Source organism: Pseudoalteromonas arabiensis (assembly GCF_001550155.1).
In the GTDB taxonomy this organism is placed as follows: domain Bacteria; phylum Pseudomonadota; class Gammaproteobacteria; order Enterobacterales; family Alteromonadaceae; genus Pseudoalteromonas; species Pseudoalteromonas arabiensis.
Genome location: NZ_LRUF01000005.1, coordinates 230,686 through 288,356 on the forward strand (window position 1 = coordinate 230,686; position 57,671 = coordinate 288,356).

57 protein-coding genes and 1 riboswitch (1 of these 58 running past the window's edge) are annotated in these 57,671 nt (G+C 41.5%); of the genes, 27 read left to right on the forward strand and 30 right to left on the reverse strand.

What is annotated here, in order from left to right:
* A protein-coding gene (zntB, locus tag PAARA_RS01790) for a zinc transporter ZntB (protein WP_062567361.1) crosses the window boundary here: on the reverse strand, positions 1-594 show its 5' portion. It extends 378 nt beyond the left edge of the window; 594 of the gene's 972 nt are visible here — the first part of the coding sequence; the start codon lies at positions 592-594; its stop codon lies off the left edge, out of view.
* Positions 595-1,003: 409 nt separating this feature from the next.
* Here zntB and PAARA_RS01795 point away from each other — a divergent pair, with 409 nt between their 5' ends.
* From PAARA_RS01795 to PAARA_RS01835, 9 genes are all read left to right on the forward strand, one after another.
* On the forward strand, positions 1,004-1,426 hold the full coding sequence (locus PAARA_RS01795; protein WP_062567362.1) for an ATP-dependent zinc protease family protein: 423 nt from the start codon (positions 1,004-1,006) through the stop codon (positions 1,424-1,426).
* A 57-nt stretch (positions 1,427-1,483) separates the two neighbouring features.
* A complete protein-coding gene (gene rimK, locus PAARA_RS01800; RefSeq protein WP_062567363.1) occupies positions 1,484-2,389 on the forward strand; it encodes a 30S ribosomal protein S6--L-glutamate ligase in 906 nt (301 codons plus the stop codon).
* Positions 2,390-2,422: 33 nt separating this feature from the next.
* The gene (locus tag PAARA_RS01805) at positions 2,423-3,481 is read left to right on the forward strand and encodes a succinylglutamate desuccinylase/aspartoacylase family protein (protein WP_062567364.1); all 1,059 of its coding nucleotides are present in this window, start codon (positions 2,423-2,425) and stop codon (positions 3,479-3,481) included.
* Positions 3,482-3,640: 159 nt separating this feature from the next.
* The gene (locus tag PAARA_RS20485) at positions 3,641-3,859 is read left to right on the forward strand and encodes a hypothetical protein (protein ID WP_062567365.1); all 219 of its coding nucleotides are present in this window, start codon (positions 3,641-3,643) and stop codon (positions 3,857-3,859) included.
* A gap of 104 nt (positions 3,860-3,963) precedes the next feature.
* A complete protein-coding gene (locus tag PAARA_RS01815) occupies positions 3,964-4,605 on the forward strand; it encodes a hypothetical protein (protein WP_062567366.1) in 642 nt (213 codons plus the stop codon).
* The gene (locus PAARA_RS01820; RefSeq protein ID WP_062567367.1) at positions 4,593-5,183 is read left to right on the forward strand and encodes a DUF1240 domain-containing protein; all 591 of its coding nucleotides are present in this window, start codon (positions 4,593-4,595) and stop codon (positions 5,181-5,183) included. The genes PAARA_RS01815 and PAARA_RS01820 overlap by 13 nt, the downstream gene beginning before the upstream one ends.
* Before the next feature lie 36 nt (positions 5,184-5,219).
* A complete protein-coding gene (locus tag PAARA_RS01825; protein ID WP_062567368.1) occupies positions 5,220-5,810 on the forward strand; it encodes a DUF1240 domain-containing protein in 591 nt (196 codons plus the stop codon).
* A gap of 38 nt (positions 5,811-5,848) precedes the next feature.
* Positions 5,849-6,439, forward strand: a complete 591-nt coding sequence (locus PAARA_RS01830) for a DUF1240 domain-containing protein (protein ID WP_062567369.1) — start codon at positions 5,849-5,851, stop codon at positions 6,437-6,439.
* A gap of 40 nt (positions 6,440-6,479) precedes the next feature.
* On the forward strand, positions 6,480-7,070 hold the full coding sequence (locus PAARA_RS01835) for a DUF1240 domain-containing protein (protein ID WP_062567370.1): 591 nt from the start codon (positions 6,480-6,482) through the stop codon (positions 7,068-7,070).
* Between the two features lie 62 nt (positions 7,071-7,132).
* On the opposite strand, the gene PAARA_RS01840 is transcribed toward PAARA_RS01835, so the two are convergent.
* From PAARA_RS01840 to recQ, 4 genes are all read right to left on the reverse strand, one after another.
* Positions 7,133-7,693: a mechanosensitive ion channel domain-containing protein gene (locus tag PAARA_RS01840; protein WP_062567371.1), complete on the reverse strand. Its 561-nt coding sequence runs from the start codon at positions 7,691-7,693 to the stop codon at positions 7,133-7,135.
* A gap of 64 nt (positions 7,694-7,757) precedes the next feature.
* Positions 7,758-9,416: a BamA/TamA family outer membrane protein gene (locus PAARA_RS01845; RefSeq protein WP_157066154.1), complete on the reverse strand. Its 1,659-nt coding sequence runs from the start codon at positions 9,414-9,416 to the stop codon at positions 7,758-7,760.
* Between the two features lie 124 nt (positions 9,417-9,540).
* Entirely contained in the window at positions 9,541-9,837 is a 297-nt protein-coding gene (locus PAARA_RS01850) for a DUF3630 family protein (RefSeq protein ID WP_062567373.1), read from the reverse strand.
* A 7-nt stretch (positions 9,838-9,844) separates the two neighbouring features.
* On the reverse strand, positions 9,845-11,668 hold the full coding sequence (gene recQ / locus PAARA_RS01855; RefSeq protein WP_062567443.1) for a DNA helicase RecQ: 1,824 nt from the start codon (positions 11,666-11,668) through the stop codon (positions 9,845-9,847).
* 254 nt (positions 11,669-11,922) lie between these two features.
* On the opposite strand from recQ, the gene rarD reads away from it, so the two are divergent.
* On the forward strand, positions 11,923-12,846 hold the full coding sequence (gene rarD / locus PAARA_RS01860) for an EamA family transporter RarD (RefSeq protein WP_062567374.1): 924 nt from the start codon (positions 11,923-11,925) through the stop codon (positions 12,844-12,846).
* A 3-nt stretch (positions 12,847-12,849) separates the two neighbouring features.
* Here rarD and PAARA_RS01865 read toward each other — a convergent pair whose 3' ends face one another.
* Entirely contained in the window at positions 12,850-14,085 is a 1,236-nt protein-coding gene (locus tag PAARA_RS01865) for a diguanylate cyclase (protein ID WP_062567375.1), read from the reverse strand.
* A gap of 78 nt (positions 14,086-14,163) precedes the next feature.
* Positions 14,164-14,538, reverse strand: a complete 375-nt coding sequence (locus PAARA_RS01870) for a MaoP family protein (protein WP_062567376.1) — start codon at positions 14,536-14,538, stop codon at positions 14,164-14,166.
* A gap of 90 nt (positions 14,539-14,628) precedes the next feature.
* Here PAARA_RS01870 and PAARA_RS01875 point away from each other — a divergent pair, with 90 nt between their 5' ends.
* Positions 14,629-15,486 (forward strand): LysR family transcriptional regulator, encoded by an 858-nt coding sequence (locus PAARA_RS01875; protein ID WP_062567377.1) that lies wholly within the window; start codon positions 14,629-14,631, stop codon positions 15,484-15,486.
* Positions 15,487-15,575: 89 nt separating this feature from the next.
* On the opposite strand, the gene PAARA_RS01880 is transcribed toward PAARA_RS01875, so the two are convergent.
* From PAARA_RS01880 to PAARA_RS01895, 4 genes are read right to left on the reverse strand one after another with little or no spacing between them, the layout of a single operon-like run.
* Complete coding sequence (locus PAARA_RS01880; protein WP_062567378.1) at positions 15,576-17,045, reverse strand: DUF3526 domain-containing protein; 1,470 nt, start codon at positions 17,043-17,045, stop codon at positions 15,576-15,578.
* Positions 17,042-18,442 carry a DUF3526 domain-containing protein gene (locus tag PAARA_RS01885; protein WP_062567379.1) on the reverse strand — a complete coding sequence of 467 codons (1,401 nt, stop codon included), beginning with the start codon at positions 18,440-18,442 and terminating at the stop codon, positions 17,042-17,044. The genes PAARA_RS01880 and PAARA_RS01885 overlap by 4 nt, the downstream gene beginning before the upstream one ends.
* Positions 18,442-19,161 (reverse strand): ABC transporter ATP-binding protein, encoded by a 720-nt coding sequence (locus PAARA_RS01890; protein ID WP_062567380.1) that lies wholly within the window; start codon positions 19,159-19,161, stop codon positions 18,442-18,444. The genes PAARA_RS01885 and PAARA_RS01890 overlap by 1 nt, the downstream gene beginning before the upstream one ends.
* A 9-nt stretch (positions 19,162-19,170) precedes the next feature.
* Positions 19,171-21,276, reverse strand: a complete 2,106-nt coding sequence (locus PAARA_RS01895; protein ID WP_062567381.1) for a TonB-dependent siderophore receptor — start codon at positions 21,274-21,276, stop codon at positions 19,171-19,173.
* Positions 21,277-21,868: 592 nt separating this feature from the next.
* Here PAARA_RS01895 and PAARA_RS01900 point away from each other — a divergent pair.
* Positions 21,869-22,801, forward strand: coding sequence for a porin (locus tag PAARA_RS01900; protein ID WP_062567382.1), 933 nt, complete (start codon positions 21,869-21,871; stop codon positions 22,799-22,801).
* A gap of 68 nt (positions 22,802-22,869) precedes the next feature.
* Here PAARA_RS01900 and recG read toward each other — a convergent pair whose 3' ends face one another.
* Genes recG through asnC form a run of 3 tightly spaced genes read right to left on the reverse strand, consistent with a single transcriptional unit; the run spans position 22,870 to position 26,219 of the window.
* Positions 22,870-24,951 carry an ATP-dependent DNA helicase RecG gene (gene recG, locus PAARA_RS01905; RefSeq protein ID WP_062567383.1) on the reverse strand — a complete coding sequence of 694 codons (2,082 nt, stop codon included), beginning with the start codon at positions 24,949-24,951 and terminating at the stop codon, positions 22,870-22,872.
* A 38-nt stretch (positions 24,952-24,989) separates the two neighbouring features.
* Positions 24,990-25,706 carry a tRNA (guanosine(18)-2'-O)-methyltransferase TrmH gene (gene trmH, locus PAARA_RS01910; RefSeq protein ID WP_062567384.1) on the reverse strand — a complete coding sequence of 239 codons (717 nt, stop codon included), beginning with the start codon at positions 25,704-25,706 and terminating at the stop codon, positions 24,990-24,992.
* A 54-nt stretch (positions 25,707-25,760) separates the two neighbouring features.
* On the reverse strand, positions 25,761-26,219 hold the full coding sequence (gene asnC / locus PAARA_RS01915) for a transcriptional regulator AsnC (protein WP_062567385.1): 459 nt from the start codon (positions 26,217-26,219) through the stop codon (positions 25,761-25,763).
* A 188-nt stretch (positions 26,220-26,407) separates the two neighbouring features.
* Between asnC and asnA the strand changes: the two genes are divergently transcribed.
* Complete coding sequence (gene asnA, locus PAARA_RS01920; protein ID WP_062567386.1) at positions 26,408-27,403, forward strand: aspartate--ammonia ligase; 996 nt, start codon at positions 26,408-26,410, stop codon at positions 27,401-27,403.
* A 39-nt stretch (positions 27,404-27,442) separates the two neighbouring features.
* On the opposite strand, the gene PAARA_RS01925 is transcribed toward asnA, so the two are convergent.
* The 11 genes from PAARA_RS01925 to PAARA_RS01970 all read right to left on the reverse strand — a co-directional run bounded on the left by PAARA_RS01925 (position 27,443) and on the right by PAARA_RS01970 (position 40,638).
* Positions 27,443-29,047 (reverse strand): DUF342 domain-containing protein, encoded by a 1,605-nt coding sequence (locus PAARA_RS01925; RefSeq protein WP_062567387.1) that lies wholly within the window; start codon positions 29,045-29,047, stop codon positions 27,443-27,445.
* 180 nt (positions 29,048-29,227) lie between these two features.
* Positions 29,228-29,620, reverse strand: coding sequence for a RidA family protein (locus PAARA_RS01930; protein ID WP_062567388.1), 393 nt, complete (start codon positions 29,618-29,620; stop codon positions 29,228-29,230).
* Positions 29,621-29,631: 11 nt separating this feature from the next.
* A complete protein-coding gene (gene spoT, locus PAARA_RS01935) occupies positions 29,632-31,737 on the reverse strand; it encodes a bifunctional GTP diphosphokinase/guanosine-3',5'-bis pyrophosphate 3'-pyrophosphohydrolase (RefSeq protein WP_062567389.1) in 2,106 nt (701 codons plus the stop codon).
* A gap of 130 nt (positions 31,738-31,867) precedes the next feature.
* The gene (rpoZ, locus tag PAARA_RS01940; RefSeq protein WP_054554225.1) at positions 31,868-32,143 is read right to left on the reverse strand and encodes a DNA-directed RNA polymerase subunit omega; all 276 of its coding nucleotides are present in this window, start codon (positions 32,141-32,143) and stop codon (positions 31,868-31,870) included.
* Between the two features lie 105 nt (positions 32,144-32,248).
* The gene (gmk, locus tag PAARA_RS01945; protein ID WP_062567390.1) at positions 32,249-32,869 is read right to left on the reverse strand and encodes a guanylate kinase; all 621 of its coding nucleotides are present in this window, start codon (positions 32,867-32,869) and stop codon (positions 32,249-32,251) included.
* Between the two features lie 103 nt (positions 32,870-32,972).
* Positions 32,973-33,113 (reverse strand): hypothetical protein, encoded by a 141-nt coding sequence (locus tag PAARA_RS20490; RefSeq protein ID WP_157066151.1) that lies wholly within the window; start codon positions 33,111-33,113, stop codon positions 32,973-32,975.
* A 16-nt stretch (positions 33,114-33,129) separates the two neighbouring features.
* Positions 33,130-33,906, reverse strand: a complete 777-nt coding sequence (locus tag PAARA_RS01950; RefSeq protein ID WP_062567391.1) for a peptidylprolyl isomerase — start codon at positions 33,904-33,906, stop codon at positions 33,130-33,132.
* 45 nt (positions 33,907-33,951) lie between these two features.
* Entirely contained in the window at positions 33,952-34,635 is a 684-nt protein-coding gene (gene narI, locus PAARA_RS01955; protein ID WP_062567392.1) for a respiratory nitrate reductase subunit gamma, read from the reverse strand.
* A 10-nt stretch (positions 34,636-34,645) separates the two neighbouring features.
* The gene (gene narJ / locus PAARA_RS01960; RefSeq protein ID WP_062567393.1) at positions 34,646-35,359 is read right to left on the reverse strand and encodes a nitrate reductase molybdenum cofactor assembly chaperone; all 714 of its coding nucleotides are present in this window, start codon (positions 35,357-35,359) and stop codon (positions 34,646-34,648) included.
* Positions 35,360-35,362: 3 nt separating this feature from the next.
* Positions 35,363-36,898, reverse strand: a complete 1,536-nt coding sequence (narH, locus tag PAARA_RS01965) for a nitrate reductase subunit beta (protein ID WP_062567394.1) — start codon at positions 36,896-36,898, stop codon at positions 35,363-35,365.
* A 14-nt stretch (positions 36,899-36,912) separates the two neighbouring features.
* Positions 36,913-40,638 (reverse strand): nitrate reductase subunit alpha, encoded by a 3,726-nt coding sequence (locus tag PAARA_RS01970; RefSeq protein ID WP_062567395.1) that lies wholly within the window; start codon positions 40,636-40,638, stop codon positions 36,913-36,915.
* Positions 40,639-40,905: 267 nt separating this feature from the next.
* Between PAARA_RS01970 and PAARA_RS01975 the strand changes: the two genes are divergently transcribed.
* From PAARA_RS01975 to PAARA_RS02025, 10 genes are all read left to right on the forward strand, one after another.
* A complete protein-coding gene (locus PAARA_RS01975; protein ID WP_062567396.1) occupies positions 40,906-42,729 on the forward strand; it encodes an ATP-binding protein in 1,824 nt (607 codons plus the stop codon).
* Between the two features lie 118 nt (positions 42,730-42,847).
* A riboswitch (molybdenum cofactor riboswitch) is annotated at positions 42,848-42,979 on the forward strand.
* The gene (gene moaA, locus PAARA_RS01980) at positions 42,967-43,938 is read left to right on the forward strand and encodes a GTP 3',8-cyclase MoaA (RefSeq protein ID WP_062567397.1); all 972 of its coding nucleotides are present in this window, start codon (positions 42,967-42,969) and stop codon (positions 43,936-43,938) included. It overlaps the preceding riboswitch by 13 nt.
* 1 nt (position 43,939) lies before the next feature.
* Positions 43,940-44,512, forward strand: coding sequence for a molybdenum cofactor guanylyltransferase (gene mobA, locus PAARA_RS01985; RefSeq protein ID WP_062567398.1), 573 nt, complete (start codon positions 43,940-43,942; stop codon positions 44,510-44,512).
* On the forward strand, positions 44,500-45,051 hold the full coding sequence (gene moaB, locus PAARA_RS01990) for a molybdenum cofactor biosynthesis protein B (RefSeq protein ID WP_062567399.1): 552 nt from the start codon (positions 44,500-44,502) through the stop codon (positions 45,049-45,051). Before mobA ends, moaB begins: the two co-directional genes overlap by 13 nt.
* Positions 45,051-45,521 (forward strand): cyclic pyranopterin monophosphate synthase MoaC, encoded by a 471-nt coding sequence (gene moaC / locus PAARA_RS01995; RefSeq protein WP_062567400.1) that lies wholly within the window; start codon positions 45,051-45,053, stop codon positions 45,519-45,521. The genes moaB and moaC overlap by 1 nt, the downstream gene beginning before the upstream one ends.
* Before the next feature lie 14 nt (positions 45,522-45,535).
* Entirely contained in the window at positions 45,536-45,781 is a 246-nt protein-coding gene (moaD, locus tag PAARA_RS02000) for a molybdopterin synthase sulfur carrier subunit (RefSeq protein ID WP_062567401.1), read from the forward strand.
* A 2-nt stretch (positions 45,782-45,783) separates the two neighbouring features.
* Positions 45,784-46,233 (forward strand): molybdenum cofactor biosynthesis protein MoaE, encoded by a 450-nt coding sequence (locus tag PAARA_RS02005; protein WP_062567402.1) that lies wholly within the window; start codon positions 45,784-45,786, stop codon positions 46,231-46,233.
* A gap of 10 nt (positions 46,234-46,243) precedes the next feature.
* Positions 46,244-46,996: a molybdate ABC transporter substrate-binding protein gene (modA, locus tag PAARA_RS02015; protein WP_083515233.1), complete on the forward strand. Its 753-nt coding sequence runs from the start codon at positions 46,244-46,246 to the stop codon at positions 46,994-46,996.
* A 4-nt stretch (positions 46,997-47,000) separates the two neighbouring features.
* Positions 47,001-47,693, forward strand: a complete 693-nt coding sequence (modB, locus tag PAARA_RS02020; protein ID WP_062567405.1) for a molybdate ABC transporter permease subunit — start codon at positions 47,001-47,003, stop codon at positions 47,691-47,693.
* Between the two features lie 17 nt (positions 47,694-47,710).
* The gene (locus tag PAARA_RS02025) at positions 47,711-48,880 is read left to right on the forward strand and encodes an ATP-binding cassette domain-containing protein (protein WP_062567406.1); all 1,170 of its coding nucleotides are present in this window, start codon (positions 47,711-47,713) and stop codon (positions 48,878-48,880) included.
* Here the strand turns inward: PAARA_RS02025 and PAARA_RS02030 are convergent.
* The 3 genes from PAARA_RS02030 to narL are packed head-to-tail and all read right to left on the reverse strand — an operon-like array spanning position 48,877 to position 51,071.
* Complete coding sequence (locus tag PAARA_RS02030; RefSeq protein ID WP_062567407.1) at positions 48,877-49,161, reverse strand: hypothetical protein; 285 nt, start codon at positions 49,159-49,161, stop codon at positions 48,877-48,879. The two genes, PAARA_RS02025 and PAARA_RS02030, sit on opposite strands and share 4 nt — an antisense overlap.
* Positions 49,162-49,176: 15 nt before the next feature.
* Positions 49,177-50,418 carry a molybdopterin molybdotransferase MoeA gene (gene moeA / locus PAARA_RS02035; protein WP_083515235.1) on the reverse strand — a complete coding sequence of 414 codons (1,242 nt, stop codon included), beginning with the start codon at positions 50,416-50,418 and terminating at the stop codon, positions 49,177-49,179.
* Complete coding sequence (narL, locus tag PAARA_RS02040) at positions 50,418-51,071, reverse strand: two-component system response regulator NarL (protein WP_062567409.1); 654 nt, start codon at positions 51,069-51,071, stop codon at positions 50,418-50,420. The genes moeA and narL overlap by 1 nt, the downstream gene beginning before the upstream one ends.
* Before the next feature lie 273 nt (positions 51,072-51,344).
* On the opposite strand from narL, the gene PAARA_RS02045 reads away from it, so the two are divergent.
* Together PAARA_RS02045 and PAARA_RS02050 are read left to right on the forward strand one after the other, a co-directional pair.
* Positions 51,345-52,958, forward strand: a complete 1,614-nt coding sequence (locus PAARA_RS02045; RefSeq protein ID WP_062567410.1) for an MFS transporter — start codon at positions 51,345-51,347, stop codon at positions 52,956-52,958.
* Positions 52,959-53,029: 71 nt separating this feature from the next.
* A complete protein-coding gene (locus PAARA_RS02050) occupies positions 53,030-53,401 on the forward strand; it encodes a hypothetical protein (RefSeq protein ID WP_062567411.1) in 372 nt (123 codons plus the stop codon).
* A gap of 39 nt (positions 53,402-53,440) precedes the next feature.
* Here the strand turns inward: PAARA_RS02050 and ubiT are convergent, their stop codons facing one another.
* Positions 53,441-53,959, reverse strand: coding sequence for a ubiquinone anaerobic biosynthesis accessory factor UbiT (gene ubiT / locus PAARA_RS02055; RefSeq protein WP_062567412.1), 519 nt, complete (start codon positions 53,957-53,959; stop codon positions 53,441-53,443).
* A gap of 80 nt (positions 53,960-54,039) precedes the next feature.
* Here ubiT and ubiU point away from each other — a divergent pair, with 80 nt between their 5' ends.
* The gene (ubiU, locus tag PAARA_RS02060; protein ID WP_062567413.1) at positions 54,040-55,032 is read left to right on the forward strand and encodes a ubiquinone anaerobic biosynthesis protein UbiU; all 993 of its coding nucleotides are present in this window, start codon (positions 54,040-54,042) and stop codon (positions 55,030-55,032) included.
* 8 nt (positions 55,033-55,040) lie between these two features.
* Positions 55,041-55,910 carry a U32 family peptidase gene (locus PAARA_RS02065; protein WP_062567414.1) on the forward strand — a complete coding sequence of 290 codons (870 nt, stop codon included), beginning with the start codon at positions 55,041-55,043 and terminating at the stop codon, positions 55,908-55,910.
* Here the strand turns inward: PAARA_RS02065 and PAARA_RS02070 are convergent.
* On the reverse strand, positions 55,907-57,625 hold the full coding sequence (locus tag PAARA_RS02070; protein ID WP_062567415.1) for a bifunctional protein-serine/threonine kinase/phosphatase: 1,719 nt from the start codon (positions 57,623-57,625) through the stop codon (positions 55,907-55,909). The two genes, PAARA_RS02065 and PAARA_RS02070, sit on opposite strands and share 4 nt — an antisense overlap.
* Positions 57,626-57,671: the final 46 nt, after the last annotated feature.

Sequence of the window (57,671 nt, forward strand, 5' to 3'; positions counted from 1 at the left end):
CCTTAAATAGCGTTTTAGAGCAATGGTTTGGCGACGCATTTGCGCTAACGCTTGGTTATCAAAGCCTTTATTTGGTTCGTCAATTTCATCTTCAAAAATATCTAACGTGTCATCAAGACTATCAATCACACCTTGCATGCGTGATGTTAAATTTTGTGCTAAATCACACACTAATTCAGAGATTGAACAGGGGCCGTTACTATCATTAAATGACGCAACAACATCTTGTACAGAGAGCAAACGACGTTTGCGAGTTGTCACTATGATGTTTTCATTAATGAATAAACGTAAAGACACCATGTCTTCAGGGCTTTGTGCAGGATTTAGATTAACGCCACGCAAAAACAGCATAGTGCCATTGGTTACTTTAGTCAGGCGCGGGCGTGTCTCATCTGCTGTTAATGATGCTAATTCGTAGTCGGTTAATAGATTACTGCTTTCAAGCCACTGAATCGCTTCAGGCTGACTATAATCCATATGAACCCAAAGTTTTCCGTGTTCGGGTTGCCAATTTTGCAGCTCAGTACTATTGTCAATAGCACGTGCACCGCCTTGCTCGTCTAAAATTAAGACATGAAGTAACCCATTGATCATATTGAACTCTCGTTTTATAAATGGTGCTATATACCCAAGCTACCTCAAGATGCAGAATTCAGCGTTTCACAGGTGCTTAATATCAAGGCGTTACTTTGCAAGAATGGCAGTCCCTTTTAAGAAGTAACAACGATGAGAGTAAGTGCCTGTGAAGCGCCCAAAGGGTTGGTTTAAAAGCGATTTATACTGCGTTATTGATTTTAACAATAGAACCACTATTACTTGCAATCAATGCCTTGCCTAAATCGCTTTTAATTCCAACTGAAACTCGCACCTTGAGGTGGCTTGGGTATAATTGATTATAGTTTAGCCTACGTCAATTAAATCGATTTATCGAGGGGATAAATATATTTCGTTGGTGTTTCTAGCTCTGTAGCGTATAAGACACTTTTTTATAGAGGGCACATTAATGACTGCAAAAATTATTGTTGGCTGGCGCGAATGGTTGAGCTTACCTGAACTGGGAATTGATAAGATCAAAGCGAAAGTGGACACTGGAGCGCGTACTTCGTGTATTCATGCTTTTGATGTTGAGGAGTTTTCAGAAAATGGTGAGAACTGGGTGAAATTTTCAACCCACCCTTTACAAGACGATGAAGAAACAATTGTAGAGTGCCGCGCAAAAGTTGTTGAGCGCAAGTATGTGACCAGCTCAAGTGGTCAGCGCGAACTTCGCTATTTTATCGAAACAAAATTAGTCGCAGGAAACCAAAGCTGGCCTGTAAGGGTGACTTTAAGTAACCGTTCAACAATGAAGTTTAGAATGTTGTTAGGGCGTACAGCAATGGAAAACCGCATAGTCGTTGATCCGGCTTTATCTCATTTATTATAGAAAAGGACTTATCACACGTTTTTACGTGTATGAGTTTATCAGTTAAGGTTTTTAACTATGAAACTTGGTATTTTATCACGCAACCAAAATTTATATTCAACACGTCGCTTGATTGAAGCTGCTGAGCAGCGCGGTCATGAAGTAAAAGTGATTGATGCACTACGTTGTTATATGAACATCAATTCAGAACAACCTGAAATACATTACCGCGGTGAAAATTTAAAAGATTTTGATGCAATTGTACCGCGCATTGGTTCATCAGTGACTTTTTATGGCTGCGCAGTATTACGCCAATTTGAAATGATGGGTGTATTCCCTGTGAATGAATCAGTCGCAATAACTCGCTCACGAGATAAGTTACGTTCATTACAACTATTATCACGTAAAGGCGTAGGCATGCCAGTAACAGGGTTTGCGAGTAAACCTGATGATGTAAAAGACTTACTGAGCATGGTAGGTGGCACGCCTGTCGTAATTAAATTACTTGAAGGTACGCAAGGTATCGGCGTGGTATTAGCTGAAACACGTAAAGCAGCAGAAAGTGTAATCGAAGCGTTTATGGGTTTAAAAGCCAATATCATGGTGCAAGAGTACATCAAAGAAGCGGGCGGTGCGGACATTCGCTGTTTTGTATTAGGCGATAAAGTGATTGCGGCAATGAAACGTCAGGCGCAAGAAGGTGAATTCCGTTCTAACTTACACCGTGGTGGTAGCGCGACATTAGTGCGTATTACCCCAGAAGAAAGAAAAACAGCCGTTGCAGCAGCTAAAGCAATGGGCTTGAATGTAGCGGGGGTTGATTTACTTCGCTCTGCACGTGGTCCATTAGTGATGGAAGTAAACTCGTCACCAGGCCTTGAAGGCATTGAAGTTGCAACAGGTAAAGACATTGCTGGCATGATTGTCGAGTTTATTGAAAAAACAGCGGCATCAAAAAGAACAGCAACGCGTGGTAAAGGTTAAGTAATATAAGCGCTCTATTAAAAGGAACAGTGCGTGGCAAAGGTTAAGAAAAATACACCGTTTTCAATTTTGGGTGATACTGTTGGGGTTGGAGAGCGCAAAGCGTTTTCGATTGAGGCTGCAAAGCTTTATACCCACTCACCGTTGAATATTCCGATTGAAGTTGTAAATGGAGTGCAGCAAGGGCCTGTGCTAATGGTGTGTGCTGCAATTCATGGTGACGAGTTAAACGGGGTTGAAGTTGTAAGGCAGCTACTTGCTAAAATCGACCCTGAGCAATTGCGTGGAACCATAATTGCTGTACCGATTGTGAATGTATTTGGCTTTATCCATAAGTCGCGTTACTTACCTGACCGCCGTGATATGAACCGTAGTTTTCCTGGTTCAACACGAGGCTCGTTAGCAGGGCGTATGGCGAATGCGTTTTTTACTCAAGTAGCCGTGCATTGTACGCATATTATTGATTTACATACTGGCGCAATCCATCGTACTAACTTGCCACAGATCAGAGCCAACTTAAGTGACCCCGAGACTGCAGCTATGGCTAAAGCATTTGGTACGCCGGCAGTGATTGACGCCTCATTGCGTAATGGCTCATTGCGTAGTGAAGCGGCCAATTTAGGCATTCCTGTTATCACTTATGAAGCGGGAGAGGCACTGCGCTTTGACCCAATTGCTATTGCCGCAGGCGTGCAAGGGGTTGATTATGTTATGCGCCATTTAAAAATGGTGCGTGGCAAGCGTGCTAAAAAGCTTCCTGAGCCAGTGATTGCAAGCTCGACGAGCTGGATACGTGCCGAAGTGGATGGTATTGTCCGTGCGCAAGTATCCCTTGGTGAGCGAGTGATGAAAGGGCAAGTGCTCGCTTATATAAGTAGCCCATTAGGTGATGCCGAGCTTGAGCTACTGGCACCCCGTAGTGGTATTGTTATTGGCCAGCAAACGATGCCACTTGTAAACGAAGGGGATGCAGTGTTTCATTTAGCCTACTTTGCCCATGCGAATAGCCTTGTAGAGCAACAGCTCGAAACCTTTATTGATGAAATAAGCGATATTGAAGACGAGCTAAAAACGGCTGAACTCAATAACTAATAGCTGTTAATCTTTTACTTTAAAAGCCGCAATTTGCGGCTTTTATTATTTGAGATAAGCGTTAATTACAGACATTTCTGATTAACCAAACATTGAATTAACTTCTTTAGTGTTTAAAATAGAGACGAATGGAATGAGTCAATTTATAAGGAAATTACGATGTCTGCACATGCTCGTCGCGCAATTGCTCAAAGGCAGCGTCAACAACAAATTCAAAATATACTCGCCAGTAATAATCATACAATGTTAATCATGAACTCAGCGGAGTTTGTTGACTACATTATTTCTGTAAAAATGAAACAGGGATATTCTCGTGCACAAGCTGTTGATTGGATTGATGCGCAGTTAAAAGAATATAACTCTGTATCTAATAAATAGGAAATAATTAAAGGTGATTTAAAGTTCGGTGTAGGCTTATATCCTTTGTTTGATGATGTAAGATCGCTTACTGTACTGGCTGCGCACTTAAACAGCAGGGAAATGTGTTTGGTAATTTTAAAATCAAAGTGTATAACGGCTCGCCAGCTATAATTATAGACTCATACCCACGAATCCGTGAACACTTAACAGAGACCCGATACTTAGCAAGTAATCCAAAGTTATTTACAGTTGGTGTGGGTAAGTTAGAAGCGGCAAAGTCAATGAAGGGCGGGTTTATTGTTACTTTGATCGTCTCCGTCTCTTTTCATGCATTGGATCTTGTTTTGAGGGACGAAACAACATGGCATGACTTCGTTGCAGGTGTTGCTGTTGATATGGCAGTTGTTGCGGCAACTATAGCTACAACAATATTGGTCACAAAAGTGCTCGTTGGTATTGTCGGTACCGTCGTAATTACTACAGCGGCCGTCCCATTAGTTATTGTTGTTGTAGTTGGGGGAGTAGTTACGTATTTATCATCAGTTTTTAAAAAAGAAATAGATGAAGTAACTAGCCTTCTTTCAGAACAACTTAGAGCTATTGAAGAAGAGATTGCCACAGGTATTATAAAAATAATCCCCAAAAATGTAATTCATGAGAAAAATAATTGTGATAACTTTTATAATTATTTCTATAAAATAACAGGAATACCTAGGCTTGGTATTAGTAAAAGTAAAAGTAAGAGTAATATATGCAAATTCTAAAGTGGGAAAAATCTAGAGAAAAATTCTCTGACCTTGAGTTTGGTAGAAGGTTAACGGTATATTTTGGGGTGGTCTTATTTATTGCATTTACTTTTGTTTTTGTTCATGCAGCTTATGCAGGTTTTGTGAATTATATATTTATTAATACAAATTATTATTATATTTATGAATATGGATATGTTGCCCCATTAATTCTTTTTGTTCCATTTCCATTGCTTATAACTGTTGCAGGACTTCAGAAGTTACTAAATTACAAGAATGAAAGAACTTTTTTATTAGCAGTTAAAGTTATGTTTGTAGCCATTCCTTTGTACTTTATTTTTTCAATCATATGCAGCTTCTATATTGAAGCAAACTTAAAAAACCATGGCTACACTTATTGTTCATGGTATAAGTATTCGCCGACACGCTCCCCCGATGTATGGCTAAAAAATAGTGAGCTATGTTTAAAAGTTCATCATTATGTTGTGTCTGATGTTGAAGAATGGTTTGAGTGGCATAATGAACAAGGTATTGAACCTCAACTTGATGAACTAAAAGCCTTTATTGCTAAAAAAAACCAGGAGCAGGGACGATAAAATAGTCTAATATAATATATTTAAAAAAGGAACTTCATGCTGTTTTTTAGGGGTAAAGAATCTGAAAGAAATTTTTCAGATTTTGAATTCAATAAAAAAGTAATTATATGTCTGACATTTATATTATTGCTGCTTTTGGCTTATGGGTACATGTATGGTACTTACGTAGGTGTGAAAAATCATTTAATTATTAATGACAAGCTATATTACATTAGTGAGGTTGGTTACCTAGCTCCAGCTATTTTTTTAGTACCATTTCCTATCCTTGCTATTATAGGCGGTGTTCAAAAATTGCTAGGAAAAGAAAATAATAAAACAGCTAAACATCTAATAAAGTCATTGCTTTATGGTGTTCCCTTGTATGTGGCTTTTTCAATTATTTGTAGCTTTTATATTGAAGCAAACTTAAAAAACTATGGTTACACTTACTGTTCGTGGTATAAATTTTCCCCTACACGCTCCCCCGATGTATGGCTAAAAAATAGTGAACTTTGTTTGAAAGTTCATCATTACGTTGTGTTAGATGTTGAAGAGTGGTTTGAATGGCATAATGAACAAGGTATTGAACCTCAACTTGATGAACTAAAAGCCTTTATTGCTAAAGTAAATAAAGAGCAAGGTCGCTAAAATAAACGAATGTAATTAGATATCAGAAAAGGAACTTCATGCCATTTTTTAAATGGGAAAAATCAGATGAAAAGTTTCAAGAACTTACTTTAAAAGCTAAGCTTTTACATTTGTTCAGTTTCTTACTCTTTTCAATATTTACAGCCACTCTATTGTATTTATCATACATAGGTATTTTTAAGCATTTATTTCTGGAATCAAGACGTTTTTATATTAGTGAGACTGGCCTGCTAGCACCCGCGATATTCTTTTTACCTTTTCCATTTTTTATGGTTGTCGCAATTATTCAGAAAGCTTTTAATTATAAAATCGATCAAACATTTAAATTTATGATAAAAGCTTCAACTATTGGTATAGCCTTGTTTTTTGTTTCTATATTTTTTTGTAGTTTTTACATAGAAGCATACTTAAAAAAACATGGTTACACTTACTGCTCTTGGTATAAATTTTCCCCGACGCGCTCACCTGATGTATGGTTAAAAGATAGTCGTTTTTGTTTAAAAGAGGGTGCAGTTGTTACCTTAGACGTTGAGAAATGGTTTGAATATCATGACAATAAAGGTATTGAACCTCAACTTGATGAACTTAAAGTATTCATTACTAAAGCGCGTAAAGAGCAGGGGCGCTAAACACCAAACGAATGTTATTAGATATCAGAAAAGGAACTTCATGCCATTTTTAAAGTGGGAGAAATCAGGTGAAAAATTTTCAGCTCTTGAAGTTAAAGCTAAGTTTTTAATATTCATAACAATAGTTTTCTTAAGCTTTATTGCTGTATTAATCACGTATGCGTCATATAAAGGATTCAATGAGCATGTTTTTTTTGATAAAGATCATTACTATATAAGTGAAGTAGGGTTACAAGCTCCTGGCTTTTTCATATTGCCGCTCCCGCTTTTTATGATAATTGCAGGTGTTCAGAAGATCTTTAATTATAAAAATGAAAAAACATTTTTGCTGATGATAAAGTCAACATTAGCTGGCATAGTTTTATACTTTATTTCGTCGATTGTGTTGAGTTTTTACATTGAAGCAAACTTAAAAAACCATGGCTACACTTACTGCTCTTGGTATAAATTTTCCCCAACACGCTCCCCCGATGTATGGCTAAAAAATAGTGAACTTTGTTTGAAAGTTCATCATTATGTTGTGTCTGATGTTGAAGAGTGGTTTGAGTGGCATAATGAGCAAGGTATTGAACCGCAACTTGATGAACTAAAAGCCTTTATTGCTAAAGTAAATAAAGAGCAAGGTCGCTAAGTTAAATCGTGGCTGTTTGAAATTAGACAGTTTTAGTGTGATTCAAAGCCGCAGATGCGGCTTTATTTTTTGGGGCCTAGAATACGTTTTGTCGATGCTGTTTTCGTTGGGGCAGGGGCTTTGTTGAGCACCATCACAGGGCGGGTAACAAAGATGTTATTAGGGTAAATAACTTTATGCCCATCAACGTGTTCAAGCACAACATTCATTAATCCCATTTCAGTAATGCGACCTTCAAGAAAGTTTGCGCCATCAATCACTCTTACCCAATAGCCAACACGGCAGTCGTTTTGAATGAACATGAGTAAAAAGGCTGTTAAGTTACTAAGAAGTGACCATGCAGCAAACAGTGCAACGCCGAGCATGGCAAAAATTGAGGAGCCAAGCACTAACAAACCACGCAACTCGATCCCCCAAAAAACTAATACTAAGCACAGCATAACAATGGCTAGAATAATATTTAGTAAGAGTTCTGCGCGGTATTCACGATGAGGATCGGCTTTTCCTTTGATTGCTTTAAGCAACAGCTTTTTCGTAGTTTTACGAAGCAACGGGTAAAGCAAAATCGCGATGATTGTGACGATTAAATGGTATTGCTCATTAAAAAGTTCGACGAAGTCCAAACGGGTTCCTAAGTTAAAGATTTACGCACCAATTTTAGCGTTTTAGGCTGTGAAAAACAGTACTTTAAAAAGTATTTTTAACGGTGACGAGCCACTGCACAGAGTCAATATCATCATCTTGTTTGTTAATTGGCGCAGCAATATCGAGGTGAATAACCGTGCCTGCATTTGCGCGACTTGGGGCTAAGCGAAGCCCAACTCCGACGTTTTGTAATACGTTGCCGTTGGAGCCATTGTCTTTATCGTTATACCAAGCACGGCCTATATCGTAAAAGGCTGCACCGCCCACTTTAAATAATTGTAGTAAGTCATATTCCCAATAATAGCGTTTTTCTAATGTTACTAGAAAGCTGCGATCACCTACTTGGTAATCTAAAGGGTAACCGCGTAAACCATTCTCGCCCCCTAAGGTTAGTTGCTTATCTGCGGTCAGGTTTTTTGCATATTGCAGACGCACTTTTGCATACCAAGTTTGTTGTATGCTGGTGTTTAAGTAGTACTGAACTTGTGAACTGGTTATTAAGTTTTCAACATTGTCTTGCTCTTCATTCCAATAGCCATCAATGTCTGCTTTGAAACGCCATAGTTGATTATCACCAGTGTAATGTGCTTTTGATAAGGAGAGCGAGTAAATGGTGCGGCTGCCATCATCACTTATATCTTTACTTGAATAACCCAGTAAGGCGCTAATATTCCAGCCTAAATTAAGATCCTCGGTGCGGTATATACTGTCAAAATTTCTCACTTTAACAAAATGGTCTTCAAACCACTGGCCACGAATGTAGGGATAACTTACGTTACGATCATTGGCGATCGGTAAATGTGTTTCAGGAATGGCTGCAAAGGTATCTTCTCGGTTTTCAAAGCCGATGCTAAGGCGCTGAGTCCAATTATTTGCAAAATGACGAGAGTGGCCAAAGTAGGCTCTATTTAAAATCGTTTTTTGCTCAAATTCGCTAACAACATCACCGCGGTAATATAGCGACTCACGACGCTGGTCAGAGTAACTCGTAAAGCCATAGCTGTAAGGGGTATCAATAGAGAAAAAGGGATAACTTAAATCTATGTAGTGGCGTTTACCATCATCGTTGTCTGAGTATTCAACACGCCCTCGATAACGGCTAGATAGAATATTAGGATCATCATATACGAATAGATAACCGGTACGATCAGCATCACGCGTGCGTGAGAAAGAAACCCGTTTACCCCATCCTAAAAAGTTAGATTCACGAAAACCAATACTCGATTCGTTTTCACCGCCACTGCGGCTAAAGCTTATTTCAGGAAGTAAAGTCCATAAATCACGCGTCACAACCTTCACACGAACATTGCCATCGCAATCAAGGTTAGCGTGAATGCGCGCGTCATATAGGTAGCCTTGCTTGCGCAGGAGCCGCTCTGACTCTAGTAGCTTACGAGGGTTATAAGTATCGCCTTCGTTGAACAGTAAAACGCTATGAATAACCTCAGGCTCCGTTGTCATGTGTGCGCGGTTTGCAAAGCGAAATAAAAAGTTATCTTCTTCTTCAAGTTCAGTGTTGAAGACATTAAGTTGCTCAAGCTCTACAGCAACAATTTTGCGATTTTCGGCGGCTTCAGGGAGTGGGTTGTCGGTATCAAGTTGGCGACGTAGGTTATTATCTTGTGATTTAAGCGTACGTTGGTTTTGACAATAATTATTATCATCAGTAGGTAGCTGCTGTGCATATACATTTGCTGCCATGCTTACTGCCAGTAATGTTGTTAACCGAGCAACAAAGTGCGACTGCTTAAATTCCATTTACACCCTTAGTTGTTTATGCCTTATACAGATACTACATACTAAGTGCAGAAAAAAGTCTAGCTTATTATTGTAACTGCATAACTAAATACTGATAAAGATCAGCTAATGAGGCCGCTGCTTCAACGCCTTCGGCGTTTATCCAAATACTCTCACTGTAATGTTCAAAGTTTAGATTAAAACTATGATCTGTAAAGTGAAACCTTACTCGATGTCGGTCCGCTCCGGCATCAAAGTCAGCGGTTTGAATAGCTGGAGCGTGCAAAAAAAGTGTAGCCCATAGCGCAAAGTCTTCATCGGTGGGATGTTCGCTTGGCGTGATGATAATAACTTGATGCTCAGCATCGTATAGAAGTTCAGTCATGCTTCCCCTAGTTGGCTGCGAGGTAATCGCGAATGGTATTTAAAAACGGTGCCCCATACTTGTTAAGCTTTGTAAAACCAACACCCGATACTTTTAAGAACTCACTGTCGTTGGTTGGCATAAGCTGTGCCATTTCTGCAAGGGTTTTATCATTGAAAACCACATAAGGCGGTACATCGTCCGCATCTGCAAGTTCCTTACGTAGAGCACGCAGTCGCGCAAACAGCTTTTTATCATAATTGAATTGAGCGAGTTTATCTTGGTATACGTGTTTCGCTTGAAGGCGGGGTTCTGCCAGCTGTAGGGCATATTCACTTTTAAGCACTGCGCGTGCAGCTTCGGTTAAACGAAGCGAAGAGCCTTGCGTGATGTCTTGGCTCAATAAACCCTGATGAATAAGCTGCCTTAAAATGCTCAGCCAAAACTCCACACTGTGATCTTTACCTATACCATAGGTGCTTAGCTGGTGGTGATTATTATCACGGATACGACTGGTGTTAGCGCCGCGCAACAGCTCAACAATATAACCAATACCAAAGCGTTGCTCAGCACGATAAACACAGGATAGTGCTTGCTGGGCAACCAGTGTACCGTCGAAGCTTTTTGGTGGATTTAGACAGATATCGCAGTTGCCACACGTTTCACGTTTGTATTCACTAAAATAATTGAGCAAGATTTGTCTGCGGCAGGTTTGTGCTTCGGCAAAGCTGGCCATAGCGTTAAAGCGCTGCTCTTCCACACGACGACGTTGCTCGTCCTCAATATCTTCAAAAAAGCGGCGTACGCGGCCGATATCAGCCGGATCAAAATACATAATCGCTTCTGCGGCAAGACCATCACGACCAGCACGGCCTGTTTCTTGGTAATAGGCTTCAATGCTTTTTGGAATATCGTAATGCACCACAAATCGCACGTTTGGTTTGTTGATGCCCATTCCAAACGCAACGGTGGCGACTACAATTTGAATATCGTCACGAGCAAAGCCTGATTGTACAAACTGGCGTTGCTCGTTACTCATACCTGCATGATAAGCTGCGGCATTAAATCCTGCGTCAGCGAGCTTTTCAGCCACATCATCGACACGTTTTCGGCTGGTACAGTAAATTATACCGCTTTGATTTTGTTGTTCTTTTAAGTAACGAAGTAGTTGCACCATCGGTTTGAACTTTTCTTCAATGGTGTAACGAATATTGGGTCTGTCAAAGCTGCCTGTGTGCACGTATGGGTGATTAAGCTGGAGCTGTTCAATAATATCGTAGCGAGTTGCTTTGTCTGCTGTGGCGGTTAATGCCATCGTGGGCACATGCATAAAGCGTTGCTTTAATTCATTGAGCCTACAGTAATGTGGCCTAAAATCGTGCCCCCAATGCGATACACAATGGGCTTCATCAATCGCAAATAAGGCTAGCTTAAGATGGCTCAAACGCTCTAAAAAATCATGCTGTAAGACTTTTTCTGGTGCAACATATAAAAGCTTAATTTGACCATAGTGCAATTGCTGATACACCGCTTGTTGTTCTTCAAATGGCAAGCTGTTGTTGATATAGGCAGCTTGAACACCAAGGGCACGAAGTTGCGCAACCTGATCTTGCATGAGGGAAATAAGTGGCGAAATGACCACAGTGACGCCATCAAGGATCAAAGCAGGTACTTGATAGCACAATGACTTACCACCGCCAGTAGGAAGCAGCACGAGCGAATCTTGTCCGTCTAGCGCGGCGGCTATAATAGCGTGTTGGCCATCACGAAACTCACTGTAACCAAACACTTGTTTGAGTACGGCTTGTGGTGAGCGAATGGGTGTGTTGGTTGTTGCGGTATTGGTATTCATCGCGAGCATTTTAGTGGTTTTTTATAGCGATGTCTTTAGCAATATACCCAAACGACCTCAATATGCAGAATTCAGCGTTTCACAGGAGCTTAATATCAAGGCGTTACTTTGCAACAATGGCAGTACCCTTTTAAGAAGTAACAACGATGAGGGTAAGTGCCTGTGGAGCGCCCAAAGGGTTTATTTAACCCGTTTTAGTTGCGCAGTTAGAAAGGGGGCGTAAAATAGTGTTTTTAATCAATAAAGCCTAACTTATGCCTACCAATACCGAACAGCGAAAAGGGGTCATTTTCGCATGTTTAGCCTTTTTTATGTGGGGCTTAGCACCCATTTATTTTAAGCTTCTACAAGATATTTCTGCTTTTGAAATATTGATGCACCGTGTTATTTGGTCGGTGTTATTTTTACTTCTTATTATTGCCGTTCGTCATCAGTGGCAGCGAGTTCGAGTCGCTTTAAGTCAGCCTAAGCTACTGTTTATGCTGGTGGTTACCGCTACCTTGTTGGGCTTTAATTGGGGCTTGTTTATTTGGGCTGTGAATAATAACCACATGCTGGATGCAAGCTTAGGTTATTACATAAATCCGCTTTTAAATGTATTACTGGGGATGCTGTTTTTAGGTGAGCGTTTACGTAAGTGGCAAGGTGTTGCGGTAGGTTTAGCCTTGTGCGGGGTACTGTTACAGTTAGTGAGTTTTGGCTCTTTCCCTGTGGTTGCATTTTCATTGGCGGGCTCGTTTGCTATTTATGGTTTATTACGTAAAAAGCTGCCTATTGAGTCATTACCAGGTTTGTTGCTCGAAGCGCTAATTTTACTGCCTGTTGCATTGATTTACTGGTGGTTAATGGTGCCGACTACAAGTTCAGATTTCACGGCTAATAATTGGCATGTTAACTTATTGCTGATCAGTGCTGGTGTCGTGACAACCCTACCTCTTTTATGTTTTACAGGTGCAGCTAAGCGCTTGCAATACAGTACCTTAGGTTTTTTTCAGTATATAGGCCCAAGTTTAATGTTTATGCTTGCTGTGGCGTTTTATGGTGAAGTATTTGATGCTGAGCGCGTGGTTACCTTTGCGTGTATTTGGAGTGCGTTGGCATTATTTAGTTGGGACTCTTATCGCCAAAGCCGTAAGCAGCGAAAAGCGCAGCTAGCCGCCGTAACTAAGCCAGTATAAAGCTTAACTAATGAGTTTGTTACGGCCACTTTCTTTGGCTTGATAAAGTTTTAAGTCGGCCTGTTTTATAAGCTCATCAAGGCTATAAACAGGCCCACAATGAAAGCCTATCGATAAGGTGAAGGCTACCTTATCTTTACTAAATTCAGTACTGTGCTTTTGGACAAAAAGACGAAATTTTTCTAATCGTTGGTATGCTTTTTCAGCGTCTTGATCAGCAAAGTACACCGCAAACTCTTCACCACCAAAACGACCAACAAGGTTACCTTTGAAGTAGGTTTGCATACATTGCGCTAGCCCTTTTAAAACTTCATCCCCTGCATCGTGGCCGTATTTATCGTTAATTGCTTTAAAGTGATCTACATCGATCATTCCTAAAGAGACTTGATTGTTGGCAAGTTTAGCGGCTTTTAAGTGGCTATTCGCTTCACCAAAAAAGTAGCGGCGGTTAGGGAGTTTTGTAAGATAGTCAGTGTTTGCTTGTAAACGAATCGTTTTAATATTCTCAAGCATGTCGACGTTCTGGCTAAGCCGACAATAAAATTCTTCGCTATTAAATGGTTTACGCAGGTAGTCATCTGCACCTGATTTTAAAAAGCGCGTTGAAAGATGTAATGTATCAAGTGCTGATATACCAATAATTGCTTTTTCATCGTTTGAGTATAAACGGCGAATCTCGACACAGAGCTCATCACCGTTCATATTCGGCATTTCGTTGTCGGTAATAATAACCGAAATGGTTGGGTTCTCAGCGAGCACTTTTAATGCTTGCACACCATCTTCAGCCTCTAATACTTGGTATTTATGTCGTGTGAGCAGGCTGCAAATATAATGGCGAGTGGATGCTGAATCGTCAACTACGAGTACTTGTATTTGCTCATTACGAGGGAGGCGAGTAAGTTGCTTTTCTAGGTATTGATAAGCTTGTTTATTTTCTTTGGTGATGTAATCAATAATAGGGTGTTTTTCAACAATATTGCGTGTGGTTTCATCAAGGTTACCCGTCATTACAATGGTAGGAATGTCAGCTGCAATGGTACAAGGTACAGCTTCACCGGTTGGCGCATCAGGCAGAATAAAATCAACAACGGCGCAAAAGTAACTGTGCTGGCTAATGAGCTCTTTTGCTTCTGCTAAAGAACTGGCAATATCCGCTTCATAGCCAACTTTTTGCGCGATATGCTTTTGCACTCGCGCAATGGTTGGCGTATCTTCAATTATTAATAGTCTTCGAGTCACAACTTGCCTTGTAATAACTTATTGGCGAAACAAATGTTATTACAAGTTTTAACCCTAAAAGGGTAAAAAAGCAAATCGTTATAGGCTGTCTGACTCAGAATAGTATTCAACACTTTGCGATGTTGGACTTGCAATTCGAGAACGACCAAATAAAGTGTGAAACTTAGTTTTGCAGGTTGTCTGTTTAAGGTATTTTATCCAAGCGCGTTCAATCGGGTTGGTGGCTTCTAAATTACCTGTCACAACTTGCACAAATTGAGTTTGAAATTCATTTTGTGGTTCTAGGGTTTTGTTGTATAAACCCTTTAATATAATACCATGCTGTTCGAGAATGTCGGCTTCTAGCAAAGTGAAGTGACCACTACGACCAAAACCGCGTGGGAAATTTTGATCATCATAAAATTGACGTTGGCTTGCAAATGCCTGACGAAGTGATGAAATGTCAATGCTCATGGCTTTATCCTCATGCCCTAATTTCTTGCAGGAGTATGGATCAAGTTGTCGATTTTATTAAACAAGTTATTTTTATCGTAAGGGTAAAAAATGGATATCGATTTATTGAAGACTTTTGTTGAAGTGGTGCGCACGCGCCATTTCGGTAAAGCAGCTGAGAATTTGTATATTACGCAGTCTGCGGTGAGTTTTCGGATCCGACAATTAGAGCAAGGTTTAGGTGTTAATTTATTTATTCGTCAGCGCAATAATATTCAGTTAACAGCGCCAGGCGAGCGGTTACTGCCTCATGCACAAATGATCATAACGGGCATGCAAAGGGCAAAAGTCGATGTCGCACTGGCAGATAATATGCACAAGCAGATTAGCCTAGCAGGCACCCCAAATGTTTGGGATGCATTTTTGCAGTTCGGCATTACTAATATAGTCTCTGCGATGCCTGGCGTGTCACTTGTGGCTGAAGTTAAGGCTCAGCAAGAAAGCACTCGTTTATTACTAGAGCGTACATTAGATCTTGCTGTGCTGTTCGATCCTCCGAAGGTGGATGAACTTGTTGTTAAGCGAATATGTGAACTACCAATCATTCCTGTTAGTGCTTTTGAAGCTGCAAATAGTGAAAATTTTTTCGATAATCAGTATGTGTATGTTGATTGGGGAACGTCCTTTTCGTTGTGGCATGCACGTGAGTTTAATGGCCACGCACCTCCGTATTTTAGAACCAGTACAGGCCGTATAGCACTCGATTTAATTTTAAAGTGCGGCGGCAGTGCATTTATTCCTCAGCTACTTGTTGAGGAGCAATTAAAAGCAGGTGAGCTTTATCATGTTGAAGATGTGGCCCACACGTCCCGTGATGTGTTTGTTGCATATCATAGAGACAATGAACAAACCCCACTACTGGAAAAATTGGTCAACCTCTTGATGGAGCTAAAAATAAGTTATAAGTAGTTCCTGTTGAATATAAAAGTGTTCTTATAGCCAGCTACTACTTGGTAACTGGCTATACAAATCCCTTCGTCATCTAAAAAATAGATAATTCATACTACTAACACCTCTTTGTTATTCGCACTGTCTAGTTTGTTAACGCGACGTTTTGCTATAAGGAGAAGGCCAACGGCTAGTAGCAGCAACCAGATTAATGGCGCGTAGCTGTACACCGGTGTAGCAAGTTCGCTGCTAAATTGAGGAATATCCGCAAGATTCGTGAGCGTTGGCTTTGTGCTACAACCATCACATGGTGCAAAGTCTCCTCTTTGATTAGCTTTGGCAATCTCGTTGGCAAAGAAACGTTGTAGTGCTTGATGATGAGCTTCAACTTCGCTCATAAAAGCGTGATGACGCGTTAAACCGTTTCCAGCTAAATCAACCAATAGAGTTTGGACAATGAGCGCAGGTGAAAGATACTGTAGTTTTTGAGCGCTTTGTTGTTGTGCTTGCTGCGCGTTTAAAAAGCGTGCATCTTGAACTTCCATTGCGCGTTCAACAGAGTTTATTGTCGCAATTTTTTTGGTGGCATAATCACTGGCGCCACTGCCATTTTTTGCAAGCTCTGGGTGGTCTTGAAAATACTGAGCTAAGGTTTTTTCACTCGCTTTTTGAGCGTCATCGCTGGCTGCTCGAAGACTATCTATATAGTGAATACGTGAAGGCGTTGGGTCGAGTAAAGCAATGCTTGTATTGACCAAAGCAGGAACAACAATCACCAAGGCGAGCCAACAGGTAACGAGAGTCGCAGCATTGTTTGCGGCACTTTTGGCCCGGCTATTAACCCAAGCTGTTAAAGCAATCCAAAATCCAGAATAACACAGTACAATGAGGTTATAGCTAAGTAGTTCAGTAACACCCATCTGGTCTCTTATGATAACCAAAAGCAGGCTACTTATGAGTAGAAATGGCATTACAATCAACGCACTTCGTAGTAATAATTGGTAGGTGAGTAGATGCGTGGCACTGCCACCTTGAAGCATTAGTAGCCTTAACTGTCCGCCTTGGCGTTCACTCGCTAAGGCATTAAAACAAATGCTAATAATGAGCAATGGCAGTAAATAGATCACCACAAAGCTTAAGTCGAACTGACCAAGTAACAGTGAAAGCGGGTGGACATAATCATATTGATGAACAATATGCTGCTTTTCTTTAATCAGCATTTTAAAATAATACGGTAATACATCCGCTTGTCCCGTTGCGATAGGAGCTGTTGCGAGCGGCGTTTTGGTAGCGTAATTTTGCATCAAGTAAAAAGCTTGTCCGCGCAGGTCGTACGGGTCTTCCCACCATTTATGATTTTCGGTACTCGCGAGCCTTTCGGGTAATCCTGCTTTAGCATTTTGAATTGTTTGTTGCTGCATTTGTTGAGCAGCAAGTACTACGTCGCGCTGCTTATTGGCAAAATAATGGGCGTTAAAGAATGCCACGAGTGCAAGCACGCTGGTGGTAAGAAAAAGTGTGAGTACGAGTTTCTCTCGCCATAGGTTTTTAAGCTCAGTGGCTAATATTAGGCGCTTCATCTTTGTTCCTCTAAACGTAGCTTTTTAATTGCAAATAAACTAAGTAGCACCAGTACAATCAGCCAAAAGGCAAGGCTTATAAGGCTAATAGCGTAGTGAGGCAGGTAGTGAGTAAAACGTGGATATTGGTATGAAAACTCAGGGATCTGCTGCCATAGCTCTTTTCCTGCGGTGTAATGTCCCTGGGCCTTATGACCATGATCTCTTTGATTAAAGTTAAGGACTTCTTGCATTAGACGACGATGTTGCTCTGCTGCATTTTCAAAAGATTGCTGGTGGCTAAAATCAGTGGCTGCGGTCGCCATCGAGAGTGTTTGTACTGCGATAAAGGGGGTTAGCAATCCTGCCAACTGGTAGCTTTGTGACTGTGCCTCAAGCTGTTCTAAACGTGCTTTAAATAAGCGGTCAAAGATTTTGTCGGCGTATTGTTCACCAAATTGGAGTTGTGCTCCGGCATAATCGAAGGGCAAGTCTGCTACTTGGCTGACGCCATACTGGGCGAGTGTTTGCTGCTTAAATTTTTCAATCGCATCGAGGCGTGCATCGGTATAAACCTCACTTTCAAGTTTTGCTTGAAACGCTTGACCAGAGCCTTGTGGATGCAAGGTGGTTGCAATATTCATTGCAAGTTTTGGTAGTAATAATGTTGCGAATGCCCATATAGTAAGTAATGTAATTAATGCGCGTCGTGCCGTAGGAAATAGGCTTGAGAGTGTCGTAGTGATTAATGCCCAAAGTAATAGGTAAATTAAATAAGAGAGTAAAAATAGAGCGTTTCTTAGCGTGTAAGGCGCCTCACTTGCAGTTTGGCTATAAAGTAAAAAAAGTGCAACGGGTAGCAAGAACAGGCATGACAGTGTGAAAAGCACAGCACATTTAGCAAAAAACAACTTTGCTGGGCTTGCACCTGCTGCAAGTAGTTGTTTTAAAGTGCCTTGCTCGCGTTCCCGTGCAAGTAATGGGTAGCCAATTAAAATGATCAATAAGGGTAATAACACTTGCAACACAAAGGCGGGTGATAAGCTCCCAAAGCGCGACAACGGCACGTTATCTTGTGCGCTTCTAAATAAGCTATCGTTACGAATGTGCGCCTCTAACCTCAATACATTTCCTTGGTAGGCTTGTAATCCATCATCGAGCGCTGCCAGCGGCGTAGTGGGCTTAACGACATAAATGCCGTAATGAGCGGCAGAGTGGGGGCCTTTTTCACCTTGGTTCAGCCAGCGTAATTGCTCTGATTGAGATACCTCGTTTACGGCTTGCTGATAGCTTTGATGGCTTTTAAAACCAGTCACACAGGCCAGTAATAATAACAAAACAGCAATACCACTTAGCCAGAGTGTTTGACCTTGCCGCTTAGTATCGAGCCATTCTTTTTTAAAAGTACTTTGTAACATTAGGCGCCCACCTTGATATGCTTAAGGTATACAGATTCAAGTTGGACTTCTTTTAATTGTTCGAAAAGTAACGTGTCGACTAATTGCCCTTGATTAATAATTGCAACACGATGCGCATCCTCTTGAGCACGGTATAAGTCGTGGGTCGCCATTAAAATTGCGACACCTTGTTTCGCTAGCGATTGTATGAGTTGACTAAACTCATGGCTAGCTGATGGATCAAGGCCTGAAGTCGGTTCATCTAGAATCAATGCTTTAGCTTGTTTTGCAAGCGCTATAGCAATACCTACTTTTTGTCTCATTCCTTTTGAATAGGTTGCAACGGGTTTATCTACAGCATGGCTTGGTAGTTTTACTTCTGCGAGTAGGGTACGAAATTCGTCATCGGTTTTGTCGATACTCGCCACTTTGCTGAAATAGGCGAGATTCTCAAGTCCAGTTAGACGAGGATAGAGAGCCACTTGCTCGGGAATATACGCTAAATGCTGCCTCGCTGTTACAACATCGAGTTGTGGGTTTACCCCTGCAATAGTGATTTCTCCTGCATCAGGTTGTAAAAAACCTAACAGGCAATTAATGGTGGTTGTTTTTCCTGCGCCGTTAGGACCAAGCAGCGCTAAAATCTCTCCTTGATGTACGGCCAAGCTTAAACCTTGAAGGGCTTGATATTCGCCAAAGCGCTTTTGTAAGTTATTAATTTGAATAATGGGTGTGGTCATGATTTATCCTTAAAAGCTGACGCTTAATGATGCAATAAGTGTCCGGCCGCGACCTGGCGCGACGCCCCAATCTATGCCTTTAGCACCGCCAGACAGCCAGTACTCTTTATCAAATAGGTTTTCGGCCTTAATTCGCAGTGTGGTGTTAAAATCACTAAAGTGATATTTGGCACCTAAATCAAAGCGTGTATAAGCCGGAAGGTTCAAATTGTTATTAACATTTTGTTCCCGTTCACCCACATGAAACATGCCTGCATTTACACTTAGGTTTTCTAAGAAAGGGAGTTGATAATCTAAAAATAGATTTGCTTGGAATTTAGGAACATTTGCAGGACGATTACCATTGAGTGCAGGTTCACCATCAAGCTCATCCAAACTAGGGTCCATAAATGTTATCGAAGCAACAGTTGATAGGCCTTCAATAAACGAGCCGCTGGCATTAAGTTCGATACCTTTGTGAGATTGAGTCCCGTCTTGTACAAAGTAATTGGTGATATGGTTATGGTATTCCAGCATTTTTTCAATTTCGAATACTGCAACGGAATAGTTCATTGAGTCAGTTTGGTATTTTATACCGGCTTCTATTTGTTCACTTTCTTGTGGCCCTAACGATTCACCCTCGTTAATTGCTCCACTGCCAATTACTGCTACGCCACCTTCTCCAGCACCTTCAGAGTAACTGGCATAAAAAGCGAGTTGATCGTTCGGGTTATAATTTAAGCCAATGATAGGTGTGTTGAAGGTGCGATCATCTAATCTTGATTTAGCTTGGTTTGGTGCGGTTTGATCTTTTTTATATTGAATATGACGCAGCCCTAGAGTCGCATAAAATACATCATTAAAATGCAGGGTATCGGTAATGAAAAATGAGCTTTCGGTTGTATCGGTTGTTGTTGGGTCGGGGTATTCTGGGAAGACTGGTTTACTTACATGTATAGGGTTAAATATGTTACCAACAGGATTGTCTAACTCAAACCAGCGACCATCTTTAGATTGGTAGTCACGAATACTTGCGCCGACAACGAGTTCATGTTCAATGCCTGCAGTAACAAGTTGCCCTGTAAAGAAGCTGTGGGCAGAAACCGTATCATAGGTTTCATTTGGCGTTACTTGAATACTTGCTGATAGAACATTTCCTTCTAAATCAACTGAATATATATCAGGAAAAATAGTGAACCGATCATTCCCCGAAAGTGCGACTTGGTTAACCCACTGCCAGTTATCATTGAGCCAAAAATCCACTCGCGCCGCTATATTGAAGGACTCGGTTTTATATTTTGCCCAAGGTTGGCCAAGTAATACTTCACTCGTATCTACATAAGGTGGGAGCACGGAACGGCTATCATCATTTGGGTCACGTGCTAAACCAATAAGTGGTTGTGATACAGTGCTTTTGTCTTGATAGTCGCCATCTAAGCGAATAAAAATACGATCAGACAGTTGCCAGTCTAGAGCTGCGCTAAAAAAGTACCTTTCTAGGTCGTCACCACCAGTAAAATCGCCATTTTTTTCTGCTGCGGCGTTGATACGATAACCAAAAGTTTGCTCATTAACTAAAGGACCACCAAAATCTACATGAATATAACGGCCCGCACGACTACGAAATTCTGTCGTGATATCTAAAAAGGAGTCCATCGTTGGGCGCTTCGTTACGTAGTTAATCGTGCCGCCAGGGTTGTTAAAACCTGAGACTAAGCTTGATGGACCTTTAATAATATCGATTCGTTGAATGTTCTCCAGTGGCACATCCTGATAAGGAGCAAGAGCAAGGCCATCTCGTCTTAGACCATTTGTCCAATCGAGTTGAAAGCCCCTCAGGCTGACAAAATCAAATACTGTGCCGATAGCCGTATTTTGTACAGATGCATCATTGGCAAGCACTTCGCTCAACGTTTTTACTCTTTGATTTGTTATTAACTCTTCAGAAAAAGATTGAATAGAAATAGGTAAAAACTGAGGATCTTTGATTCCTAGTGCCGAGGCATTTACATCTCGGGTACTATAAAGTGGTGTACGCGTACCTTGAACTTCAAGTTTTTCAATAGTTTGAGTTGCAAATGATTGCATTGAAAATAAACCAGTAAGAACACTTACTGTTAGAACAGACCTTTTCATTTTTTCCAACCAGAATTTAAGTAGTGTAAGTAATTATTGTTTTGTTAAATGTTATAACATAGCCAATAAAGCATGTTTAAATTTTAATTGGAAGTGATAATAGTTATCATTTTATTGTGTTTGTTTTTTGTTTTGGGAATAGGGATAATAAAAAATGAGCGCTTATTATGGCTGGCGGAGATCACCTTTACTAGCAAGTATTAAGTGAACAAAAGCATATTATTAGCTAGCTCACGCATTGTTATATTATTACATTTTTAGCTATAAAGTTATTGTAAATGACTGTAAATGAAGTTGTGATATAGCAAGCATTTATCTTTGTTTAAACTACTCGTATTGCTTCTATCATGAACTGATAAAGGTTGTGATGCAGTAAAGTTTTTAAAAAAGTCCAACACATGCCACAGACTCTCTCATTTTATAACCAACAGGTGTTTTTAAAAATATATTTTAATTACAAAAATAATTACCTTTTATGAATATAAATTGACGTTTTTATTTCAACTGTCATCTTTCTGTCATTTTTCACTGGCACACTGCGCTCAATCAAACACGAGTATGTGTTTTTTGTTGCGATTATTGAGGAAACGACATGAAATTTGCAAAGTCTAGCTTATTCCTAGCTTTATTTGGTGGTTTATCTTTTTCTGCACTAGCTGATGTAGATTTATATGGTAAAGCCAACGTGACTGTTCAATCATCAGATGATGGCGAAGGGTCTTTTACTGAAATTAAAAGCAATAACTCACGTTTTGGCTTAAAAGGCTCTGAGAAGCTAACTGAAGGCTTAGAAGCTGTATACAAATTTGAGTTTGGTGTTGATGTCTCTGATGCTGATTCTAAAGGCGATAACGATGACAACATTACTGCACGTAACCAATATGTAGGTGTTAAAGGTGGCTTTGGTCAAGTTGTAATTGGTCGTAATGACACTGCAATGAAGCAATCTCAAGGTAAAATTGATTTATTTAATGACCTTGAAGGTGATATTAAAAACGTATTCAAAGGTGAGAATCGTTTAGGTGATTCTATCTCTTATGCATCAAATGATTTTAGTGGTTTCAAAGTATTAGCGACTTACATCGCGGAAGATGATGTAGATGCTGATGATGGTTACTCAGTAGCACTGACGTATGGTGACGCTAAACTTAAAGAAAGCAAAATATACGCTTCTGTTGCAGCAGACAGTGAAGTGAAAGGCTACGATATTGTTCGTGCGACAGTGCAAGGTAAAGTTGGCGACTTCAAACTAGGCGCAATGTACCAAACACAAGAAAAAGTAGATGGTAGTGCAGAGGCTGACGGCTATTTAGTGAATGCGGCTTATCAAATGAATAGCAATACATTTAAAGTTCAATATCAAGTCATTGACTTTGATGAAGGCGACAAGAAAACAGCTATTTCAGCAGGTGTTGATCACAAGCTAAGCAAAAACACCAAGGTATTTGGTTTCTACTCAACATTTGATACTGACAACCAAGTTGATCAAGACTACTTAGGTGTTGGTATTGAGTACAAGTTTTAATCCTCTAAAGGAATAACTCCCTTACTTGTTAGCCCAGCATCTGCTGGGCTTTTTTTATATTATCTGTATTACGCTAAGGCGTAGTCGGACTTGCCAGCAAGCCAACGTTGAATAAGCTTTTCACTTTGTGTGGGGAATTGCTCAAGCATTTTAAATGCGATTGGGCGTACTTGTGTTAAGGTTTGTTTATCACGGCTCAAGTCAGCGATTTTAAAATCAGCTAAGCCTGTTTGTTTTGTGCCAAGTACTTCACCTGGACCGCGAATTTCGAGGTCTCTTTCGGCGATAACAAAGCCATCATTGCTTTCACGTAGCACTCCTAAACGTTTTTGCGCTGTTGCAGAGAGCGGGGCATGATAAAGTAAAACACAGTGTGATGCAGTTGCACCACGACCAACACGGCCGCGCAGCTGGTGGAGTTGTGCAAGCCCTAATCGTTCTGGGTTTTCAATAATAATCAGGCTCGCATTGGGCACATCAACACCCACTTCAATCACTGTCGTTGCAACTAATACGTGAATATTACCCGCTTTAAACTCGCTCATAATGGCTTGTTTTTCTGCGGCTTTCATACGGCCATGTACTAAGCCCACCTGCAATTCAGGAAGTGCATTTTTTAATTGCTCGGCGCTATCTTCAGCTGCTTGACATTGCAGTACTTCCGATTCATCGATTAAGGTGCAAACCCAATATACTTGACGGCCTTGCTCTTGGCAGGCTGTTTTGACCCGTTGAATAATTTCATCACGGCGAGTATCGGGGATTGCAACTGTCGTAATAGGCGTTCGACCAGGGGGAAGTTCGTCTATGATGGAGGTTTCTAAATCTGCATAAGCTGTCATCGCTAAAGTGCGGGGAATAGGTGTGGCGGTCATAACGAGTTGATGTGGGTAGCAATCACCAAAGCGACCTTTTTCACGCAGTGATAAGCGCTGGTGCACACCAAAGCGGTGTTGCTCATCAATAATAATTAAAACAAGGTTATTAAACTCAACCTGATCTTGAAATAGCGCATGCGTACCTACGATCATTTGTGCTTCGCCAGAGGCTATTTTTTCGAGTGTGACGGTGCGCTCTTTACCTTTGCTTTTACCTCCAAGCCAAGCGACTTCAATACCGAGTTCTTTAAACCATTGGCTAAAGTTGATGCCATGTTGTTCTGATAAAATCTCAGTTGGTGCCATTAAAGCTACTTGGTAACCTTCACTAATCGCTGTTAAAGCGCTCAGTGCTGCGACTAATGTTTTACCTGAACCAACATCTCCTTGCACTAATCTCATCATTGGGAAGGGATGCTGTAAGTCCCCTTTGATTTCTGCAACCACCCGACTTTGCGCATTAGTTGGGCTAAAAGGGAGCTGTGTTAAAAACTGTTGTTCTAGTTGATTATGCGGTGTTAAGGCGACCGCTTTGACACTTTGACCTTTTTGACGAAGTTTTAATAAGCTGATGTTTTGTGCCAGTAACTCTTCAAAGACTAGTCGTTGCTGTGCAGGATGAAAGCCTTGCTCCAGTGCCGTTAAATCAACATCATTTTGTGGGCGGTGCAATGTTAAAAGTGCATCACTTAAACGCATGCCAGTTGGTTGAAATTGTTCTGGCAATAACTCTTCAACTGGATATTTTGCTAATAAGTTGAGCGCTTGATCACTTAAAGCGCGAATAGACAGCTGCTTCAGCCCTTCTGTGACAGGATAAACCGGTGTCAGGGTTGTGTTTGTTGGTTGCTCTGACGCAGTGTCTGACAAACTATATTCAGGGTGAGTCATTTCAAAACCAACCCGCCCACGGCGTATTTCGCCAAAACAGCGTATGATTTTACCCGCACTCAGCGCATTTTTTTGTGCCGCATTAAAGTTAAAAAAACGCAGCGTTAAGCGACCCGTGCCATCATTCACTTGGCATACCAACATACGGCGCTTACCAAATGTTATTTGGCTTGTTTCAACCGTGGCTTCAATGCTGACATGACTGTGAGGCTGTAAGTCACATATGGCATGGATACGCGTGCGGTCTTCGTAGCGATGAGGTAAATGAAACAGCATATCTTGCACTGTGTTTATTCCCAGCTTAGCAAGACGCTCGGCCATTTTAGGGCCAACGCCTTTTAATTCAGTAATGGGATAGTGTGCTAAGCTAGGATGACTCAAAGGTGACTCAAATTATTAATTAGTAGACTTTTTTCAGTTTACTTGCACTCGTCAGTGGCTTCAAGCGTTTGCGTGTGCTTTAACGTGTGCCAAAAGATGTCATCAGCAACGATTTCACCATTTTCATCAAGGGCAGGGTAGGGAAGCGCTTTTTCGCGGCATTGCTCAGCAATAATGGGATGGCAACCTTCAAACAAAATACGGTGCTTCACTTTTTCATCGAGCATATTGCGGTTATATAAGCCCGCTTCTTCGCGTTGGCGTTGTGCTTCAAACAAAATAAGTGCCGCTGCGACAGAAACATTCAGCGATTGCACCATACCCTGCATAGGAATAATGATGTTCTTATCTGCATGTTCAAGCGCACGAGGTGAAATGCCATCACGTTCTTGTCCAACAATCACAGCTGTTGGTTTGGTGTAATCTATTTCACGAAAATCAACGGCATCATCAGTTAAATTGGTTGCCAAAATTTGCACATCGGGGTTATGAGCTCTCATCATAGCAACAGCATCATCAATATTGCGGTGTAAGTGAGTGTCGAGCCAATTCTTACTCCCACCAGAGGTATTATTGGTGAGCCACTTTTGATTATCAGGCCACACAGCATGCACATGATGACAGCCTGTAGCGTCAGCTGTGCGGGCAATGGCCGACAAATTATGATGCTTGTGTACTTCTTCTAAGCAAACGGTTAGGTCTGTTTGACGGCGATCTAATACGCGCTTCACACGCTCAAAGCGAGTTGTATCCATAGTTATGTGCTCGTTGGCAGATTCTAATTGGTGCTGATTATACGCAGTATAGTGCTAAGGCACTACCGCTCTACTAATTGGATTTTGTAAGGAGATCAGTGTTTCGGTGGATTGAATTGCCTCGATTGCTTGAATCTTATTAATTAACACATCTTGTAGGTGATCAATAGAGCGTGCCATCACTTTGATAAATATACTGTAGTTGCCTGTGGTGTAGTAGGCTTCAACCACTTCTTCTAACTCTTTTAAATGTAATAAAGTTTGCGGGTAATCGCGGGCATTATTAAGGTTGATACCGATAAAACAGCATACATCGTAACCGAGTTGCTTTGCATTAATGCTTACCTGAGTGCCCGTAATGATGCCAGCTTGTTTCATCTTTTCGACTCTGACATGAATTGTGCCAGCACTTACAGCAAAGCGTTTAGCTAATTCTGCATACGCTGTGCGCGCATTTTCCATTAAGGCATTAAGGATGTTTTTATCGAGATTGTCGATTTGATAATTTTCCATCGTATTTTTCAGTGTTAATTATTGAATCAATAAATTTTATAGCATTATTTTTATGAAAATTTCAATGTTAAGTTCTTTTTATTGATGGTTATTGAAAATAACCTTTATTTAGTTGAGGATTGTTTTAACGAAGAGATTTCAGTTCTCTATTAAGCAAGTAACAATAACTGGGAATGAGGCCAATTATTATGAGTTCACACTACCTAAAGCAACAGCAGCAAATAAGCAAAGTAAAACAGTTCTTTTCAAGCCAACTAGAACAACAATTAGGGCTTGTTGAAGTGCAAGCGCCAATTTTGGCTAAAGTCGGTGATGGTATACAAGATAACTTAAGCGGTACTGAAAATGCTGTGTCGGTAGCGGTGAAAACGATTCCTAGCAGTCAATTTGAAGTGGTGCACTCACTTGCGAAGTGGAAAAGAAAAACACTTGCAGATCATGACTTCTCTGTAGGTGAAGGCCTTTACACGCATATGAAAGCGCTTCGTCCTGATGAAGAATCATTAAGCCCAATTCATTCAGTGTATGTGGATCAGTGGGATTGGGAGAAAGTTATCTGTGAGAGCACTGAGCGCACTTTAGATAAGCTCAAAGAAACCGTCACATCAATTTATCAAGCAATAAAATCAACAGAGCGCTTTGTTGCCAGTGAGTTTGGTTTAACACCGTTCTTACCAGAGCAAATTACTTTTGTGCACAGTGAACAATTACGACAAATGTATCCCGATTTCACCGCAAAACAGCGTGAAAAGGCAGTCGCTCAAGAATATGGTGCAGTATTTCTAATTGGTATCGGTGGCGCACTTGCCGATGGGAAAATCCATGATGTGCGTGCCCCCGATTATGACGACTGGTCTACTAAAACCTGTAGTAAATTTGCCGGTTTAAATGGCGACATTCTAGTTTGGAACCCAGTACTTGAAGATGCATTCGAAATATCATCAATGGGTATTCGTGTAAGCCCTGATGCATTGGCCACACAGTTGGCAATTACAGGTGACCAAGCACGCCTTGAGTTTGATTGGCATAAAGCATTGTTAGCGAAAAAATTTCCACAAACAATTGGTGGTGGGATTGGTCAGTCACGTTTAGCGATGTTGTTGTTACAAAAACAGCATATTGGTCAGGTACAAGTGGGTGTATGGCCAGAGCAATTGAAGCAGCAGGTTGACGGTATTCTTTAAATTAATGCTTTAAGTTAAAAAGAGGCTTTAGGCCTCTTTTTAACTTGTTTTGAACTCAACTTCGATTTTATTTTCTTCCAGCTTCACTTTACAAGGCGGGTATTGGCGATTTGTGCGTAATACTTTGTCGAAAATATGTATTTCGACTCCTGAGTGAAGCGCTTTATTCACGACCAATTCGGCATCTTCGAGTAAGTCATGCAGATGATGTTCTAAGCTTGATAGCTTTTTCTCTAACTGTTCGGCTTGTTGACAATAATGAGTTTGTGTTGCGCCTATTTTTGCGAGTAGCAGCTTTTTCTTTTCAGCATCTTTGACTTGATCTGCTTTTTCAATGGCTTCTTGTAATGTATCAAGCTGAGAGTCTGTTTGCGCGAGGTCTTTTAAACATTGGTCGGTTTCTGCTGTGACATCGGCGCCTGATGCAGCGAGGTTTACAACCATTTTAGCCCCTGATTCGTTGCCAATTTCACCAGCAAGAATGATTTGCGCATCGAGGATTTCTCCGCCAAATAACTTACCTTGTGGGTTATCTTCTTGACCAACTTGCAACAGCTTTTTGGCTTTCATAATACAGTGACTCGATTGGCGCTCTATAATAATATTATTGGCTTCTAGGTAACTATATTGGCCGTGTGATAAGTGAATATCACCTTGACTAATAATATTGCATGATAGCGTTTTATCATCGAGCTGATGACCAATCACACCTTGCTTAATGGTTATATCGCCAATGGCAGATAGGTGACCTGATTCAACTGTTCCCATCACTGTAATATCACCTTTGGCATTTATACGCATGCCAGGTTCGACATTGTGAGTGACAATAACACTTCCTTCAAAATCAACATGACCACTTTTAACGTTTACGTCAGCAATGGTGAAAATATCATCGACACGCATGCCGTTAGCAATATCCACGGGCACGCCTGAAATTGCCGAAACTAATTCTAGCGGATTATTTTTTGAAATCTCTGTGCCTTCGCCTGCAACAAGTGCGCTGCTTTCACCTGCTTTTGCAGGTAGCACATCACCAGTGACGGTAAATCCCTCTTTACCTGGGGTCGCGGGGATTTGTTTTACCAATAATACACCTGGTTCAACGCTGGCTAATTTACCAAAGTCGCGCATATCAACGGTGCCGTCTTCGCGCAGAGTTGGCTTTTTCAATCGGTCTTTTAATGTTTCAACTTGTGGTACTAGTTTAGATGGTTGTCCATCAACAGGTAAACGGCCTTTTGCTACGACACCTTTTACCTTTTCACCTGCGGGAAGCTCAAGTTGTTGTTGTAATAACTTTTCTAGGTAGGCTTGTTTATAACCACGTGCGACACCTGCTTTGATTAACTCTTTTTTGGCGTTTTCTAGGCTCATGATTGTGCCACCTTCGGCAAGGGTTAACTCGCCTGTAGCTAGCATTTTGTCATCACTGAGTGTTATTTCGAGGCTTGCATCATGCTTTGAAGCAACAACAAGCGTACGCTCTTTCATATCGGTTTTGAAAAAGTTGTTGATGGCATCATGATCCACTCTGCATTCACAGAAAGACGACTTTTCTAGTGCCTCAATAATAAAGGCAGCACTAGGTGGTGAGTGTTCATGAACATCCAATAAGATGTTTCCGTTATGAGCCAGCTTAAACACGTGGAGATCCTTTTATACTGTGATAGCTAAAGGTATATATTTCTATTTAAAACTAGAATTATTAACACAGATTGCTAGAGAATTGCTTTTGAGTCAAGAGTTTCGGCTGAGAGATAGGGGGATTTTTATAATAAAGTGCCAGCTGTAAAAACAGCTGGCACGAAAGATCAAAAGTGGCGATTAGTTTGTAGAAGGTAACTCCATGATGCCATCAATCTCAACTTGTACACCTTTAGGTAATGCACGAACGCCAATTGCAGCACGGGCAGGGTAAGGTTGCTTGAAGTATTGGCTCATCACGTCATTAACAATCGCGAAATTAGATAGGTCAGTTAAGAAGATATTAACTTTAACCATGTCTTGAATTTGGCCGCCGGCAGCTTCACATACAGCCGTTAAGTTTTTGAATACTTGATGAGTTTGCTCAGTAAAGTCTTCTGAAACCACTTCCATTGTTTCTGGTACAAGTGGAATTTGGCCTGATAAATAAACGGCTGTGCCTACTTTAACAGCTTGGCTGTAAGTGCCAATTGCAGCAGGTGCATTATCAGTAGAAATAAAAGATTTGTTCATGATTATCCTTGTTACTTTTTACGATAGACTCGCTGTACATCAGGCATCACACGAATGCGGCGCATGATGTTGGCAACGTGAACACGATTTTTCACTGTAATGCCTAAGTCTATCATGTATAAATTACTTTCTTTTTCGTCGGTTGCTATCTCGACAATGTTTGCTTGGGTTGAAGCCACAACATTGGTAAGTTTAGCGAGTGCACCCTGATGATTAATTATCTCAATCCTAAGGGCTGCAATGTATTCTTTTTCTGGGTTGTCATCCCATTTCACGACCAAGTATTTAGAGCGCTCTTTCTCCCAACCACGAATGTTTTTACATTCTTGGCGGTGAACGGTAAGGCCTTTACCTTGGCTGATATGAGCTGTGATAGCATCTCCAGGTACAGGGCGACAGCATTTAGAGTAGTTAACTAACATGCCTTCGGTACCAATGATGGTTGCTTTTGCTTTTTTCGCGATATCGTTTAAGTCGTCGGTTTCTTCTTGTACTAGACGTTTTGCGATAAGTACACTCATTAGATTGCCAGAACCAATTTCAACAAGTAACTCTAGAACAGTATTTAGCTCATGCTCTGTTAGCACGCGTTGAATGTTCTCGTCTGGAATATCATCCAGTTTATGTTCGCCAAGGGCTGAATCCAGTAATCGACGGCCAAGTAACATTGCTTCTTCGTGTTGTTGGCTCTTAAGGTAATTGCGAATACCAAGGCGCGCTTTTCCAGTGACGACAAAATTTAGCCATGTTGCATTAGGGTGTGCGCCTGAGCTGGTTATCACTTCCACGGTTTGACCCGTATCAAGCGCTTTGCTCAGTGGGTGAGGCTTACGGTTTACGCGAGCTCCAACACAGGTATTACCAACATCAGTATGAACCGCATAAGCAAAGTCAACAGCCGTTGCGCCCATAGGCAGCTCTACTATTCGGCCATCTGGAGTAAATACATAAATTTCTTCAGGGAATAGCTCTGTTTTAACGTTTTCAACAAACTCAAAAGACGAGCCTGCACTTTGCTGAAGCTCCAGTAAACTTTGCATCCATTGGCGTGCACGTTGCTGTGCGGTATGGCCTGCGCTATCACCGGCTTTTTTATACATCCAATGAGCGGCAACCCCTTTGTCGGCCATATGATCCATGTCGTGGGTACGAATTTGAATCTCAACAGGAATACCGTGTGGGCCAACTAATGAAGTATGAAGTGATTGATAACCATTGGTTTTTGGCACCGCAATGTAATCTTTAAAGCGGGTTTCGATTGGCTTGTAAAGGTTATGAGCAACACCTAACACGCGATAACAGGTATCCATGCTGTCTACGTTAATGCGAAACGCATAAATATCCATCACTTCATTAAACGACAGCTCTTTATTAAGCATTTTTTTGTAAATGCTGTAGAGGTGTTTTTCGCGACCTGAAATAGTGGCGTCGATACCTGCTTCTTCTAAGCGTGCTTCAATTTCACTTTTGATGTTACTGATGACTTCTTTTCGATTACCGCGAGCTTTAACCACTTCAGATTTTAAAGCGCGATGACGCATTGGGTAGAGTGCCTGAAAGCCTAAATCTTCCAGTTCATTTTTAATATCATGAATACCTAAACGGTTAGCGATTGGCGCATAAATTTCGAGTGTTTCGCGGGCAATACGACGGCGTTTGTCGGGACGAAGTGCGCCTAAAGTGCGCATATTATGTGTTCGGTCAGCAAGCTTGATCAAGATAACACGAATATCTTGAGTCATGGCCATAATCATTTTGCGGTAATTTTCAGCTTGGAATTCTTTTTTATCTTTAAAGCTGAGCTTATCGAGCTTACTTACCCCTTCTACTAGTTCGGCGACAGTATCACCAAATATTTCGGCTAAGTCTTGTTGACTAAAATCGGTATCTTCAATCACATCATGCATCAGGGCTGCCATGAGTGTTTCGTGATCTAAATGCATGCCAGCAAGAATTTGTGTCACTTCGACGGGGTGGGTAATGTAGGGCTCGCCGCTTGAGCGAGTTTGCCCCTCGTGGGCTTCACGAGCTACCACGTAGGCTTTTTGTACCAGCTCTATATCAGCAGGCGACAAATATTCGGAAATTTTCTTTTTTAGACCTTCAAAAAGATACAAAGTCACACTCCAATGCGCTAATGAAGTAAATCGGTAACGGTATGAATAGAATATACGATGAAAAGAAGGGCTTGCCAACGGCTAGTGCAGAAATACTAGCCGTATAGCGAAATCAAAGCGGGGAGCTTGATTATTGGTTACCACCAACGATAGCAGCAACAGCAGCCATTTCAGCGGCTTCTTGGTGTTGTTGTTCTTCACGGTCAATTAAGTCCATTGAAGAGCTGTCAACTAACCCTTTTTCAATTTCACGTAAAGCAATGACTGTCGGTTTGTCATTTTCAGCATCAACAAGTGGATCTTTACCACCTACTGCGATTTGGCGGGCACGACGAGCCGCAACTAAAATTAAGTCAAAACGATTACCAATTGCATCTACTGCATCTTCAACAGTTACGCGAGCCATCTTAGCACTCCAAATAAATTTTTAAGCAAAGGCGTAGTTTACTGTACCAAGTTACATTCGCCAATAGCTTGTGGTTAATTTTTATCTTTATTACCTAAAATTGTATTATTTAAGTAAGGCGTTCAATAATTCTTGATGGCGAATAGTTTGGCTTTTGAGTGACAAACGTTTTGCCATGACAATTGTTTCGATTTCAGCAAGCGCAATATCAAAGTCATCATTCACAATCACATAATCATATTCATTATAGTGTGATGTTTCTGATTGTGCCTTTGCCATTCTGCCAGCAATTACCTCGGCAGAGTCTTGACCACGATTATTTAAACGTGATTCAAGCTCTTCTTTAGACGGCGGAAGAATGAAGATGGTTTCAACATCATCCACTAAGTTGCGGATTTGCTGAGCACCTTGCCAATCGATATCTAAAAATACATCAATGCCAGCGTCGAGCTGAGTTTCAATGGCTTTTTTAGAGGTGCCGTAATAATTATCGAAAACTTGCGCCCATTCAAAGAAATCATTCTTGTCAATCAGTGCTTTAAATTCCTCAACCGACACAAAATGATAATGCACACCGTTTTCTTCACCAGGGCGAGTTGAACGCGTTGTGTGTGAAACCGATACCTTCATATCGCTGTGTTTGTTTAGTAATGCACTAATTAAGCTTGATTTACCTGCACCTGAAGGGGCCGATAAGATAAATAAATTTCCGCGAGTTTGCGCCATGATCTGTCTCTATTGAAAATAAATAGGCTCGGACTATTGCTAATCCAAGCCTTTAATTTATCTATTGTACTTTATTTCGCTAAAAGTGCTCAAGTTTCAGGAATTACTCATCTTTATTTTCAGGGACTGCCTGCTCCTCACCTTTGTGCTTTGTAGTATCAGATGTAGCTTGCTCACTCGGGGTGTTGGTTTGTTCCGTTGGTTTAGTCGTGTCTTGCCCACCGCAGGCTCCGCAACAACTCATATGTTTCTCCTTTATTTTATTGTACAAGCGGACTGCTGCTGACATTAAAGTCGAAGCCTTCAATATCGGCGTCAGCAATTAATAGTTGGATATATTGTGCTATGGCTTTGCGCTCTACTTTTTTATTCAGGTAGTCCTCAATACGTGACTTCACGGCTTCAAAAGGCAGTTGTAGCCCAGGCTCTTTATGGTCAACATAAACAAGGTGATAACCAAAGCGGGTTTCAATAGGGTGAGCAATTAAGCCAACCTCGGCACTGAATACTTGACGTTCAAACTCACTGACGGTTTGTCCTTTTGTTATTTGACCAAGTTGGCCACCTAATTGAGCCGAATCACATTTTGAATATTGCTGTGCAAGCTCACTAAAAGAAGCGCCTTCAGAGAGTGCACTTAGTAGGCTTTCAGCTTGATTAAGCGCATTGCTGCGCGCCTTCTCATCACTACTTGGTGCTGCAAGTAAAATATGTTTTGCTGCAATCAGTGGGGGAGTGGTGAATTTTGTTTTATTTTGTTGATAATAATGTTCGCACTCAGTCGCACTGGCACGGGGTAATTGCACTTCTGCTGCGATGAGTTTTTCGAGCAATTTATTTTGTTGTTGTTCGTCACTCTCTGAATTGTGCGTCTCTAGGTTGATGTTGAGCAATTGCGCGCGTTGCTGTAACAATTCGCCAATGATCAAACTTTGTGCAGCCTCTACCATCGCAGCGCGATGATCGTCGGCTGGGTGATACTGCATTTCATTAAGAATTTGTGTTTCGCTAATAGTATGTTTATTAACGTTAATCATATCGACCTCGCGAGGGATGCCCTGTCGAAACAGGGCATGATCTGGTTAAGATTTGCTACGAACCACTTGGTAGTTACGGCTTAAGTATTGTACTGGTACGCTGGCAATATGAACTAAACGACTAAATGGGAATACCACAAATAATGTCATGCCGAGTGCAACATGCAGTTTATAAATCCAATGAACTTGTGTAATTGCTGCAGTGGCTTCGGTTAAATCAAAGGTCACAATGTTTTGTGCCCAGCTCATTAGTAACAGCATTTCTGCACCGTCTAAATGGTTTGCTGAGACAAAAATTGATAATAAACCTAAAATTAATTGCACGTATAACAGCAGTAAAATTGCAATATCCATATTGCTGCTGGTGGCTCTAATACGCGGTTCAAATAGACGGCGTTTGATTAAAATAGTGAGACCGTAAAAACAAATCAAACCAAACACACCACCGAGTGTCATGGCAATGAGTTGCTTGTGACCCGCCTCAATACCAAACACATGCCAGATTTCTGCTGGTGTCAGTAAGCCTACAAAGTGACCGAGCAATACCATAATGATACCAATATGAAATGCGCGGCTGCCTTGCTTGAGTTTTTTGCTTTCAAGTAGTTGGCTTGAACCTGTTTTCCATGTGTATTGCTCTCGGTCGTAACGTATTACCGAGCCAATAACAAACACGGCTAAGGCGATATAGGGATAAATCCCAAAGAAAAAGGTGTTTAAATAATTCATGATGAACTCCTTAACTGGCTTCTTGATTAAAGTCAGTCCAGCTAACTGGAACATATTGATCTTTGCGCTGAGATTCGTCAGGGCGATTGACTGAGCTCGGGCAGTTGGTGGCATCTTGTGCACCAAAAGTTATGGCTTCTTCTTCCCACTCTTTATCAATGGCTTGTTTCGTATCGTCGCGTTTTTCACCGTTAATTTGCTTGCGTAATGCATCGAGATCTAAATCACTCTGGGCAAGCTCTAACAGGCTTGAAAACAGTAATGAGTAGTCACTTTCTCGTTTTTCAAGACGGCATAGTAGCAGGCCAAAAATATGATCTACTTCGACCAGCCAAGACTGCGCATTTGCTTCGCCTTGGGTTGCTAAGAACTCTAAAAACAGGGGGATGTAGTCAGGTAGTTCATTTTGACTTAACGCTAAACCGGCCTGTTTGTATTGCTCTACTAAGTCGACCATAGCTTGACCACGGTCACGGCTTTCGCCGTGAACATGTTCAAAAAGCCACAGACCAAGCGCGCGTCCACGTTCAAACAATCCGTCATACTCGGCTTGCCAGTCGAGTATGTCTTTTTCACATTGTGAAGTGATAAAAGCACAGACAGCACGTTGATTTTGTTCTGTGAGTGAACTTTGTTTAAGGGTACTGATTAGCTCATCTTTCGCTTGTATAAGCTCAGGAGTTGGATAATCAAGTAAATGAGAAAATACACTTAAAACTTGCATAACTTACTCCTTGATCTCAACAGGGATGATCTGTTTCACAGTGGCTTTTTTCGCGCCAAATAAGTTCACCCCGTTGTTACCATCGCTACAGCCATTACCAAAGCTAAAACCACAGCCATTTTTGATATCATAGGCATTCTCAGCATATGACTTATGACTGGTTGGTATCACAAAGCGGTCTTCGTAATTGGCAATCGCCATATAACGATACATTTGCTCAACTTGGTCAGCGCTTAGTCCAACTTGCTGAAGTACGTCGAGATCTTCAACACCATCGACTTGTTGCGAGCGTTTGAAAGCGCGCATTGCAATCATACGTTCAAGTGCTCGAACAACCGGTTTCTCATCACCTGCAGTTAGCAAGTTGGCGAGGTAGCGCATCGGGATACGTAATGATTTCAAGTCAGGAATAACGCCATTCATACCAACATGACCGGCCTCTGTTGCTGATTGAATCGGTGACAAGGGGGGGATATACCAAACCATTGGCAAGGTTCTGTATTCAGGGTGCAGAGGCAGTGCTACTTTCCAGTCTATTGCCATTTTATAGACAGGAGATTGACGTGCTGACTCTAACCAATTTTCAGGGATCCCTTCTTTACGTGCTGCTTCAATGACCTCAGGATCGTTCGGATCTAAGAACATACTGAGCTGTGCAGGGTATAAGTCTTGCTCATTCGCTACACTGGCAACTTCTTCTATGCGGTCTGCATCGTAGAGTAGGACGCCTAAGTAACGAATTCGACCTACACAGGTTTCAGCACACACTGTCGGTTGACCTGCTTCGATTCGAGGGAAACAGAAAATACATTTCTCTGATTTACCCGATTTCCAGTTGTAGTAAATTTTCTTATACGGACAACCTGATACACACATCCGCCAGCCACGGCATTTGTCTTGGTCAATTAACACAATGCCATCTTCTTCGCGTTTATAAATTGCACCAGAAGGGCAGCTAGCAACACAGGCAGGATTGATGCAGTGCTCACACAGTCGTGGCAAATACATCATGAAGGTTTTTTCAAACTGCCCATAAATGTCTTTTTGTACCACGTCATCAAAGTTTTTATCTTTTTTACGCTCTGAGAACTCAGTACCGAGAATTTCTTCCCAGTTAGGTCCCCAATTGATTTTCTCCATGCGCTGACCCGTAATTAACGAGCGAGGGCGAGCAACCGGTTGGTGCTTGCTATCAGGTGCGTTATGCAGATGTTGATAATCAAAATCAAACGGCTCGTAGTAATCATCAATTTCGGGCAAATCTGGATTAGCAAAAATATTAGCTAATAAACGGCGCTTATTACCTTGTTTGGGCTCTAATACGCCTTTACTGTTGCGTTTCCAGCCACCATTCCATTTGCTCTGGTTTTCCCATTCTTTCGGATAACCAATACCCGGTTTGGTCTCTACGTTGTTAAACCAAGCGTATTCAACACCTTCTCGGCTAGTCCATACATTCTTACAAGTGATTGAACAGGTATGGCAACCGATGCATTTATCTAAATTTAGGACCATGCCAATTTGTGCACGTACTTTCATAATTTTATCCTCGGTTACTCGTTATCTAGCCAATCAAGCTTGTCCATCTTACGGACAATTACAAACTCATCACGATTACAGCCCACAGTTCCGTAGTAGTTAAAGCCGTATGACTGCTGTGCATAACCCCCAATCATATGGGTTGGTTTCATGATGGCGCGGGTAACTGAGTTATGAATACCGCCTCGGGTTCCTGATACCTCAGAGCCTGGTGTGTTTACAATGCGCTCTTGTGCGTGGTACATCATGCTCATACCTTGTGGTACACGCTGTGATACGACGGCACGTGCGGCAATGGCACCATTCACATTAAAGATTTCGATCCAATCGTTATCTTTGATATCAGCCTCTTTTGCATCCGTTTCACTGATCCAAACAATTGGACCGCCACGGCTTAATGTCAGCATAAGTAGGTTGTCTGAATAGGTTGAGTGAATGCCCCATTTTTGGTGTGGCGTAATCCAGTTTAAAACTAACTCTTTATTACCATTCGGTTTTTTATCCAGTAATGGTTGAGTCGTTTTTAAGTTTACAGGCGGTTTATACGACACCATAGTTTCACCGAAGTCACGCATCCACTGGTGATCTTGGTAAAATTGTTGACGGCCGGTAACTGTGCGCCAAGGGATCAGTTCATGCACATTGGTATAGCCTGCGTTATAAGACACATGCTCATCTTCAAGCCCTGACCATGTTGGCGAGCTGATGATTTTACGTGGCTGTGCTTGAATATCTCTAAAGCGAATTTTCTCATCTTCTTTAGGAGTTGCTAGATGTGTATGATCGCGACCCGTAAATTCCCCCAGTGCTTGCCATGCTTTAACAGCAACATGCCCATTGGTTTCAGGAGCAAGGCTTAAAATCACTTCTGCGGCATCAATTGCAGTGTCTATTTTCGGGCGACCTTTTTGTGGGCCTTCGCTGGTATGCGTGTAATTCAACTCACCTAAAAACTTCACTTCTTGGTCTGTGTTCCAACTAATGCCTTTACCCCCATTACCGAGTTTCTCGAGCAGTGGCCCAAGTGAGGTAAAGCGGTTGTAGGTATTTGGATAGTCACGCTCAACTTCAATCATGTTGGGTGCTGTAACACCTGGGATCAGATCGCATTCGCCTTTCCACCACATGTTTATGCCGTCGGGTTGGGCTAACTCGCTTGGCGTGTCGTGCATGAGTGGCGATGTTACTAAGTCTTTTTCAACACCCAAGTGACCTTCGCATAACGCTGAGAATTTTTTCGCAATACCTTTAAAAATATCCCAATCTGAACGTGATTCCCACACTGGATCAACCGCTTTTGAAAGAGGGTGAATGAATGGGTGCATGTCGGATGTATTCATATCATCTTTTTCATACCACGTTGCGGTTGGTAGTACGATATCAGAATACAAACAGGTCGTTGACATACGAAAATCTAGGGTGACCCATAAATCAACTTTGCCCTCTGGTGCATCATCATGCCAGACTACGTCCTCAGGTTTTTTGTCTCCGCTTTCGCCAAGATCTTTACCTTGCAAGCCGTGCTTAGTGCCAAGGAAGTGGCGTAGCATATATTCATGGCCTTTACCCGATGAACCCAGTAAATTAGAGCGCCAAATAAACATGTTACGTGGGAAGTTTTTAGGGTTATCAGGGTCTTCACAGGCAAAGTCTAAATCGCCAGATTTAAGTTGCTGCACCGCATAATCTTTCGCTGACAATCCTGCTTTTTCTGCATCTTTACACAGTTGCAGTGGGTTCATGCCAAGTTGCGGGGCAGAAGGTAACCAGCCCATGCGTTCTGCACGTGTATTGTAATCAATGATTGAACCTGTCCAATGCTCTTTATTTGCTAAAGGAGACAGTACTTCGGTCATTTCAAGTTTTTCGTAGCGCCATTGATCAGAGTGGTTATAAAAGAAAGATGTACCGTTCATTTGGCGCGGTGGGCGTTGCCAATCTAAACCAAATGCAAGCGGTAACCAACCACATTGTGGACGTAACTTTTCTTGTCCAACATAGTGAGCCCAGCCACCACCAGATTGACCTACACAGCCACACATCATCAACATGTTGATTAAACCACGGTAGTTCATATCCATGTTGTACCAGTGGTTAAGCCCTGCACCGACAATGACCATACTGCGGCCACGGGTTTTGTCTGCGTTATCAGCAAACTCACGAGCCACTTGAATGACATGATCAGCTTTTACACCTGTGATTTGTTCTTGCCATGCTGGGGTATAAGGCACATTGTCATAAAGCGATGTTGCAACTGCAGGGTCGTTCAAGCCGTTATCCACACCGTAATGCGCAACCATTAAATCAAATACGGTGGCAACCAGTGCTTCGCTACCATCTTTGAGGGTAATTGTTTTAACAGGGACTTTACGAACTTGAATATCGTCATGTTCAGTATGTTGGAAGTATCCCAGTTCATGGGCTTGGCTACCGAAGTAAGGGAATAAGACTGATTCAACTTTATCTGAGTGATCTTTTAAGCTGAGCGCTAACTTAATATCGCTGCCATTTTTACCATCACGTTGTTCAATATTCCATTTGCCTTTTTCACCCCAGCGATAACCAATTGCACCGGTCGGTGAAACAAGTTCATTGCTGGTTTCATCAAGACCAATGGTTTTCCATTTCGGGTTGTTGTCTTGGCCTAAGTTATCAGCCAAGTCAGCAGCACGTAAGAATGCCCCTTGTGTGTAGCCTTTGTCGGTTTTATCCAACACGACAAGCATAGGCATATCGGTGTAGCGGCGAACGTAGTCGGTAAAATAACTACTTGGTTTATCAATATGGAATTCTTTTAGAATGACATGTCCAAACGCCATTGCCAGAGCAGCGTCGGTTCCTTGTTTTGGCGACAACCATATATCTGATAATTTAGAGCATTCAGAGTAGTCAGAAGTAATAACAACCGTTTTGGTGCCTTTGTAACGTACTTCTGTGAAAAAGTGGGCATCAGGAGTACGTGTTTGTGGAACATTAGAGCCCCAAGCAATAATATAATTTGAGTTATACCAATCAGCTGATTCTGGAACGTCTGTTTGTTCACCCCAAATTTGTGGTGATGCTGGTGGTAAATCACAATACCAGTCATAAAAGCTTAAGCAGTTACCACCAATCAATGATAAATAACGCGAACCTGCTGCGTAACTAACCATACTCATTGCCGGAATAGGTGAGAATCCCATGATACGGTCTGGACCGTAGGTTTTTGCTGTATAAACATTAGACGCTGCGATGATCTCGTTTACTTCATCCCATTTAGCGCGGATCAAGCCACCCAAACCACGTTTTGATTTATAGCTCTTTGTTTTAGCAGGGTCGGTGACGATTGATTCCCATGCTTTAACAGGATCACTATGGACTTGCTTAGCTTCGCGCCACAGTTTCAATAACGCCTGACGGACCTTAGGGTATTTTAATCGGTTAGCGCTGTATATATACCACGAGTAGCTGGCACCGCGAGGACAGCCACGAGGTTCATGATTTGGTAAATCAGGACGAGTTCGAGGGTAGTCTGTTTGTTGGGTTTCCCAAGTAACGAGTCCGTCTTTTACATAAATTTTCCAACTGCATGAACCGGTACAGTTTACACCATGTGTAGAGCGTACAATTTTGTCATGCTGCCAGCGACGACGATAGCCGTCTTCCCAATCGCGATTTTCATCAGTTGTTACACCGTGACCACCCGCAAAGCTTTGCTTGTTAGTCTTGAAAAAGCGCATTTTATTCAACAAATGGCTCATTTACTTATTCTCCTATCCTGCTCAACTTTAGCGCTCAATCACTCGGCACCTTGAAGCGGCAGAAAGCTACATTGCAAATCAAATATAGTGTTTCAGCGCTACAGTAACTTGATGAGGATCAATATCTCAATGGTGTTTAAGTCAATGAAAATGAAGGAAATACCTACAAGTGGGTAGTGTAATCCGACGCCTATTCGGGTGAAAATACTGGTGTTGATAACATACAAGCGTTATGGTTTTGTAATTGATAAAAGGTAGGTAATCATTGTGGGTATTCGGCTAAATGAACTAAAAAATCGCTTTAATGGCTCTGTTATGGTGTACATCAAAGGGTCATTGGTGGGGATTATTAGTCTTGCTATTACGACCTTATTTGCATCGTATTGGATCACCGAGTTAGCCGACTTAGATGCAAAAGCAATTAATTTAAGTGGCTCTTTACGAATGGAATCGTATCAACTGGGTATGTTTGGCCTTGAAGGAAATAAACAGGAAGTTGATAAGCGCATTACAATATTTGAAGAAAAACTCAGAGATCCCATTTTTCAAAAGCTGCAAAAGGATGAGCAGTTAAATGAATTATGGTTACAAACCATTATCCAGTGGCAGAAATTTCTAAAACCCTCCTTAGTTAATTTACCTATCGAAAACAAAACACAGTTTAATTTATACGTTAAAGCTTTAGCTGAAAGTGCGGATGATTTTGTCTATGCAGTGCAAATAGATGCAGAAAGCAAAATTAGATTACTGCGCACTATTCAAGTCGGCGCTTTGTTTATTACTTTACTGGTGGGCATGTTCACGTTGCATTTAATCAGTTTGAGGGTTGAAAAGCCTTTGGCTGAGCTGACTCATGCAGCCTATGCTATCGGCAAAGGTAACTTCACTCACCATGTCGACTTACAGGGGGATGATGAACTTGCGTTAATGGGGGCCACATTGAATCATACTTGTGAGGCAATAGCATCGATGTATGGCCAACTTGAGTTACGCGTAAAGCAGCAAACTGAAAAGTTAGAACTTAACAATCAAACGCTCGCCTTTTTATTTAAGACGGCACGTGTTCTTTTAGAGACAAGAGAAAAAAAGCATGATTTACAACAAACGTTTGATGAACTGGCACAGCTAATAGATGTGCCAAACATTGAACTTTGTTTGATGACTGCCAGTGGTGATAGACCTTATATGCAAATAAAACCCAGCCAAGATCAAATAGGTTTATGTGCTGCGCAAAATTGTAAAAGGTGTGAAGGTAATGCTGCTTTTGTGTCGGTGGATGAACCAACGGTTACACGCTTTCCATTAGTTTATGGAAGTGAGCATTATGGTGTTGTTGTGGTTCGAGGCGGGCGTGATTTTAGTGAACAGTCGTGGCAGCTTCAGCTTGTTCAATCTGTAACCGACCAGGTGGCATTATCGCTTAACTTAGATGACCAGCAAAACAAAGATCGTCGAATAGCGCTATTACATGAGCGCACAGTGATTGCTAGAGAGTTACATGACTCATTAGCGCAAGCACTTTCTTATTTAAAAATACAAGTTACCAGATTATCTAAAGCTCAAGAGAAGCAGCAATATGAACTACAGCAGCCGATTATTGATGAACTTAAAATGGGCTTAGAATCAGCCTATCGACAACTGCGAGAGTTACTGACCACGTTTCGTTTAAAAATGGTAGAAGATGGGCTTGAAGCGTCTCTTAAAAAAACCATGGAGCAGTTAGCTGAGCAAAGTGCTATTTCATTTCATTTAGAATTTGCAGTAAAGCAAGTGCCTTTATCACCCATGGAAGAGATTCACCTATTACAGATCACACGTGAAGCAAGCCAAAACACAGTGCATCATTCGCATGGAAAAAATGTATGGATTAGTCTAAAGCAATTAGCCGACGGTCAAATTGAGTTATCAGTGTCTGATGATGGAGTTGGGATTAACCAAGGATCTGAAAAGCTTAATCATTATGGAATGGCGATTATGCAAGAGCGTGCTAAGCAGCTAAATGGTGAATTAACCGTACAGCCAAGAGAAAAGGGGGGTACACAGGTTAAGCTCATTTTTCACCCTGAAGGAGGTGAAGACACATATCAGTGATTAAAAAGACCTTGGAATAAGGCTAATTAATCGCTTCTTTACAGTTGGTATTTACTTATTTGTGGGTAGTTTGCCTGCCTACTCTTTTGTATGGTGATGCACATACAAACTCTCTAAGCTGTATCCAAGATGCTGAAGTACATCGACCTAAACTAGTTTTTAGCATGGTTAATGTACCGTGGGTGACCACCGGGTAAATAAAGAAATTTGTTTGTCTCCCGACTTGGAAAGGCTGTGATGTTGCAAGATAATTTTGATAGAAAATATAACTACCTACGCTTGTCAGTAACGGAAGTTTGTAATTTTAAATGTAATTACTGCTTACCGGATGGCTATGTATGTGGTTCACGTCCGAAAACCCTAAGTGTTGATAAAATCAATACTTTGGTAAATGCCTTTGCGATGGCGGGTACTAAAAAAATACGCCTAACTGGCGGCGAGCCTACTTTGCGTAAAGATCTTGCTGATATCGTAGCAGCATGCAGTGAAACTCACGGTATTGATACCGTTGCAATGACCACTAATGGCTATCGCTTACTTGAAAAACTCCCTCGTTTAGTGGCCAGTGGTTTAACAAATCTAAACATGAGCGCCGATAGCTTAAATCCTTATACATTTTCACAAATCACCGGCAGTGACTCATTACATGAAGTGCTAGCTTGTGTTGATAAGGCTTTAGAGCTGGGTGTTAAAAAAGTTAAATTAAATGCGGTGTTACTCAAGCAGTACAATGCCAATCAATTTCAGCAATTTCTTGATTATATTAAAGATAACCCCGTCACATTCCGTTTTATTGAGCTTATGCAAACCGGCGATAATCGTGATTATTTCAATGCCCAACATGTACAAGGCCAACAACTTAAGCAACAGCTTTTAAAGTCGGGTTGGCGAGCAGTCCCTAAGGCGGTGGATGCGGGCCCTGCCGAGGAGTTTTTTCATCCTAACTATGCAGGTCAAATTGGCTTGATCATGCCTTACAGCAAGGCGTTTTGTGCAAGCTGCAACCGCTTACGTGTTTCTGCTGAAGGCAAATTACATTTGTGCTTATTTGGTGAAGCAAATGATGACTTAACGCCTTGGTTAGATAATCAGGATGTGCAAGGCTTAGCAACTCACCTTTTAAGTCGTGTTCAACATAAATGGCAAGGCCATCAATTACAAATGGGACGAACAGGGCTGACCAAACAACTGGCTATGTTAGGGGGTTAGTATGTTAGTGGGTATTGTTCTGGCTGGGGGCCTTTCTAGCCGCATGGGGCAAGATAAGGCGCTGCTTGAAATTAATGGTCAAACGCAATTAATACGTGCGACTACTTGCCTTAAAGACGCGGGCTGCGATGAGATCATCGTGAGTCGAAATAGCAGCGGTTTTATCGTTGATAAATTTATACAGCAAGGACCTGTCGCCGGTATTCATGCCTGTTTGAATCATGCCGATTATGATGACGCGCTTGTTATTCCTATCGATATGCCGCTGCTATCTGAAACAAGTTTACGCACCCTTATCAACCAAGGGCGCAGACGAGATTGTGCGTGTTACTTTGCACACAATGTATTGCCTTGTTACCTCAATCGGCTTGAACGCGTGAGTTTAATTGCCCAGCAACGTTTAGAGCATGGGCAGCGTTCTGTCAGTGGTTTACTTGAAGAGCTTGGAGCGGCCGTCATTGAATTGTTTGAGTCAAATGACGAGAGTCGTGAGCTATATAACGTTAATACACCACAACAATGGGCGCATGCTTGTTGTTTGATTGATCAAAAGGATTACGCATGGCGCGAGTAAAAAGCAATCGCTTTGTAGCATTAAACATAGCGATTTTAACGGTAAGTAATAGTCGAGGCCCAGCGCAAGACACCGCAGGTGATTTGTTGCAGCAAAAAGTCATAGACAGTGGTCACCATGTACTTAACCGGCAACTGCATAAAGCCAATATTTATAAAGTGCGCGCAGAAGTCGCTGCTTGGATAGCCAGTGATGATATTGATGTAGTACTGATTTCTGGGGGCACAGGCCTTACACCTGACGATATTACGCCCTCGGCAATCGATGTGCTATTTGACGTGCCCGTGACTGGTTTTGGTGAGCTGTTCAGGCATTTGTCATATTCACAAATAGGCACGTCATCACTGCAATCAAGAGCTTTAGCGGGGCTTGCCAATAGAACCTTAGTTGTAGCTATGCCAGGCAGCCCAAATGCGTGCGCGACTGCTTGGGATGAAGTTTTATGCCAGCAACTCGATTTGCGCTGTGGACCGTGCAATTTTGTAGCCCAGCTTAAATCACATCATGTTGAACAATGCCATTCACGGGAGATGAATTAATGCAGTTAACGCACATAGATAAAAGCGGTCAAGCAAGCATGGTTGATGTTGCAGATAAATCAGCAACGGTACGAGAAGCGCGTGCTTGCGCAACTGTTGTAATGCAACCAGAAACGCTGGCTCTTATTGAGCAAAATCAGTTAAACAAAGGCGATGTATTGGCTGTGTCGCGTATTGCAGGTATTCAGGCTGCCAAAAAAACAGCTGATTTGATCCCTCTTTGTCATCCGTTGGCATTAAGTAAGGTGGCGGTCGAATTTTCTATTAACAGCCAAGACAGTGCCGTTGATATCCAAAGTTATTGTAAGTTAGTTGGGCAAACTGGAGTTGAAATGGAAGCGTTGGCTGCAGTATCAATTGCAGCACTTACGATAATTGATATGTGTAAAGCGGTTGATCAAAGCATGACAGTGCAGGACATGCGTGTCACTTATAAAAGTGGTGGCAGACGCGGCACCTATACCGGTTAATTGAGGGGGAGCATATGAATAAGGTACTTTTTTTTGCGCAGTTACGTGAACGCTTAGGTTGTGACACGGTACAACTCGATGCACAAGGTATGTCGGTTAGGGAGTTACGCCAAGTATTAGCTAAACGAGATGAACGTTGGCGCACCTGGTTACTTGATAAAGATGTGTTAGTAGCGGTAAATCAAACCTTGGTTGATGATAATGCAGCCCTCAGCACTGGCGATGAGGTTGCTATGTTTCCACCCGTTACTGGAGGTTAGTGATGATCCGCGTACAAGAGCAAGATTTTGATATGAATGAAGAGTATCAATCTATGTTGGCTGACGACTCGGTATCGGGCGCAGTGGTTATGTTTGTGGGCCGCGTTCGTGACATTAATCAAGGCCACCAAGTTGATAGTTTATATCTAGAGCATTACCCAGCGATGACAGAGAAATACCTCACCCAGTTAGAGCAGCAAGCATTGTCATTATGGCCCTTGGAAAAAGTTACCCTAATTCACCGCGTCGGTAAATTAAGCTTAACAGACCAAATTGTGTTGGTGGCAGTGTCGAGTGTCCATCGCGAAGCAGCATTTGAAGCAGCACAGTATTTAATTGATTTACTTAAAGCCCGTGCGCCATTTTGGAAAAAAGAGCACGTTGCAGGAGAGCAGACGCGTTGGGTGAGTGCCAATCATAAAGATCAGATAGCGGCAGCCCAGTGGCTATAGGGTTGAAACGATGCAGAGGCTAACAAATAAACTAACCACATACACAATAGCGACTGTGTTGATTTTATTGTGTTGTGTATTGCCAGCAAGCGCCAATGATAAAGACACATCCTCTTCGCTAACGATTGCTTGCTCGGCTAACTTTGTCGCTGTAATGGATAAGTTGCTGCCAGTATTCAAGGCACAGGTTAAAACTGATATACGGGTTAAAGTTGTGACAGGCTCGTCAGGCACACTCGCGACACAGCTTCGTTATGGAGCGCCTTATGACGTATTCTTTTCAGCAGATGCACGATTACCTACACAACTAAAAACCGATGGTTTTGGCATTGAAAGCACGGTGTATGCGCTTGGCGAATTGGTGTTTTATTCGTCCGAGGGCTATGACAGTTTGGAAGGCGTTATGACACGTTTGCCCCATATCACTTTGGCTATTGCGAATCCTCGTTATGCACCTTATGGACAGGCTGCGGTTGAGGTATTGGCTCATTTAAAAATCAAGCCGAAAAAAATAGTCACAGGAGGATCCATTTTGCATACTTTTCACTATGTTGAAAGTAAAAATGCACAGTTGGGCTTAATTGCAAAAAGTCTACTGCAACAGCCACATAATGGCACAGCCATCGCTATCCCCAGTGAGTGGTATCAGCCAATTGAGCAGCATGCTTTATTGGTAAATAACTCAGTATTTGCGCGCAAGTTTTATCATTTTGCTCAAACTGAACAGGCACAACTGTTAATAAAGTCAATGGGCTATAGGTAATGCGATGAACGAAGGGGACCTGCAAGCCATCTTTATTACGTTAAAACTCGCCGTGCTAACTACGCTGGCGCTGTTAGTTATAACGATTCCTTGCGCATATTGGCTTGCGCGAAGTAAACGAGCCATCAAACCTTTTCTCGAAACCTTAATTACCTTGCCTTTAGTTTTGCCTCCTACGGTACTTGGGTATTACTTTTTGGTGCTATTTTCGCCGCAGCAAGGTATTGGCTTATGGCTGCAACAGACGCTGGGAGTGCAGTTGGTTTTTAGCTTTTCGGGAATTTTAGTGGCGTCGATGATCTATAGTTTACCCTTTACTTTTCGACCTCTACAAAGTGCCTTTGAGCAACTACCAGATAACCTATACAGCAGTGCAGCTTTGCTAGGTTTTAAGCCTTGGAGGCAGTTTTTATGGCTCGTTTTGCCTATGATTAAACCTGCTATTTATACTGCTGCAACATTGAGTTTTGCCCATACAGTGGGTGAGTTTGGCGTTATTTTAATGATTGGCGGTAATATTCCAGGAGAAACTCAAGTTGTGTCGCTGGCGTTATTTGATCATGTTGAGAGCTTTAATCTTCAGGCTGCAAATACGCTTGCAGGGCTGATGTTGGTATCCTCATTTGCCGTTGTGTTTGCATGTCAATGGTGGCAAAGGCAAACGCAGCGTGTAAGTACACCAACTCGCTTGTTTTAAACAAGGTTAGACAGGTGATGGCATTAAATAGCGACTGCATTGGTATTTCAGACCTACAGAGTGTGTCTAAGTCTGTGGTTGCGCATATTGAACTAAATTGTACGAAGCCTGTTTCTCAGCAACTTGATTGTCAGCTTAAAACCTTGCAAATAACGGTGTTATTAGCGCCAAGTGGCGCAGGCAAAAGCAGTTTGTTTAATGCAATTGCGGGTGTTGCTCCAGCTTCAGGCGGGTTAAAAGTAACGGGACAACAACAGTTAGGTGTGCCAGCGCATAAACGACGCATTGCTTACGTAACACAGTCTCCTTTGTTATTTGACCACCTAACCATTGCCGCTTTATTAAAGTTGGTTGCCAAGCAACAAGCGCAGCCATTTGATATAAGTTGGGCAATAGACCCCTTAGGGCTGACCGACAAACTATCGTGTCGAGCTCATCAATTAAGTGGCGGTCAGCGACAACGAGTAGCGCTTTTACTCGCGATGATCAAAGGAGCGCCTTTATTACTATTAGATGAAGCGCTTACAGGGCTGGATCAATTTAATAAGCAAGCTTGTATAGGGGTTATAAAAGACTACCTTTGTAAAGTACAAGGTGCTGCTTTGTTAGCATGCCACCAGCTTGATGATGTATTAGCATTGGCTGATAGCTGCTTATTGCAGCATACGATAAACGATAGTACACATTGGCAAATGCTCCCTGTAGATGAAGGTATTGAGCGCTATCAGCAGCAGTTAATAGAGGGTCAATCGAGTGAAAACATACAGGGGAGTCAATTTACTTCTCTGTTTTACGGACAGGTTCATGCTCACTTTCCTGCACTGGGCTTAACAGAGTATCACGTTAGCGGACAGCGCTGTTTTGCTGCGTATAATTCAGATTATCAAATAGGGTGTGTGCAGCCATTAATACTGAAAGCGAACCGTCTGGGTTTATCAAAAACAGCACTACCAGAGAGTAGTTTTGTGAACCAATTAAAAGTGCAGATCACGGCGTTTAACCCTGTTAATATGGGGCAAGAGCAAGGTATGTTGGTGAAAGTAAGGCTCGTGAATAGCGAACAAGAATGTGTGCATAAACCCGCATCATTGCATGTGTGGATCACGCGCTTATCATTTAATCAACTACAGCCCAAGCTAAATGAAACGTGGTTTTTAATTGGTAAAGCGGACGCATTACACAGTTAATTATCAACTAAGTTATTTCGTACTAAACCGCGTTTTACATTTTTGCAGAGCTTCGCGAATCGAGAAATATCGTCAAAATTAGGAATTGTGCCTATTTGCAGCTGATGTTCCCAGTAGCATAGTTCGGTATCAACTAATTCCATTAGCTTTTTAGGGCAACCGATACACGAGTTATCGGTGCCACAAAAAAAGGTATCTGGTTCGTATAAGGGAAGCTCTACTTTGACCTGTTCAATTAATTGCTGCATTGCACTAACGCGATCAGGTTTACGTGTTCGCATAGTAAGACTTTGTTTCTAATTTAATGCACAATCAAACGGAATAAAAGGCACTAAATCACCCCTTTGCCACTGCGTTTTTTCAGCATCAAGCAAAAGATAACCTTGGCTTTTTGCAAAAGTACTGAGTATGCCAGAACCTTGCCCTTTTAAAGGCTCAACATAGGTTCCCGTGTTATTGACAATTAGTGTGGCTCGAATAAATTCATCGCGACCTTGTTTTTTACTGAGGCCACACGCCAAAGGCAATTGCATAGGGGGCTGTGTACACACTGTTTCACCAGCCATCTTACGAAGTGCAGGAATAGCGAGTTGGTGCAATGTCACAACACTTGAAACAGGGTTGCCCGGTAATCCCATAAAACGCTTGCTGTGGCCGTCTTGTGTTAAATGCTTAAAATGACCATATGCGAAGGGTTTTCCTGGCTTTATTGCGACTTTCCAAAACTGCATTTGGCCAAGTTCTGTGAGTACTGTTTTTGTGTGATCAGCATCACCGACCGAAACACCCCCTGAGGTAATAATGACATCAGTATTTGAAAGTGCCTCCTCGAAAGCCGATTTTAGCGCGTCAGGATCGTCAGCAATAATGCCAAAATCCTGCACCGCAAAGCCTAAATTATTTAAAATAGCCTGAATCGTGTAACGGTTAGTATCGTAAATTCCCCCTTGTGGAAGTGGTGTGCCAGGCTCAAAAAGTTCATCCCCCGTAGAAATAACCCCCACTTTAAGCGGTTTATAAACGCTAACAGAGGCAATGCCTAGCGAGGCAAGCATACCGATATCGGTGGCTGTTAAACGTTGCCCAGACGCAAATAATTGGCTGCCGATACTGATATCTTCACCTTGTTTACGTACATTTTGTGTAAAGATAGGTGTTGTATTTAACGTGATAGTTTGCTCAGAAGATACTGTGACATGTTCTTGCATTATCACCGTATCAAAGCCAGCAGGAATATGCGCGCCGGTCATTATGCGTATGCAACAACCCGATTGCCATTCGCCGTTGAATGGGTGCCCAGCGTAGGCAGTACCAATAATAGTTAAATGTGTGTGTTCATTTAAATCACTAAAACGAAATGCAAAACCATCCATGGCAGAGTTATCTGCATTAGGTACGTTAACGCCGGCGATAATTGGTTTGGCAAGAATGCGACGGTGCGCAGAAGATAGGGGTAATGTTTCAGTTCCAACTAATAAAGGACTACCTGATAAGAGTGCATCGCTTGCTTGCTGAAAAGAAAAGACGGCATTCATCATTACGATCCTTTTTGTTGGTTGATCATCCAAACCGCAGCTTCAACACGAGAGCGTAAGCTTAATTTTTTTAGTAAATGTTTAACATGAACTTTCACAGTACCATCAGAGATATCCAGCTCACGGGCGATCAGTTTATTTGATAAGCCTTTGGCAATTAACTTTAAAATTTCAAACTCACGGCTGGTTAATGAGTTTAGGATATTCGCTTTTTGTGATACGTCAGGTTTACGAATTGCCTGTGCTAGAACGCCTGTAAGTTTCTCGCTTAACACCATTTTACCAATGACAGCTTGTTTTATTTTTTCAAGAATATCCTCAGGATCCATATCCTTGAGTAGGTATCCATCAGCGCCATAGCTAATTGCGGTGAGTACATCTTCGTCGTTGTCAGATACTGTCAGCATAATAATACGAGAAGTGATGTCATTTGCTCTCATCGCTTTAAGGGTTTCAAGGCCATCCATACCTTGCATATTGAGATCGAGAATAATTAAATCGGGGTCATGTTCAATCGCCAAGCGAAGCCCTTCTTTACCACTTGCGGCTTCACCTATCACGCTAAGTTCATCTTCTAAATCAATTAGCTGCTTCAAACCTTTGCGTAATAACGGGTGATCATCCACTAATAATATTGAGTTGGTTAATGCATTCATACTCTGACTCTTTTACTGAAGCCTATCGGCTGACGGGGTAATTTATATTAGCGTGGATCAATTTTTGATTCATCTAAAAGACAGTGTGTTACTCCCAATAACCTATTGACGAAATGAAATTGTTTTAAATAAACAATGCATTACCTGTCCATCTACCTATAAGTGGGTAGGTGTCTTTGGTTTCTATCGAGTTTTAGCTTACCTATCAATGTGAATTGTTGAGTTTAGTTTATGTGCGCATAGTGAATGTAATTCGATTGAGAGGAGCAGCACATGGCTGAACTACACAAATGGGAACCGGAAAATGAAGCATTTTGGAATTCCCAAGGTAAAAAAATAGCGCAACGAAACTTATGGATTTCAATCCCTAGTTTACTTTGTGGCTTCGCTGTTTGGCTCTACTGGGGAATTTTAACCGTGCAGATGATGAATGCAGGGTTTAACTTTAGCGCAGAAGAGCTATTTACATTAACAGCGATAGCGGGCTTGTCGGGAGCTACTTTACGTATCCCTAGTAGTTTCTTTATTCGATTTTGTGGTGGACGAAATACAATCTTTTTTACCACTTCATTACTGATTATACCTGCAGTTTTTACAGGCCTTGCTTTACAAGACCCTACGACTCCACTTTGGCAGTATCAGTTACTGGCGCTTCTTTCAGGTTTTGGTGGAGGAAACTTTGCTTCTTCCATGTCGAATATCAGCTTCTTTTTTCCTAAAAAACAACAGGGCTTAGCATTAGGTCTAAATGCGGGGTTAGGGAACTTTGGTGTAACCACCATGCAAATTTTAATTCCTCTTTTCATGACATATGGGGTCTTTGGCGCATTAGGTGGAGACCCTGTCACCTTGGTCAGTACATCAGGTAGCTTGATAGGTAAAATTCCTGCAGGTTCAGAGACATGGCTGCAAAATGGTGGTTTTTTATGGTTATTACTCTTAGTGCCATTATTTTTTGCAACTTGGTTTGGAATGAATAACATCCGCACGCCAGAGGTTTCACCTAATGTGGGTAGCCCGCTGAGCGCATTTATGATGATTTCAATCATGTTAACGATTGGTCTAGCGACTGCCGCTGCGGGATTGTGGTTAATGTTGCCTGAGTCAGCAAATGGCTCAGGGTTTGGTGTGCCTAAAGAACTCGTGCTGGTGTTAGTTGTTGCCATTACGGTCTTTTTATTAAAAATGTTGCCAGGTGCAATTGGTGAAAGTCTGACTAAGCAGTATCAAATCTTCAACAATAAACACACTTGGGTGATGAGTACTATTTATACCATGACATTTGGGTCATTCATTGGCTTTGCTGCAGCATTTCCTTTGGCTATTAAGGTAATATTTGGTTTTCAACATATTATGGTTGATGGTGTGATCACGCATAATACGCTTAACCCAAACGGTCCAAGCGCACTTATGTATGCATGGATGGCCCCTTTTATTGGCGCGTTAATCCGTCCTTTAGGTGGTTGGATTGCAGATAAATGGGGCGGAGCACTTGTGACGCAAATATGCTCAGTTGTGATGGTTGGCTCTTCATTAGGGGCGGCATATTATATGAAAGCAGCTTATCAGTCTGCGACACCGGAAGAATTCTTTATGCCGTTCTTTGTACTGTTTTTATTACTTTTTGCAGCAACTGGTATTGGTAATGGCTCAACGTTTAGAACCATTGCGATGGTTTTTCCAAAGGAACAAGCAGGGCCTGTATTAGGGTGGACATCAGCTGTAGCAGCTTATGGGGCATTTTATATTCCTATGGTATTCGGCCAGCAAATTAAGGCTACAACACCCGAGGTGGCACTTATCGGTTTTGCTGTTTTCTATGCACTATGTTTGATTATTAACTGGTGGTTTTATTTAAGAAAAGACGGCGAGTTTTACAATCCGTAACGATCTCCACTTGTCTAGAGCCATTAACTTCGGTTTTTGGCTCTTTTTTATTTTTACAGGAAAGAACAGATATGAGTAAGTTTCAAGAATTATTGTCTATGGCTCGTTACCAAGCGGAACCCGTTAAGCTATTACTATTATTTACCAAGGCGAATATTGAAAGTTCGAAGAATGAAGTTAACAAGGGCATTATTGAGCCTGTTATGTGTGTCGATAAATTACCCGCTGAATTAAATGACTATTCAACTTTATGCCTAGAAGCCGACAGTATTAACCACCAATGGGATCTATTATTTGTGACAAGTATCAGTGCGGATGTTGATAAAAGCGTGATTGAAAGCAGTATGAAGTCAATGATAAATGATGTTCAAAGTGGCAAAAACACGGCAATGTATATCGTCCTAGATAGAGAAGATAACCTAGTTGAAATGGTAGGCAGTTAAAAGGTTTCAATGTGTAGGGGCAGCAATTTGCTGCCTTTTTTATGGGAGCGTTTCGATATAGTGTGTTAGTTCGTTAAAAAGCCAAGTTGGTAAACTATTATGTGGCTCTTGAGTATCTAGCCAGTTTTTAACGGTAAGGCACAATTCAGTATCGCCTTGAATGGTTAACTTACGAGAAAAGAACAGTGTATCGGGATCATGCTTACCACTTATTAAGCATAAAAATGTGTCGCTACTGCCTGTTAGTTTTCCATCGTACTTTATGCTTTTTACTGGAAGTTGACCCTGTTTTATCACGTACACTTGCAATTTTTTGCTTGTCGGCTCCAAAGAAATCAATAAGGTTAGTGGGAGGTTATTTACCTCTATGCATAACTGTTTATCCGCTAAAAAGTCCAATTCTCCTTCTGCAATGTGTGTTTCAAACACCTTATTTAAATGCTGAGTTACTAACCAATTTATACTTATAGTTGGTGCTATATGAGTAACACGCGTTAGCCATTTAGGGGTAAAAAACAGCTGCGCTTTATGCTTCAAAATATCATGTAGACTAATCATATTAGTAGATTACCTTGTAAGGTTGGTTCACTTACCATTATTGATAATTTATTCACTAGTTTAAATAATCAGGAGTGGGTATGGAGCTACTTTGCCCCGCAGGTAATTTACACTCATTAAAGAAAGCCATTAACAGTGGTGCTGATGCTGTTTATATTGGCTTAAATGATGATACAAATGCACGTCATTTTGCTGGTCTTAATTTTAATGAGCAGCAACTCAGGTCAGCCGCTGAATATTGTCATCAACATCACAAAAAATTACACGTCGCAATTAATACCTTTGCCCATCCAAATCAATTTAATCGTTGGCAATATGCTATAGAGCAGGCTGTTGCTGTTGGCGTTGATGCTTTAATTGTTGCTGATATTGCTGCGCTTGATTTCATTGCGAATCACCATCCCAAGCAAGAGGTTCATGTGAGTGTTCAAGCGTCTGTCACAAATGCACTAGCGATTGATTTTTATAAACAGTTTGGTGTTAAGCGTGTTGTTTTACCTCGAGTATTGAGTATTCAGCAAGTAAGACAGCTTGCGACAACTACGGATATTGAGCTTGAGTTATTTGCGTTTGGTAGTTTATGTATTATGGCTGAAGGGCGCTGTTATTTATCATCTTATTTAACAGGAGAGTCACCTAATACGACGGGGGCTTGTTCACCCGCTAAATTTGTGCGTTGGCAGCAAGAAGGTGAGCGAATGCAGTCTCGCTTAAATGGGGTGCTAATCGATCAATTTTCTGAGCACGAACAAGCAGGCTATCCAACTTTATGCAAAGGACGCTTTGTTGTGAATAACGAGATGTACCATGCGTTGGAAGAGCCGACTAGTTTAAATACGTTGTCGTTATTACCAGAGCTGTTAGCGATGAATATCGCGTCAGTAAAAATAGAAGGAAGACAGCGTAGCCCTGCCTATGTAGAACAAGTTACTCAAGTATGGCGAGCGGCGATTGATCAAGCAAAAAAAGACAGTCAGCTTTTTTCTATTGAGCCGCAATGGCAGTCAACATTAAGTCATTTATCTGAGGGACAACAAACAACATTAGGTGCTTATCACCGTAAGTGGAAATAGAGGTCGCTATGAGTAAATTAAAAGTGGCCGTTGGGCCTGTATTATTTTTATGGCAAAAAACGTATCTAGAGCAGTTTTATAATAAGGTAATGCTCTCGGAAGCAGAATGTGTGTATTTAGGTGAAACGGTGTGTGGAAAACGTCGCTTGTCTCGCTTAAATGATTATCTGGTATGGGCAGAGAAATTAGCGAAAGCGGGAAAAGAAGTCGTGCTTTCAAGTTTAACTCTGCTGGAGTCAAGTGCACAGTTGCAAGATCTCAAACGACTAAGCCAACATAAGCAATACTTATTTGAAGCGAATGACTTGTCTGCAGTGCAACTGCTTTATCAATTAGGGCTCCCTTTTGTGATTGGCCCTGCTATCAATGTTTATAATGGCTATACACTGGCTAAGTTTGCAAAAATGGGGGCTGTTCGTTGGGTCATGCCTGTCGAGCTATCAAAAGATTGGCTATTAGCACTTCAGCAAGAATATGCGCAACTATGTGATTTACCTATGCAGTATGAAGTGTTTAGCTATGGGTATTTGCCATTGGCATATAGTGCACGTTGTTTTACGGCTCGTTATTACAACCTAGCAAAAGATCAGTGTGAACTTATTTGCCAAAAACACCCTTCAGGGTTAATAACTCAAAGCCAAGAAGGACAAGCTCTATTTAATTTAAATGGTATTCAAACCATGTCAGGGCACATTTATAATTTATGTGAAGATAAAGCTTCATTGAGTGATGTGGCGGATGTTGCTAGGCTAAGTTTTCATAATATGGATGAGCTCAGTTGGATAGAACACTTTGTATCTGATGAGGTCTATCAGCGACCAAGTGAACATATAAATGGTTTTTGGCATCAAATTGCAGGGATTCAATGCCAACTTTAATGTTGGCTAAATAAATACAAAATAAGTGCAAGGGTAATAAACCAAAAGCCACTGACCATCTTCCAAAATAATAGACTACTGGCTTCTTTTGGTTCAGGTGTTGGTTTTAAAAATGCTGGATTAGGTATGGTTAAATCTTGTAGTAATGCATCAACGGTTTGATAGCGCTCAGTTAAGTCAAAGCTGACACCTTTTTGAAGTGCCTTATCAAACCAAACAGGGATAATAGGGTTGTATTTACTCGCACTTTGGTAACGTAATTTATCGTAGTCAGCCAGTGTTGTGCATTGTTCAATCTTATCTGTGTAGGGAAGGTGCTGAGTAAATAGTTCATAGCAAATAGTTGCTAAGCTATATACATCCCCTTGTATGGCTGCATTATGCCCGCGCAAATAGTTAGGATCTGAATAACTTGCTGTGCCCAATGCCCCTTGATGTTCTATTGGCTGATACAGCTCTGCGACACCTGCAACAAAAACAGAGCCAAAATCGACGAGTTTTATCGTATCATCATTTAAGACCATGACATTACCAGGTTTTAAATCTTGATGAATAGCATCGTTTTGGTGAAATGCCTCTAATGCTTTAGCTATTTGCCTTACAATGGCAATTGCGTGTTTAGGCTTCAATGGATAGTGTTGATCAAGCCAGTCATCTAAGCTGATGCCATCAAGCCACTCCATTAAGTAGTAAAGTGCACTGCGAGGGCGTAAGTGCTGATAAACCTTAACAACATAGGGTGAATCAATTCGACTACCTATCCATTGCTCTTTTATGAAACGATCAATGTAGTGAGTGTCATCATCAAAGTTTGCTGATGGTGTTTTCATGGCATAACGCTGAGCAGTTAATTCATCTTCCACTAAATAGAGTTGGCTTCGAGAAGAGGCAAAGAGCTCTTCAATAATTAAGTAACCATCTAACTTCATACCTGCTTTGAGTGGTGGCGGAAAAGGCAGTTTGGTTAGTTCAGCGTTTAACTCATCTTCATTTTGATGAGCTAAACTTTTTATTTTAACCACAACACAACTTATATTGTCATCACTGCCTTGCTTTAGGGCTTCTTTGCATAGCTGCTCGGCAATGTGTGCTGCTGATTGATTGCTATGTAAAGCCTGTATCAGAAAATGTGTAGGTAGAAAGTCATGCACACCATCCGTTGTGAGTAAGTAAACATCGCCTTCTTGCAAATCACTACAGCTATAATCTATGTGTAAATTATTATCCATGCCCACCGCACGGGACAAGAAAGACTTGCCTTGTCCTAAATTAGTCGTGTGATCAGCGGTTAGTTGCTCAAAACAAGCTTTTCTTAAACGAAAAATACGACTATCGCCAATATGGAAAATATGCCCATGATTTCCTTTTAAAATCATACTGCTTAGTGTTGTTAAATAGCCTTTGTTATCGTGAGAAAATTCATGACTTTTACGAAAAAGTCGTAAGTTAATGGCCGAGAGAACTTGTTTACCACTGTGGCTAACAGACCAAGTGTCGGGTGTTTTAAAGTACTCGCTAAAAAAGCGTGTAATGGCTGTTTCACTTGCCTCTTTTCCTGCTTCGGCTGAACTTACACCGTCAGCTACACAAAACGCACTTCCTTTCACATCCCTTAGGTATTGATCATCAGGAATTAATACGCCTGCGTAATCTTCGTTAACTTCCTTAATACCCGATAAGCTTTGAAAGCCTGCGTCGACATGCGTGCTATACATAGTGTGTTTTAAATTTGTGAACAGTAACAAAATAGTGCAAGAAAAA

Coding starts and splice junctions, on each gene's coding strand:
- ubiU (WP_062567413.1), top strand. CDS start 54,040: ATGGAGCTACTTTGCCCCGCAGGTAATTTACACTCATTAAAGAAAGCC.
- PAARA_RS01825 (WP_062567368.1), top strand. CDS start 5,220: ATGCTGTTTTTTAGGGGTAAAGAATCTGAAAGAAATTTTTCAGATTTT.
- asnC (WP_062567385.1), bottom strand. CDS start 26,219: ATGGAAAATTATCAAATCGACAATCTCGATAAAAACATCCTTAATGCC.
- moaC (WP_062567400.1), top strand. CDS start 45,051: ATGCAGTTAACGCACATAGATAAAAGCGGTCAAGCAAGCATGGTTGAT.
- PAARA_RS02045 (WP_062567410.1), top strand. CDS start 51,345: ATGGCTGAACTACACAAATGGGAACCGGAAAATGAAGCATTTTGGAAT.
- PAARA_RS01880 (WP_062567378.1), bottom strand. CDS start 17,045: ATGAAGCGCCTAATATTAGCCACTGAGCTTAAAAACCTATGGCGAGAG.
- narH (WP_062567394.1), bottom strand. CDS start 36,898: ATGAAAGTACGTGCACAAATTGGCATGGTCCTAAATTTAGATAAATGC.
- rarD (WP_062567374.1), top strand. CDS start 11,923: ATGCCTACCAATACCGAACAGCGAAAAGGGGTCATTTTCGCATGTTTA.
- PAARA_RS02025 (WP_062567406.1), top strand. CDS start 47,711: ATGGCATTAAATAGCGACTGCATTGGTATTTCAGACCTACAGAGTGTG.
- PAARA_RS01820 (WP_062567367.1), top strand. CDS start 4,593: ATGCAAATTCTAAAGTGGGAAAAATCTAGAGAAAAATTCTCTGACCTT.
- PAARA_RS01890 (WP_062567380.1), bottom strand. CDS start 19,161: ATGACCACACCCATTATTCAAATTAATAACTTACAAAAGCGCTTTGGC.
- PAARA_RS01850 (WP_062567373.1), bottom strand. CDS start 9,837: ATGACTGAACTTCTATACGATGCTGAGCATCAAGTTATTATCATCACG.
- modB (WP_062567405.1), top strand. CDS start 47,001: ATGAACGAAGGGGACCTGCAAGCCATCTTTATTACGTTAAAACTCGCC.
- narL (WP_062567409.1), bottom strand. CDS start 51,071: ATGAATGCATTAACCAACTCAATATTATTAGTGGATGATCACCCGTTA.
- PAARA_RS20490 (WP_157066151.1), bottom strand. CDS start 33,113: ATGAGTTGTTGCGGAGCCTGCGGTGGGCAAGACACGACTAAACCAACG.
- rimK (WP_062567363.1), top strand. CDS start 1,484: ATGAAACTTGGTATTTTATCACGCAACCAAAATTTATATTCAACACGT.
- moaA (WP_062567397.1), top strand. CDS start 42,967: ATGTTGCAAGATAATTTTGATAGAAAATATAACTACCTACGCTTGTCA.
- PAARA_RS01870 (WP_062567376.1), bottom strand. CDS start 14,538: ATGAGCATTGACATTTCATCACTTCGTCAGGCATTTGCAAGCCAACGT.
- modA (WP_083515233.1), top strand. CDS start 46,244: ATGCAGAGGCTAACAAATAAACTAACCACATACACAATAGCGACTGTG.
- PAARA_RS02030 (WP_062567407.1), bottom strand. CDS start 49,161: ATGCGAACACGTAAACCTGATCGCGTTAGTGCAATGCAGCAATTAATT.
- PAARA_RS02070 (WP_062567415.1), bottom strand. CDS start 57,625: ATGTATAGCACGCATGTCGACGCAGGCTTTCAAAGCTTATCGGGTATT.
- rpoZ (WP_054554225.1), bottom strand. CDS start 32,143: ATGGCTCGCGTAACTGTTGAAGATGCAGTAGATGCAATTGGTAATCGT.
- gmk (WP_062567390.1), bottom strand. CDS start 32,869: ATGGCGCAAACTCGCGGAAATTTATTTATCTTATCGGCCCCTTCAGGT.
- PAARA_RS01970 (WP_062567395.1), bottom strand. CDS start 40,638: ATGAGCCATTTGTTGAATAAAATGCGCTTTTTCAAGACTAACAAGCAA.
- PAARA_RS01950 (WP_062567391.1), bottom strand. CDS start 33,906: ATGATTAACGTTAATAAACATACTATTAGCGAAACACAAATTCTTAAT.
- moaD (WP_062567401.1), top strand. CDS start 45,536: ATGAATAAGGTACTTTTTTTTGCGCAGTTACGTGAACGCTTAGGTTGT.
- PAARA_RS01830 (WP_062567369.1), top strand. CDS start 5,849: ATGCCATTTTTTAAATGGGAAAAATCAGATGAAAAGTTTCAAGAACTT.
- PAARA_RS02005 (WP_062567402.1), top strand. CDS start 45,784: ATGATCCGCGTACAAGAGCAAGATTTTGATATGAATGAAGAGTATCAA.
- PAARA_RS20485 (WP_062567365.1), top strand. CDS start 3,641: ATGTCTGCACATGCTCGTCGCGCAATTGCTCAAAGGCAGCGTCAACAA.
- PAARA_RS02050 (WP_062567411.1), top strand. CDS start 53,030: ATGAGTAAGTTTCAAGAATTATTGTCTATGGCTCGTTACCAAGCGGAA.
- PAARA_RS01845 (WP_157066154.1), bottom strand. CDS start 9,416: ATGGCAGCAAATGTATATGCACAGCAGCTACCTACTGATGATAATAAT.
- PAARA_RS01795 (WP_062567362.1), top strand. CDS start 1,004: ATGACTGCAAAAATTATTGTTGGCTGGCGCGAATGGTTGAGCTTACCT.
- PAARA_RS01895 (WP_062567381.1), bottom strand. CDS start 21,276: ATGAAAAGGTCTGTTCTAACAGTAAGTGTTCTTACTGGTTTATTTTCA.
- recQ (WP_062567443.1), bottom strand. CDS start 11,668: ATGAATACCAATACCGCAACAACCAACACACCCATTCGCTCACCACAA.
- mobA (WP_062567398.1), top strand. CDS start 43,940: ATGTTAGTGGGTATTGTTCTGGCTGGGGGCCTTTCTAGCCGCATGGGG.
- narI (WP_062567392.1), bottom strand. CDS start 34,635: ATGAATTATTTAAACACCTTTTTCTTTGGGATTTATCCCTATATCGCC.
- PAARA_RS02065 (WP_062567414.1), top strand. CDS start 55,041: ATGAGTAAATTAAAAGTGGCCGTTGGGCCTGTATTATTTTTATGGCAA.
- narJ (WP_062567393.1), bottom strand. CDS start 35,359: ATGCAAGTTTTAAGTGTATTTTCTCATTTACTTGATTATCCAACTCCT.
- moaB (WP_062567399.1), top strand. CDS start 44,500: ATGGCGCGAGTAAAAAGCAATCGCTTTGTAGCATTAAACATAGCGATT.
- PAARA_RS01875 (WP_062567377.1), top strand. CDS start 14,629: ATGGATATCGATTTATTGAAGACTTTTGTTGAAGTGGTGCGCACGCGC.
- ubiT (WP_062567412.1), bottom strand. CDS start 53,959: ATGATTAGTCTACATGATATTTTGAAGCATAAAGCGCAGCTGTTTTTT.
- asnA (WP_062567386.1), top strand. CDS start 26,408: ATGAGTTCACACTACCTAAAGCAACAGCAGCAAATAAGCAAAGTAAAA.
- PAARA_RS01885 (WP_062567379.1), bottom strand. CDS start 18,442: ATGTTACAAAGTACTTTTAAAAAAGAATGGCTCGATACTAAGCGGCAA.
- trmH (WP_062567384.1), bottom strand. CDS start 25,706: ATGGATACAACTCGCTTTGAGCGTGTGAAGCGCGTATTAGATCGCCGT.
- moeA (WP_083515235.1), bottom strand. CDS start 50,418: ATGATGAATGCCGTCTTTTCTTTTCAGCAAGCAAGCGATGCACTCTTA.
- PAARA_RS01930 (WP_062567388.1), bottom strand. CDS start 29,620: ATGAACAAATCTTTTATTTCTACTGATAATGCACCTGCTGCAATTGGC.
- PAARA_RS01835 (WP_062567370.1), top strand. CDS start 6,480: ATGCCATTTTTAAAGTGGGAGAAATCAGGTGAAAAATTTTCAGCTCTT.
- PAARA_RS01900 (WP_062567382.1), top strand. CDS start 21,869: ATGAAATTTGCAAAGTCTAGCTTATTCCTAGCTTTATTTGGTGGTTTA.